Source organism: Leptospira harrisiae (genome assembly GCF_002811945.1).
Classification (GTDB): domain Bacteria; phylum Spirochaetota; class Leptospiria; order Leptospirales; family Leptospiraceae; genus Leptospira_A; species Leptospira_A harrisiae.
The window spans coordinates 1-57,671 of record NZ_NPDX01000001.1 but is presented as its reverse complement, the minus strand read 5'-3'; the positions used below and the strand labels follow the sequence as shown (position 1 = coordinate 57,671).

53 protein-coding genes, 1 tRNA gene and 1 pseudogene (1 of these 55 running past the window's edge) are annotated in these 57,671 nt (G+C 38.1%); 29 read left to right on the top strand and 26 right to left on the bottom strand.

Annotation, left to right across the window (positions count from 1 at the left end; all coding sequences use genetic code 11):
• Nucleotides 1-1,772 carry the 3' portion of a leucine--tRNA ligase gene (gene leuS, locus CH364_RS00265; protein ID WP_100741647.1) on the top strand. It extends 832 nt beyond the left edge of the window, so 1,772 of the gene's 2,604 nt are visible here — the last part of the coding sequence; the start codon falls outside the window, past its left edge; the stop codon is at nt 1,770-1,772.
• Between the two features lie 6 nt (nt 1,773-1,778).
• On the opposite strand, the gene CH364_RS00260 is transcribed toward leuS, so the two are convergent.
• Genes CH364_RS00260 through thrC form a run of 3 tightly spaced genes read right to left on the bottom strand, consistent with a single transcriptional unit; the run spans nt 1,779 to nt 5,046 of the window.
• A complete protein-coding gene (locus tag CH364_RS00260; RefSeq protein ID WP_100741646.1) occupies nt 1,779-2,936 on the bottom strand; it encodes an LIC10486 family protein in 1,158 nt (385 codons plus the stop codon).
• On the bottom strand, nt 2,936-3,646 hold the full coding sequence (locus CH364_RS00255) for a hypothetical protein (RefSeq protein WP_100741645.1): 711 nt from the start codon (nt 3,644-3,646) through the stop codon (nt 2,936-2,938). Before CH364_RS00255 ends, CH364_RS00260 begins: the two co-directional genes overlap by 1 nt.
• Before the next feature lie 53 nt (nt 3,647-3,699).
• Entirely contained in the window at nt 3,700-5,046 is a 1,347-nt protein-coding gene (thrC, locus tag CH364_RS00250) for a threonine synthase (protein WP_100741644.1), read from the bottom strand.
• An 89-nt stretch (nt 5,047-5,135) separates the two neighbouring features.
• Here thrC and lepB point away from each other — a divergent pair, with 89 nt between their 5' ends.
• From lepB to CH364_RS00235, 3 genes are read left to right on the top strand one after another with little or no spacing between them, the layout of a single operon-like run.
• Entirely contained in the window at nt 5,136-5,741 is a 606-nt protein-coding gene (gene lepB, locus CH364_RS00245) for a signal peptidase I (RefSeq protein ID WP_100741643.1), read from the top strand.
• A 2-nt stretch (nt 5,742-5,743) separates the two neighbouring features.
• Nucleotides 5,744-7,555, top strand: a complete 1,812-nt coding sequence (locus CH364_RS00240) for a penicillin-binding protein (RefSeq protein ID WP_100741642.1) — start codon at nt 5,744-5,746, stop codon at nt 7,553-7,555.
• Nucleotides 7,556-9,463, top strand: a complete 1,908-nt coding sequence (locus CH364_RS00235; RefSeq protein WP_100741641.1) for a motility associated factor glycosyltransferase family protein — start codon at nt 7,556-7,558, stop codon at nt 9,461-9,463.
• 6 nt (nt 9,464-9,469) lie between these two features.
• Here CH364_RS00235 and CH364_RS00230 read toward each other — a convergent pair whose 3' ends face one another.
• From CH364_RS00230 to CH364_RS00205, 6 genes are all read right to left on the bottom strand, one after another.
• On the bottom strand, nt 9,470-10,522 hold the full coding sequence (locus CH364_RS00230; RefSeq protein ID WP_100741640.1) for an OmpA family protein: 1,053 nt from the start codon (nt 10,520-10,522) through the stop codon (nt 9,470-9,472).
• Nucleotides 10,523-10,584: 62 nt separating this feature from the next.
• Nucleotides 10,585-12,081 (bottom strand): sigma 54-interacting transcriptional regulator, encoded by a 1,497-nt coding sequence (locus CH364_RS00225; RefSeq protein WP_100741639.1) that lies wholly within the window; start codon nt 12,079-12,081, stop codon nt 10,585-10,587.
• A 4-nt stretch (nt 12,082-12,085) separates the two neighbouring features.
• Nucleotides 12,086-13,213 (bottom strand): peptide chain release factor 2, encoded by a 1,128-nt coding sequence (gene prfB, locus CH364_RS00220; protein ID WP_100741638.1) that lies wholly within the window; start codon nt 13,211-13,213, stop codon nt 12,086-12,088.
• 25 nt (nt 13,214-13,238) lie between these two features.
• Complete coding sequence (locus CH364_RS00215; protein ID WP_100741637.1) at nt 13,239-14,078, bottom strand: hypothetical protein; 840 nt, start codon at nt 14,076-14,078, stop codon at nt 13,239-13,241.
• The gene (gene purD, locus CH364_RS00210) at nt 14,078-15,355 is read right to left on the bottom strand and encodes a phosphoribosylamine--glycine ligase (protein WP_100741636.1); all 1,278 of its coding nucleotides are present in this window, start codon (nt 15,353-15,355) and stop codon (nt 14,078-14,080) included. The genes CH364_RS00215 and purD overlap by 1 nt, the downstream gene beginning before the upstream one ends.
• On the bottom strand, nt 15,345-18,029 hold the full coding sequence (locus CH364_RS00205; protein WP_100741635.1) for a valine--tRNA ligase: 2,685 nt from the start codon (nt 18,027-18,029) through the stop codon (nt 15,345-15,347). The genes purD and CH364_RS00205 overlap by 11 nt, the downstream gene beginning before the upstream one ends.
• 116 nt (nt 18,030-18,145) lie before the next feature.
• Here CH364_RS00205 and CH364_RS18650 point away from each other — a divergent pair, with 116 nt between their 5' ends.
• From CH364_RS18650 to CH364_RS00175, 7 genes are all read left to right on the top strand, one after another.
• A complete protein-coding gene (locus CH364_RS18650) occupies nt 18,146-18,295 on the top strand; it encodes a hypothetical protein (protein WP_002972862.1) in 150 nt (49 codons plus the stop codon).
• A 31-nt stretch (nt 18,296-18,326) separates the two neighbouring features.
• Nucleotides 18,327-18,773 (top strand): thioredoxin family protein, encoded by a 447-nt coding sequence (locus tag CH364_RS00200; RefSeq protein ID WP_100741634.1) that lies wholly within the window; start codon nt 18,327-18,329, stop codon nt 18,771-18,773.
• A gap of 30 nt (nt 18,774-18,803) precedes the next feature.
• Entirely contained in the window at nt 18,804-19,367 is a 564-nt protein-coding gene (locus tag CH364_RS00195) for a hypothetical protein (protein ID WP_100741633.1), read from the top strand.
• Nucleotides 19,368-19,376: 9 nt separating this feature from the next.
• A complete protein-coding gene (locus CH364_RS00190; RefSeq protein ID WP_100741632.1) occupies nt 19,377-19,847 on the top strand; it encodes a GNAT family N-acetyltransferase in 471 nt (156 codons plus the stop codon).
• A complete protein-coding gene (locus tag CH364_RS00185) occupies nt 19,831-20,667 on the top strand; it encodes a metallophosphoesterase (protein WP_165779463.1) in 837 nt (278 codons plus the stop codon). Before CH364_RS00190 ends, CH364_RS00185 begins: the two co-directional genes overlap by 17 nt.
• Before the next feature lie 248 nt (nt 20,668-20,915).
• On the top strand, nt 20,916-22,346 hold the full coding sequence (locus CH364_RS00180) for a flavin-containing monooxygenase (RefSeq protein WP_100741631.1): 1,431 nt from the start codon (nt 20,916-20,918) through the stop codon (nt 22,344-22,346).
• On the top strand, nt 22,291-23,070 hold the full coding sequence (locus tag CH364_RS00175) for a M23 family metallopeptidase (protein WP_100787833.1): 780 nt from the start codon (nt 22,291-22,293) through the stop codon (nt 23,068-23,070). Before CH364_RS00180 ends, CH364_RS00175 begins: the two co-directional genes overlap by 56 nt.
• A 22-nt stretch (nt 23,071-23,092) precedes the next feature.
• Here the strand turns inward: CH364_RS00175 and CH364_RS00170 are convergent, their stop codons facing one another.
• Nucleotides 23,093-23,404, bottom strand: coding sequence for a hypothetical protein (locus tag CH364_RS00170; RefSeq protein ID WP_100741630.1), 312 nt, complete (start codon nt 23,402-23,404; stop codon nt 23,093-23,095).
• A 79-nt stretch (nt 23,405-23,483) separates the two neighbouring features.
• Nucleotides 23,484-25,076, bottom strand: coding sequence for a sodium:solute symporter family protein (locus CH364_RS00165; RefSeq protein ID WP_100741629.1), 1,593 nt, complete (start codon nt 25,074-25,076; stop codon nt 23,484-23,486).
• Nucleotides 25,077-25,191: 115 nt separating this feature from the next.
• On the opposite strand from CH364_RS00165, the gene CH364_RS00160 reads away from it, so the two are divergent.
• The 11 genes from CH364_RS00160 to CH364_RS00110 all read left to right on the top strand — a co-directional run bounded on the left by CH364_RS00160 (nt 25,192) and on the right by CH364_RS00110 (nt 34,261).
• Nucleotides 25,192-25,398 carry a hypothetical protein gene (locus tag CH364_RS00160; RefSeq protein WP_125178631.1) on the top strand — a complete coding sequence of 69 codons (207 nt, stop codon included), beginning with the start codon at nt 25,192-25,194 and terminating at the stop codon, nt 25,396-25,398.
• Between the two features lie 322 nt (nt 25,399-25,720).
• Nucleotides 25,721-26,893 (top strand): ACP S-malonyltransferase, encoded by a 1,173-nt coding sequence (locus tag CH364_RS00155; protein WP_100741627.1) that lies wholly within the window; start codon nt 25,721-25,723, stop codon nt 26,891-26,893.
• Nucleotides 26,893-27,849 carry a WYL domain-containing protein gene (locus CH364_RS00150; protein ID WP_100741626.1) on the top strand — a complete coding sequence of 319 codons (957 nt, stop codon included), beginning with the start codon at nt 26,893-26,895 and terminating at the stop codon, nt 27,847-27,849. The genes CH364_RS00155 and CH364_RS00150 overlap by 1 nt, the downstream gene beginning before the upstream one ends.
• Before the next feature lie 10 nt (nt 27,850-27,859).
• Entirely contained in the window at nt 27,860-28,771 is a 912-nt protein-coding gene (locus tag CH364_RS00145) for a 4-(cytidine 5'-diphospho)-2-C-methyl-D-erythritol kinase (protein WP_100741625.1), read from the top strand.
• 4 nt (nt 28,772-28,775) lie between these two features.
• Nucleotides 28,776-28,851, top strand: a tRNA-Gln gene (locus CH364_RS00140).
• Between the two features lie 27 nt (nt 28,852-28,878).
• Complete coding sequence (locus CH364_RS00135; protein ID WP_100787832.1) at nt 28,879-29,640, top strand: sugar phosphate nucleotidyltransferase; 762 nt, start codon at nt 28,879-28,881, stop codon at nt 29,638-29,640.
• Nucleotides 29,637-30,578 carry a ribose-phosphate pyrophosphokinase gene (locus tag CH364_RS00130; protein WP_100741623.1) on the top strand — a complete coding sequence of 314 codons (942 nt, stop codon included), beginning with the start codon at nt 29,637-29,639 and terminating at the stop codon, nt 30,576-30,578. The genes CH364_RS00135 and CH364_RS00130 overlap by 4 nt, the downstream gene beginning before the upstream one ends.
• Nucleotides 30,579-30,595: 17 nt before the next feature.
• Nucleotides 30,596-31,228 (top strand): 50S ribosomal protein L25/general stress protein Ctc, encoded by a 633-nt coding sequence (locus CH364_RS00125; RefSeq protein ID WP_100741622.1) that lies wholly within the window; start codon nt 30,596-30,598, stop codon nt 31,226-31,228.
• Nucleotides 31,229-31,247: 19 nt separating this feature from the next.
• Nucleotides 31,248-31,811: an aminoacyl-tRNA hydrolase gene (gene pth / locus CH364_RS00120; protein WP_004786830.1), complete on the top strand. Its 564-nt coding sequence runs from the start codon at nt 31,248-31,250 to the stop codon at nt 31,809-31,811.
• A 29-nt stretch (nt 31,812-31,840) separates the two neighbouring features.
• Entirely contained in the window at nt 31,841-33,793 is a 1,953-nt protein-coding gene (ftsH, locus tag CH364_RS00115; RefSeq protein WP_100741621.1) for an ATP-dependent zinc metalloprotease FtsH, read from the top strand.
• A gap of 9 nt (nt 33,794-33,802) precedes the next feature.
• The gene (locus CH364_RS00110) at nt 33,803-34,261 is read left to right on the top strand and encodes an EVE domain-containing protein (RefSeq protein WP_100741620.1); all 459 of its coding nucleotides are present in this window, start codon (nt 33,803-33,805) and stop codon (nt 34,259-34,261) included.
• A 12-nt stretch (nt 34,262-34,273) separates the two neighbouring features.
• Here the strand turns inward: CH364_RS00110 and CH364_RS00105 are convergent, their stop codons facing one another.
• From CH364_RS00105 to CH364_RS00085, 5 genes are all read right to left on the bottom strand, one after another.
• Nucleotides 34,274-34,669: a response regulator gene (locus CH364_RS00105; RefSeq protein WP_100741619.1), complete on the bottom strand. Its 396-nt coding sequence runs from the start codon at nt 34,667-34,669 to the stop codon at nt 34,274-34,276.
• Nucleotides 34,656-36,698, bottom strand: coding sequence for a PAS domain S-box protein (locus CH364_RS00100; protein WP_100741618.1), 2,043 nt, complete (start codon nt 36,696-36,698; stop codon nt 34,656-34,658). The genes CH364_RS00105 and CH364_RS00100 overlap by 14 nt, the downstream gene beginning before the upstream one ends.
• A 113-nt stretch (nt 36,699-36,811) precedes the next feature.
• The gene (locus CH364_RS00095; RefSeq protein ID WP_100741617.1) at nt 36,812-37,654 is read right to left on the bottom strand and encodes a CAP domain-containing protein; all 843 of its coding nucleotides are present in this window, start codon (nt 37,652-37,654) and stop codon (nt 36,812-36,814) included.
• 8 nt (nt 37,655-37,662) lie between these two features.
• The gene (locus tag CH364_RS00090) at nt 37,663-38,235 is read right to left on the bottom strand and encodes a hypothetical protein (protein WP_207762193.1); all 573 of its coding nucleotides are present in this window, start codon (nt 38,233-38,235) and stop codon (nt 37,663-37,665) included.
• Between the two features lie 48 nt (nt 38,236-38,283).
• The gene (locus CH364_RS00085) at nt 38,284-39,669 is read right to left on the bottom strand and encodes an SLC13 family permease (RefSeq protein WP_100741616.1); all 1,386 of its coding nucleotides are present in this window, start codon (nt 39,667-39,669) and stop codon (nt 38,284-38,286) included.
• A 106-nt stretch (nt 39,670-39,775) separates the two neighbouring features.
• On the opposite strand from CH364_RS00085, the gene CH364_RS00080 reads away from it, so the two are divergent.
• On the top strand, nt 39,776-42,196 hold the full coding sequence (locus tag CH364_RS00080; RefSeq protein WP_100741615.1) for a 1-acyl-sn-glycerol-3-phosphate acyltransferase: 2,421 nt from the start codon (nt 39,776-39,778) through the stop codon (nt 42,194-42,196).
• A 38-nt stretch (nt 42,197-42,234) separates the two neighbouring features.
• On the opposite strand, the gene CH364_RS00075 is transcribed toward CH364_RS00080, so the two are convergent.
• The 4 genes and pseudogenes from CH364_RS00075 to CH364_RS00060 form a co-directional block, all read right to left on the bottom strand.
• Entirely contained in the window at nt 42,235-42,717 is a 483-nt protein-coding gene (locus CH364_RS00075) for a DUF4442 domain-containing protein (protein WP_100741614.1), read from the bottom strand.
• Nucleotides 42,714-43,607 carry a DMT family transporter gene (locus tag CH364_RS00070; RefSeq protein ID WP_100741613.1) on the bottom strand — a complete coding sequence of 298 codons (894 nt, stop codon included), beginning with the start codon at nt 43,605-43,607 and terminating at the stop codon, nt 42,714-42,716. The genes CH364_RS00075 and CH364_RS00070 overlap by 4 nt, the downstream gene beginning before the upstream one ends.
• Nucleotides 43,604-44,470, bottom strand: a complete 867-nt coding sequence (locus tag CH364_RS00065) for an AEC family transporter (RefSeq protein WP_244280374.1) — start codon at nt 44,468-44,470, stop codon at nt 43,604-43,606. Before CH364_RS00065 ends, CH364_RS00070 begins: the two co-directional genes overlap by 4 nt.
• A 128-nt stretch (nt 44,471-44,598) precedes the next feature.
• A pseudogene (locus CH364_RS00060) lies at nt 44,599-46,233 on the bottom strand (acyl-CoA dehydrogenase family protein); the annotation flags it as partial.
• Between the two features lie 81 nt (nt 46,234-46,314).
• Here CH364_RS00060 and CH364_RS00055 point away from each other — a divergent pair.
• A complete protein-coding gene (locus CH364_RS00055; RefSeq protein WP_100741610.1) occupies nt 46,315-47,187 on the top strand; it encodes a molecular chaperone DnaJ in 873 nt (290 codons plus the stop codon).
• A 24-nt stretch (nt 47,188-47,211) separates the two neighbouring features.
• Here CH364_RS00055 and CH364_RS00050 read toward each other — a convergent pair whose 3' ends face one another.
• Genes CH364_RS00050 through CH364_RS00035 form a run of 4 tightly spaced genes read right to left on the bottom strand, consistent with a single transcriptional unit; the run spans nt 47,212 to nt 50,236 of the window.
• The gene (locus CH364_RS00050; protein WP_100741609.1) at nt 47,212-47,757 is read right to left on the bottom strand and encodes a YceI family protein; all 546 of its coding nucleotides are present in this window, start codon (nt 47,755-47,757) and stop codon (nt 47,212-47,214) included.
• A 22-nt stretch (nt 47,758-47,779) separates the two neighbouring features.
• Complete coding sequence (locus tag CH364_RS00045; RefSeq protein WP_423790142.1) at nt 47,780-48,508, bottom strand: hypothetical protein; 729 nt, start codon at nt 48,506-48,508, stop codon at nt 47,780-47,782.
• A gap of 25 nt (nt 48,509-48,533) precedes the next feature.
• The gene (locus CH364_RS00040) at nt 48,534-49,580 is read right to left on the bottom strand and encodes a hypothetical protein (RefSeq protein ID WP_100741608.1); all 1,047 of its coding nucleotides are present in this window, start codon (nt 49,578-49,580) and stop codon (nt 48,534-48,536) included.
• Nucleotides 49,577-50,236, bottom strand: a complete 660-nt coding sequence (locus tag CH364_RS00035; protein ID WP_243401169.1) for a SanA/YdcF family protein — start codon at nt 50,234-50,236, stop codon at nt 49,577-49,579. Before CH364_RS00035 ends, CH364_RS00040 begins: the two co-directional genes overlap by 4 nt.
• A gap of 76 nt (nt 50,237-50,312) precedes the next feature.
• On the opposite strand from CH364_RS00035, the gene CH364_RS00030 reads away from it, so the two are divergent.
• The 5 genes from CH364_RS00030 (at nt 50,313) to CH364_RS18630 (ending at nt 54,825) form a co-directional block, all read left to right on the top strand.
• Nucleotides 50,313-51,326: a M23 family metallopeptidase gene (locus CH364_RS00030; protein WP_100741606.1), complete on the top strand. Its 1,014-nt coding sequence runs from the start codon at nt 50,313-50,315 to the stop codon at nt 51,324-51,326.
• The gene (gene ligA / locus CH364_RS00025) at nt 51,327-53,333 is read left to right on the top strand and encodes an NAD-dependent DNA ligase LigA (protein WP_100741605.1); all 2,007 of its coding nucleotides are present in this window, start codon (nt 51,327-51,329) and stop codon (nt 53,331-53,333) included. It abuts the gene before it with no gap.
• A gap of 299 nt (nt 53,334-53,632) precedes the next feature.
• Complete coding sequence (locus CH364_RS00020; RefSeq protein ID WP_100728990.1) at nt 53,633-53,854, top strand: DUF433 domain-containing protein; 222 nt, start codon at nt 53,633-53,635, stop codon at nt 53,852-53,854.
• The gene (locus CH364_RS00015; RefSeq protein ID WP_100741604.1) at nt 53,855-54,181 is read left to right on the top strand and encodes a DUF5615 family PIN-like protein; all 327 of its coding nucleotides are present in this window, start codon (nt 53,855-53,857) and stop codon (nt 54,179-54,181) included.
• 407 nt (nt 54,182-54,588) lie between these two features.
• A complete protein-coding gene (locus CH364_RS18630; protein ID WP_125178629.1) occupies nt 54,589-54,825 on the top strand; it encodes a hypothetical protein in 237 nt (78 codons plus the stop codon).
• A 188-nt stretch (nt 54,826-55,013) separates the two neighbouring features.
• Here the strand turns inward: CH364_RS18630 and CH364_RS00010 are convergent, their stop codons facing one another.
• On the bottom strand, nt 55,014-55,592 hold the full coding sequence (locus CH364_RS00010; RefSeq protein WP_100741603.1) for a hypothetical protein: 579 nt from the start codon (nt 55,590-55,592) through the stop codon (nt 55,014-55,016).
• Nucleotides 55,593-55,604: 12 nt separating this feature from the next.
• On the bottom strand, nt 55,605-57,671 hold a 2,067-nt coding region (locus CH364_RS00005), incomplete at its 5' end, for a polymorphic toxin-type HINT domain-containing protein (protein WP_208859275.1).

The window sequence follows — 57,671 nt, the reverse complement described above, 5'->3', positions numbered from 1 at the left end:
TTGGTAAATCCGAAGGATTGGAACTTAGTTTCCCTGTTCCTTCTCTATCCAAAGACATCAATGTTTATACAACAAGACCTGATACGATTTTTGGTGCCACTTACCTTGTCCTTGCTCCAGAACATCCACTTGTGGCAGACCTTACCACGGCAGAACAAAAATCTGCGGTTGAAAAATACCAAAAAGATTGTTCTTTAAAAAGTGATTTAGAAAGAACCGAACTGAATAAAGATAAAACCGGTGTTTTTACAGGATCTTATGCGAGTTTGCCTACGGATCCATCTGTAAAAGTTCCAATTTATATTTCCGATTATGTTTTAATCTCTTATGGAACTGGTGCCATTATGGCCGTTCCTGCCCATGACCAAAGAGACTATGATTTTGCTGTGAAGTTCCAACTTCCTATCAAACAAGTCATCGACGGAAAAATGGAACCAAACCTGGCTTTTGATTCAAAAGATTCTGTTTGTATTAACTCTTCTTCCGCAGAAGTTAAGTTAGATGGTAAATCTTACAAAGATGCCTTCCAAACCATGTCCACTTGGGCCGAAGGAAAGGGAATTGGTCGTAAAAAAATCCAATTCAAACTCAGAGATTGGCTTTTTGCAAGACAAAGGTATTGGGGAGAACCCATTCCCCTTGTTCACTTTGCTGATGGAACTCCGAAAGCCCTTTCTGATTCAGAACTTCCTTTAGTACTACCTGACTTAGAAGAATTCAAACCTTCGGGAACTGGTGAATCTCCTCTTGCCTTAGCAAAGGATTGGCTTGTTTATACGGATCCAGTAACAGGCGAAGTTGGAAAAAGAGAAACCAATACCATGCCGCAGTGGGCTGGGTCTTGTTATTATTATCTCCGTTATATCGATCCAAGAAACAACGACAAACTCATTGATCCAGAACTCGAAAAAGCTTGGATGCCAGTGGAAGTATATGTTGGTGGGGCAGAACATGCCGTATTACACTTGTTATACTCCAGATTCTGGCATAAAATTCTTTTTGATTTGGGACATGTTTCTTCTCCAGAACCTTTCCAAAAATTGGTCCACCAAGGACTCATTCTTGGTGAAGACAAAGGAAAAATGTCCAAGTCTCGTGGAAACGTCGTTAATCCTGATGATGTGGTTTTAGAATTTGGTGCCGACACACTTCGTCTTTTTGAAATGTTTATGGGTCCGTTTGAGATGTCCAAACCTTGGAGTAAAAACGGTGTGGATGGAGTCTTTCGATTTTTAAATCGAGTTTGGAGGCTGTTTCATTCCGGTGAAAATGAATCCTTCTTTGTCGAAGATATCGAACCAAATGAAGCAGAGCTCAAAACCCTTCATCGTACGATTAAAAAAGTAAAAGACGATATCGATAGTTTTTCATTCAACACAGCTGTCTCTCAAATGATGATCTTTGTAAATGAATTCACAAGTAATCCTAGAAAACCAAAAAAAGTTTTTGAACCTTTTGTTCTCGCACTTTCTCCTTTTGCACCACATTTAGCAGAAGAACTTTGGGCCAAACTTGGTCATAAAGAATCACTTGCTTACCATCCTTATCCGAAATGGGAAGAGAAGTATTTGGTAGATGCCAATATTACCATTGTGGTGCAAGTGAATGGGAAGATGCGAGGAGAGTTCCTTGCTCCTCGCGACATAGAAGAAAAAGAAGTATTGAATCTCGCCAAAGCCGTGGAAAAAGCAAAACCATTCTGGGAAGGCAAAGAAATCAAAAAAGAAATTTATGTGAAAGGCAAACTTGTCAATATCGTAGTGGCTGGGTGATCTTTTTTATAAGATCACCATCACAAATATCAACACTCCAATCAGAACAATCGTCACAAAGGCACCCATTAACATAAACAAGTTGGCACCAGAAGATTTTGATTCTTGTGCCTGTGTATTTCCAACTTTTTTCTTAGCATTTTGACCCGCACCTTTGTTTGACCCATTGGTCATACCTGCTGGTTTTGGAATGGCAACTTTTACAGGATGTTCTTCTATGGAGTGTAGTAAATACTGATTTGGGCCTTCGGCAAAAATATGATATTCTGATTTATTACCGGCGATCCCAAGAAATTTTCCAACCACAGGTTCTTTAGAAATTTTTCCTTCTTCATCTATTAACCCGAGGATCTGTGCGTTAGTTAGTCCTTCCGGAGTTTCTGTGGGAACTCGAAAAAGAATTTCCATTCCTTCGACTAAATTATCAAACTCCACACCATTGATGGGGGAAATGACTGTTTTCATATTTAATTCTTTAGGAAAGGATGATCTGTATTGTGCGATTTGTCGTTCTAAAGAAGAAAGCTCACCTTTTACTGGTTCGGTGGAGATTCCAGGAACAGAAACTTCTTGCGCAGAGGCAGCTTCATCTTCTGGTTTCGGAATGGGCAAAATGACACCTTTCATTGGGTTTTCATATCGAAACTTTGCAGTTGAAAGTTTGTCTACTTCTGCTTGGAGTTTAATATTCCTTCCCTTGGTAGCCATAATGATTGGGTTTTCCAAAAGCTCAGAGATATGAGATGGATCTTTTTTTTGCCAAAGAGGAAGGAGGTCTTCTAACTTCTCTTTGGTGAACGCTCTATGAACTGCACGTCCTATGTTTTCGGAAATAGCAGGATCGTAACCTCCCGTTTTTCCAATATCTCCCAAGTCAGTACAGATTTGTACATGGTCCGCAAAAGTTCGAATCCTACGAAAAGTTGGTGAAGTTCCAACCACAGCATACAGTTCCATGATATGTTTTCGAATGGAGGAAACAAGAATGAGAACCATTCCGTTCAAACTGTCCAAATCGATTTTCACTTTTACAAGATAACCATCAGTAATTTTGCCTTGAAGAACTTCCTTGGCTTGTTCATCCGTAAACACGGCTTCTTTTGTCAGACCCATAAGGTCTGCTTGTCGTTTGAGTTGGTCTGCTTTTGAATTTAATTCGGACATTATTCTACAAACAATTGTTCGTGTGTCTCAGCTGATTTAGGTAATCCACTTAAATGTACTTCCACACGCGCAACAGTTTCCTTTTTCCTTTCAGATGAATATATAGAGAGCAATCGACGATCAAAACCAGACTGAGACAACAATATTTCTACCATTGTGATTCCCATTCCCGCTCCTTCCGTACTATCACCATGTTCCATAAAGAACTCGAATAGATTATCATATTTTTTAGCATTAATAAACTTTTCTTTTACTCGTTCTGCCTCAACTGGCAATAAAGGGAAATTATTTCTAATTTCTAGGTCGATTTTATCTTTTTTGTAAATACAAGTGATCTTTACAAAAAGCCCTGATTCCCTCATTTTCTTTTTATAAGAAGGGAACTTTCTTTCATTGAGACTAGATTTAAAGAGTTTCATTCCCTCTTCATAATCTAACAAATTTTGAATGTTGAGCTTGAGTTCTTCAAAAATGATTCGTTTGATTGCCGCTTTGGTTGAATTGACAATGAGTTCCTTAGCAGCAGTATAAAAGAGTTCCATCAAATCTTCACGACCAAGAGAACCCAAAATACGAAACAAAATGTACTTTAGTTTGGCTTCACCAATATCCCCCATCACATAAGTGATCATGGATACCTTTTTACCAAGCTCCACTGCACGATCCACGGAAGTGCAAAACTGAGAAGTTAGTTGGATCTCTTGGGACATACTGGTAAACTGAAAAAATTTGCCACCATGTAGGGGATTTGTCTAGCGAATTATCATTTCTTCAGTTGTTTACCTAGGATTTCCATCACTCCACTTAAGTTTGGTTTGCAAGGTTGGATGCGGTTCTTCAATTTCTCATCAATGTTAGGGATTTTCCCTTCATGAAAGGCAAGTTTGAATTCAGTGAACTTGAGTCCATTCGCAGTGGAGATCACAACCACGGACTCACCTTTCCCAACCACACCTGATTCTACAGATTTCAAAAGTGCCGCAAGAGCCACACCAGTATGCGGATCATTGTAAAGTCCATACAAATCACCACGAGCCGCAGCATTGGCCAACTCTTCTTCTGTGGCAACTTCCACAATTCCATTGAATTTCTTTAAAACACGAATTGCCTTTTTAACAGAAACAGGATCACCAATTTGGATCGCTGATGCTAAAGTTTTTTCTGCAGTCACAGGAGAAAAGTCCGCAAAACCTTTCTTAAACGATTGATAGAGAGGACTTGCATTTTTTGCCTGTGCCAAAATGATCCTTGGAAGTTTGTTAATGAGTCCAAGTTCCAACATCAGTTCAAATCCCATTCCAAGGGCTGAAACATTCCCTAAATTTCCCCCAGGGATCACAATCCAATCGGGAACTTTCCAACCTAACTGTTGTGTGATTTCAATGGAAATGGTTTTTTGCCCTTCAATACGAAGGGAATTCATTGAGTTTGCAAGATATATGGATTTTTCTTTGGTGAGCTCTTTCACCACAGCCATACAACCATCAAAATCTGTTTCCAGAGCCAAAACAAGAGCTCCATTGGACACTGGTTGTATGAGTTGAGCCGTCGATACTTTGTTAGCTGGTAATAAAATAATAGAAGGAATTCCTGCTTTGGCAGCATAAGATGCAAGAGCCGCAGAGGTATCCCCAGTGGATGCACAAGCAACCGCTTGGATGGGAACTCCATCGGCAATCATCTGTTTGACCTGGCTCACTAATACCGTCATTCCTAAATCTTTAAAAGAGCCGGTATGCGATACCCCACATTGTTTAACATGAAGGCTCGCCAGTCCCAAATCTTTAGCAAAACGAGAAGCGTCATACAAATGGGTGGTTCCTTCCCCTGAGGTAACAATATTTTCATCCTGAATTCCTGGAAGGACCCATTCCTTTTTCCCCCAAACCCCAGAAGCATTTGGAAATTGGCTAGAACGGAACCGAGATTCAAATTCTGATTTCCAATCGGATGCCGAAACTTGTTTGAGACTGTCTACATCATGTTCGACATTCAAAAGTTCCCCGCAAGCTTCGCAGGAATAAATCACTTGGTGGAGGGGATAGGTTTTGCCACAAGATTCATTGGTACAACGAAACTGTGCTCGGAATTGATATTTTGTAAGTGACATAGACTTCTCTAGGCTTCAGATTTACGGAAAGTTCCTTTTCCATTCTGGAGAAAGGGGAAAAATGCACGAATGATTTTTATCGTTTTTTGATGGATATGGAAACAGAAACTAAAGTCTCCCGGTGGTGGTTCAAATTCAAACGTTACACTCGACGTAGCCTTTTGCTGTTTTTATTTCTCTGTTTCCTCCTATTTGTCCGCATTTTTTTATTCCAAATTTATTCCATCCAAGGGAATTCCATGTATCCAACCCTAGAACATGGGTCGGTGGTTTTTGTTTGGAAAGGTGGATTTGCCATTTCCGCAAAATTCTTTGGAACTCCCCTACTTTATACAGATCCAAAAATTGAAAAACTAGATTTGGTTTTATTTGTAAGCCAAGAAGATGAATTAGTCGTCAAACGAGTGATAGGTTTACCAGGGGAATTTTATTCCATCGAATCTGGACGGGTATTGATCGATTCCACGGAGTTATTGGAAAATTATCTTCCCCAAGGAACCTACACAAGCGAACCAAGTACTTCCATATTTCTGAATCGTCACAACTCTCCTTTTCTTGCAATGGACAAACAAGGAAGGATCCCTCCAGGTTATTATCTTCTCCTAGGTGACAACAGACAATATTCAACGGACTCACGTTCGTTTGGACTTGTACCTGTTGAAAAAATCAAAGGCAAAGTTATCTTTTATTTCTAACAATGACTGAATACAAACAACGTTTTAAGTATATTATTCTTTTTATACTCTTCCTTTTTGGAATATTACTTTTTAGAGTAATTTATCTCACCTATTTTAATGATAATATTATCAATCTAAAGTCGAGTAAGTATGTACAACGAGGAACTATCTATGATAGACGTGGGATTGAACTTGCGATTTCTCGTGAATCGGCAACGGTAGGAATTGATCCCACAAATATTTATGATCCAGAACTCACTGCACAAGAGTTAGGTCCTATTCTTGGAATTCCTCCAAATAAACTCATCGAAACCATACGAGAAAAACAAAATTACTTTTTATTAAAAAGGGAAATTGAACTTTCTAAAGCAGAAAAAATTAAAGCTTTGTCACTTCCTGGTGTTCGTGTGGAAAAAGAATACAAACGAATTTATCCACAAGGAAGTTTGGCTGCAAGTTTACTTGGATTTACTGGTTACGATGACGACAAAGCACTCTCAGGCCTTGAGATGTTATTCAATTTAGAATTATTATCGACTCCCGATGCAGAGTCCAGCAAAGGAAACAATATCCACCTAACAATAGATAGCATCATTCAATACAGACTAGAAAAATCGTTACAAAAAGCTTTCCTACAAACTGCTTCCAAACGTGGGATTGGTATGATTATGGATACGGAAACAGGAAAAATTTTGGCAATGGCTTCCTATCCTAATTTTGATCCCAATCATTTCCAGGATTTTCCTTTGGAATCCCATTCAAATTGGTCCATTCGTCATGTGTATGAACCGGGATCTACAATGAAAATTTTCATTGCCCTTATGTTACTGAATGAAGGAAAAATCCTCACCAATGAAAGGTTCCATTGTCCTGGATATATTGAAATTGGAAAAACCACCATTCGTTGTACAGACAATCATGGTTATGTGAATTTGGATGAAATTTTACAATACTCTTGTAACGTAGGTATCATCAAAGCAGCACAAAAAATTGATGAAGCAACTTACTATAGTTATATGGAAAAATTTAAGTTTGGAAAACGAACCAATTTTTCAATTCATGAAGCCAAAGGATATTTACCTCCTTTAAACAAATGGAACAAAAGTACACCTTACTTTTTATCCATTGGACAAGGACTTTCTGTCACACCAATCCAACTCATCACTGCCGCTGCAGCAGTTGTGAATGGCGGAATATTATTTGAACCATCAGTTGTCTCACAAATTACCAATTCTTATGGGGAACTAGTGCATGAGTTTTCGATTAAAAATGAACTTCTCGGAATCAAAGAGGGAGCTGCTAAAAAAACTCTAAACGCAATGGGCAAAGCTGTCTCCCAAGGAACAGGGAAAAAAGCCTATTTAGAAAACTACTTTATTGCGGGAAAAACGGGAACTTCACAAAAAGCAAAAGCAGGAGCGGGATACCAAGCCGGTCTTTTTACCGCGAGTTTTCTTGGATTTTTTCCCGCAGAAAAACCCAAGTATGTGGGTCTCATTGTTTTTGATGAACCAGGGGGAGAGGCCCATACAGGTGGTGGGATTGCAGCACCTGTCTTTCGTGAGGTGGTGGAAAGTATTATTCCGATTGTGGAAAAAAGTGAGAAGGCCCTGGTTTACCGCTTAAAAGGCGAAAGAAATAAAATCTATAAACTGAATACCAATGTGATGCCTGATCTAACTGGATTTACAGCATCAGAAACCATTCAAATTGTAAAACAACTACAACAAGAATTTAAAATCGAAGGATCAGGCTTTGTCAAATCACAAGAACCAAAAGCAGGATCTCCACTTTCACCCAATACTACGATCAAAATTATTTTGGAACCATAAGTGAACCATTCGAATTTGGAAAAAAATCTAGCGGCTATACCATCTCCATTAGCAGAAGTAATTCTAAATTTAGGAAATCCATCCGAGACTACGAATTCATTAGATTCCGAATCAAATTATACTTACCAACTAACAAAATCTAAAACAGGAGATCCTACATTAGAATTAGATGGAGTTTGGATTCATAGTCGGTTTGATCCCAAAAAAGAAGCAGAACGATTTGCCACCGAACTTCCCCATGACGGCAGCGAACGCATTTATCTATTGTTTGGTGCTGGTCTTGGATATATCATTCCTTACCTGATAGAAAGAGAAAAAGTAACCATCATTTGGATGGAACCTCATGCGTTTTTCATTAAGGAAGCATTCCAAATTTTTGATTTTTCCAAAGCACTGTTAGAGGGAAAACTAATCCTCATCACAGGTCAAGGAATGGAAGACCAACTCTCTGAAGCTGTCAAAGGAAAGGGCACTCATCCTATTAGTTTTGTTCCTCACCGCGGCTCTTGGCAATGGAGAGAATCCGATTATTTAAAACTTCGCCATACCGCCGAACAGATGTTTCACAAAAAAGATGTGAACCTTGCCACACTCACTCGGTTTGAAAAAATCTGGGCCAAAAATATTTGTTACAACCTTCCTGAATTATCTAAGTATCGTCCTGTTTCCGATCTATTTGGAATTGCAGAAGGGATCTCTATTGTGGTTTGCGGGGCAGGTCCAAGCCTATCCGAATCCATACCTGATTTAAAAAAATACAGAAACCAATTTCTGCTTCTAGCAGTGGACACAGCCCTTCCCATCCTCACCTCTTTTGGTGTTGATCCTGATTTGATTTTTTCTGTAGACCCGCAAGCCTTAAACAGCCAATACCTCGAAGATTATGTTGGAGATGGGATTCTTATTTTTGACCCCACATCCACTTATTTAAGTTTGCGATTAGACAAAGGACCAAACAAGGGTTTTGTGACTTCTTCTCCTTTTCCTTTGATTGGACTACTGGAAAGAACTGGCCCCAGTGAAATTGGATCTGTTCCTTTTGGAGGTTCCGTTTCCACCAATACCGCAAGTCTTGCCACTCTTATGGGTGCCCAGTCTGTTTTTTTAGTGGGTCAGGACTTGAGTTTTACGAAAGGTCTTGCACATTCCAAGGGGGCCGTACTCGAAGAACGATTGAACTATTTAGAATCTAGAAAGTTTCGCCGAGAAAAACATAACTACAAACAGCTGTTTGCTTTACCCCAAAAAAAAGTAACAGGAAACTTAGGGGAAACATATATCACCAATGAGAAGATGTTAATCTTTAAAAAATGGTTTGAAGACCATGCCAAAGAAAATCCTTGGACCAACCTCACCAAGTTTGGTACCAAATTAGAAGGAATTCCTCATTCCCATTTTGAAAAGGAGTTTGCGAGTGATGAAAACGAAATAAAAATCCAAACTAATTTAGTACAATCCGTTCGCAGTCAAATCCAATCTCAGCTGAAAAAAGAAGATCCCTTTTTCGATCAAAAACAATTGGTTTCAGAAATTAAATCCACAACAGAAAGTTTATTAGATTTTGTATCCACTGTCAAACGAGGACTCACAGTTTCAGAGAGGATTTACAACCAAATCAAACGAAACCAAATCAATCCCAAAACTTTTTCCGAAGATATCAAACAAATGGATGCAATTGATGAACAAGTGTCTAACAAAAAGGGTTTGAACGAAATATTAAGTTTAGGAATCCAAAGGGTGATTTTAACCATCACGGAAGGTTATGATGACAACCTAACTTTGGAAGAAAAAGAAGATCCGAGGCTAGCTGTGGCAAAAAAATCTTTGTTGTTGTATGAAGGTTTGTATACATCCGTTCAGTCCACCAAACGGATGCTCACCAAATCACTCTATCGTCTGTTGCAATGAATGTAACTATTCGTTAACAGATAAAACAGTAAAATCTACCCGTCTATTTTTGATTCGACCAGCTTCCGTAGAATTAGATTCAATTTCTGCTGTTTCACCAAATCCGCGATAGTCGAGCTGTGTCACACTGACACCATTTTTTACTAATTCATCAAAGATAAATTTTGCACGTTCATCGGATAAAATTTTGTTTTCATCCATTTCACCAATAAAACATGTATGTCCTTTGATTCGAATGCGAACTCCAGGATAAGCCTTTAGTGCTTCTGCCAGAGTGGCAATTTTATCACTCGCACTATCTTCTGTTTGCATACTTTGTTTGATAAAACGAATTTGTAAATCATTGATATAACGAATGGCCGAAGCTCTGGATTCAAATCGGTTAGATATCTTACCTTGGGATAATTCCACTCGTTCCAAAGATCGTGTTCCTGTTGATTCCGAAGAAACATTTGATTCTTGGTTTATGTTATCTGAGGATTTTGAACTACGATTGCAACTTCGGATTCCAAAAATGATGAGAACTATAAAAAATACAAATATCAAACTGAGTAAAATAATTCTTCCAATTCGATTTTGTTTTGGTGTGATTTGAAATTTATTCAAAGCAACGAGTTCATTGTATTCAGGAGTAGGAGCCACCTCATCATGCGATGTCTCCCCAAATTCATAACTTTCAGTATAAGGAGTGAATCCTTCATCGGAAGCTTTAACAGCACGAGCGGAACTTCGTCTTGTAGTAGTTTCTTTTTTTGCGGATGATTTAGCCGAAGATTTTTTCTTTGCAGCTGGAACGGAGATTTTTGCTGCCCACTTACGAATTTCAGAACGAAGGTATTCGTCAGCTTCAGGAGAAAATTTAAACTGGTCGCGAATGTACTTTACAGTGCGTTTTTCCACATCTGTGTAATCACCGCCATCTTTTATGGCATCAAATAATGTTTTAGCAACGTTTTTGCCAATAGGAGCTTTGCTACGTTTGGTGGCTTTTTCTGCAATTTCTAACAATTCATTATCATATTGTTTACCACTGATGGTACGGTAATAACTATCTGCCACGTGAAAGCTCCTTAGTAATCATATCGACAGGTAAGGTCAATCTATCCATTCTTTTCTGGAGTTTAAGTGTTGAATCCGTCCAGAAATTGGTTATTTTTGATCTTATATTGCAAGGAACCACGACTAATTCCTAGAAGTTTAGCAGCCTCTTCCTGCGTGGAGACTCGTTGGAATGCCTCTTTAATCCAAATTGCCTCCAATCTTTCGATGGCAATATTAAGAGATAAATTTTCAGAGGGAGAAAGGATTTCTGTACCCACACCAAAACTCTGAACCTTCGTAGGAACCTCAGATTCACGTTTGCCATCTTGTAGAAATGAATGTGGTTCCAAAACTGTTTCCGGTGGTACAAGGACTGCATATTGAATGACACTTTGTAATTGCCTTACATTCCCACTCCAAGGCATTCCTGTAAGTGCCTTTAACGCATCTGTTGAGAACGTTTTGTTCCTTCCATACTGTTTATTGTATTGGTATAAAAAATGATGTGCAAGAAGAGGAACATCTCCTCTTCTTTCTCTTAGTGGAGGCACCCTTAAAGGAACTTCTGCTAGGCGGTAATACAAGTCCATAGAAAAAGTTTCTTTTTGGATATCTTCTAATAAATCTCTTTTGCTACCTGTAAAGATCCGAATGTTTAAAACTTCGTCCTTCTTTTTGGCAGAAGGACTTGGCATCGTTTTATCTCTTAAAGTTTGAAAGAGCCTAGTTTGTAAATTGGTAGGTAAATCTCCAATGGACTCAATGTATAAAGATCCGCCGTTGGCTTGTTCCAATTTTCCTGGATTGAATATTTTTCCGCTTTGGCCACCAAAGAGTTCTGCTTCTAATAATTCATAACTAAGTCCCGAACAATCTACTGAAAGAAATGGGCCATTCTTTCTTTGGGAAATATAATGTAATGCTTTAGCAATGAGTTTTTTACCAGCTCCCTCTTCTCCAATGATCATCACTGAGGTATCAGAAGGGCCTACTTGACGAATTCTATGTTTTAGGAATAATATACTCGGATCATATCCAAGAATTTCTTCAACAGGATCTTCTTCTCGTTTGGATTTTTCAAATGCTTCTTTGGCAATACGCTCTTCAAGGATAACAATCGTTAATTGAGAAGCAAATAAAGTTGCTTGGTTAATGATATCGGATGAGAAAAAATTTACCTTATCCGATTCTAAGTTTAAAACTCCAACAGTAGAATCTCTCGTTAACAGAGGAATGGCAAGTTCGGAACGAACCGTTTCGATGAGTTTTACATAGTCTTTATCTAAAGTTACATCGGGAACATAAATGATTTCTCTGGTGGAGGCAGCACGCCCAGTCACACCTAAGTTAAATGGAAGTTTGGCGGCGATTTTTTTCTCCCAATCCATCCCTTTTGCCGCAACAATCGTAAGGACTTTTTCTTCCTGGTCCATAATGGATATACTACCGGTGGAGGCTCCAAACAAAGTCAGAGTCATATCCAAAATGAAATTCAATCGATCCGTAATATTCGGAAGTTGTTGAATTTCTTTTTGGATTTTCCTTAAAGTACCGGAAATATCCTGTTTTACAGACATTTGATTATACTTTCGCGTTTGCCTTTTGGTTTGTCAGGTATTTTAAGTAAGCAATAATAAAATCTTCCAAGTCTCCATCCATCACAGCATGAACGTTTCCTGTTTCAAAATCCGTCCTGTGGTCTTTTACCAAATTGTAAGGGTGAAACACATAACTTCGAATTTGTGATCCCCAAGAAATATCACGTTTTTCACCCGCTTTTTTTGCGTTTTCTTCTTCCGCTTTTTGTTTTTCCATTTCATACAAACGAGCACGGAGCATTTTCATTGCCGTGTCACGATTTTTGATTTGGGATCTTTCCATCTGGCATGAGACCACGACACCTGTAGGAATGTGTGTGATTCGGACAGCAGAGTCGGTAGTGTTTACGTGCTGTCCCCCAGCACCCGAGGAACGATAGACATCCACACGAAGGTCTTTTTCTTCGATGTTCACTTGGATGTCATCATCAACTTCCGGTGTTACATAGACGGAGGCAAAGGAAGTATGTCTTCTTTTGTTAGAATCAAAAGGGGAAATACGAACCAAACGATGTACACCCGATTCACATTTTAAATAACCAAAAGGATGATCCCCTTGGATGTAAAGCGTGGCATTTTTGATTCCTGCCGTTTCCCCCGGTTGGTAATCCACAAGTTCCGCACGATATCCTTTTTGTTCACAAAATCTTGTGTACATTCGCAGTAACATATCGGCCCAGTCTTGGGATTCCGTTCCACCAGCCCCTGGATGGATATTGATAAAAGCTGCCTTGCCATCATCTTTACCAGCAAGAGCATCTAACATTTGTAAGTTTTCAAAAGCTTCAAACATACGATCAAAATCATCGTTTAAAGATTTTAAGCCAGTCTCCCCCATTTCTTCCGAAGTGAGTTCTATCAAATCAGGAAAATCGAGAAGTTCCTTTTTTAAATCCAACCAAGGATCTAATTTTAATTGTAACTCGTTTCGTTTTTGCGTGACTGTTTTTGCTTGGTCAGGAGAATCCCATATTTTTGGATCGTTTGCTTTTTCAATGAGTGAGGATAAACGGTCGTAGTCTTCTTGGAAATTTTGTGCCGTCCAATACGTTTGGAAAGTCTCAATCATTTCTGATGTTTGTTTTTTTAATTCTTTTAGTGATCTATCCATAATGCGTAAATCCGAAGTGGAAGTTTTAAAATAAAGAATCTTTACGAAGTCGTTCCACTTCCCATTGGAATATGGTTTCTCTCAGTTGTGGAGTGTTTCCTTCCACAGTTCCTACAAGAGAATAACTTGATTCTTTTCCGTATGTATCGGGTAAACGTTTGAGAATGAATTTACCTGATTTAATGAGTTCAATAACATGAAGTAAAAATGGATCTTTTTCTTTTCTGCTCATCTCTTCCATTGAATAATAAAAAGTAGAAAGTCCCTTATAAAACCAATCGATGTATTCGTTTTTGCCTCTTGGCCAAATTTGTTCCAAACGAATCTCAGATTCTTGAACAAGCGATTTACCAAGAAAGGGTTTTTGTAAAACACGACACTGCGAATAAATTTCAAAGTTTAAATCCCGGTCGCCACCCTTTTCAAAATCCACACCGATCCAACGAATCCAAGATTTTTTTTCTTTGATGGATAAAGCAGGAATCAGTGCAAACAAATACCCTTGGTCTTTGAATATCCTTTCATGAGCCAGATGTTCTAAAATTTCCATCGGTATCATATAATGGCCTTTTGACCATTCAATCACATAAGGAATCGATTCTAATTGTAGGTATTCCGGTGGCGTTTCCGAACGAATGATATCACCAAATTGAGTGAGGATAAAAATAAAAGATAACAACTCTTGACGGCTGAGTCCCGAAAGAACACTTACAGATCCACTCAAGTTTTGCAATGCACGGCGAATCATCAAATGTTGTTGGAGTTGGGTTTGGTTTTCGGACAAAATGATCCCTAGATGTTTTTCAAAATTGCGAAGGTTGGCACGTTCACAAATTTTAAAATTCCCAGAGATACTAAATGGCATTAGAGCGCGCGCCGTCCTATATCTTTTCTATAAAACGTATCCGGTGCTTTGATTTTTGTTAAAAACGCATAACAATCATTAATTGCATCTTTTAAGGAACTTCCAAAGGAAGTGATTCCTAAAATCCGCCCACCGTTTGCCAAAATTTGGTTTTCTTGGCGTTTGGTTCCCGCATGGTAAACTACCACATTACCTTCGTTTGGTGGAATTTCCAAAGACATTCCTTTCTGTGGAGAATCCGGATACCCTTTGGCAGCAAGTACGACAACTGCCGATGATCCCTCTTTTAATTTTAGATTTCTCTCAGGAAGGTTTCCTACTGCCGAGGCATAAAAAATCGGTAAAATATCCTCATCTAACAAACGTAATACACACTGCGTTTCTGGATCTCCAAACCGACAGTTAAATTCCACTACATTTGGATTTCCTTCTTTGGTAATCATAAGACCAACATAAAGAAGTCCTTTGTAAGGATGGCCTGCCGACTTAAATTCAGCTAACATTGGCTCAATGACAAGTTCCTTTACCTTAGAAAGTACGACATCCGTAACAATCGGTGCTGGTGCATACGCACCCATCCCGCCTGTGTTTGGTCCGATGTCTCCATCATAAGCACGTTTGTGGTCTTGGGCTGCAGGAAGGCACATATACCTTTCCCCGTCTGTGATGACAAAAAGTGAGGCTTCTTCCCCTTCCAAAAAGGATTCCAAAACTACTTTGTTCCCACTTTCTCCAAACTTTGATTCTAAAAATATTTCATCTAACGCTTGTTTCACTTCCTTCATTTCGAAAGCAACAGTGACACCCTTTCCAGCAGCAAGTCCATCGGCTTTGACAACCAAGGGTAACATTTCTTTTTGGGCATAACTCCAAGCCGATTCATGATCTGTAAATACAGCAAAAGATGCTGTTGGAACTTTGGCCCGTTTCATCATTTCTTTGGCAAAATGTTTACTTCCTTCCACTTGCGCACAATAAGCCGAAGGTCCAAAACAAGGGATTCCTATCTCGGTACACCAATCAGAAAGTCCGTTTACAAGCGGATCTTCTGGCCCAACCACAACTAGGTTTGTTCCAGAAGATTTTATATAATCAAAAAATTTGGATTTATCGGTGATGGATATATCCTTTACATCCAATAATAAATCTTTCGAAAAACCACCGTTCCCAGGAAATACCTTCAGAGATTCCAAAGATTTTGATTTAGAGATAGCGTCCGCTAACGCATGTTCTCTTCCACCACTTCCAATGAGTAAAACTTTAAATTTATGATCCAATTTTTTCTAAAGCCCTTACCGTACTATCTAGTTTCTCTTTCCAAGTATTATACTTTTCTCTTTCTTTTTCTACAACGTCAGGTTTTGCTTTTTCTAAGAACGATGGATTGTTGATTTTGTTTTCCAACTTTTCCATTTCCAATTGGATTTGTTTTTTCTCTTTTTCCAATCTTTGTTTTTCTTTTTCAAAATCAAAAATACCTTCCAATGGAAGAAAAATTTCTCCGATAGAAAAAGCACCTACGGAATCCGTGTTTTTGGCTTCATAAGAATCTAAAAATTCCAAACTTTCTGCTTTCGAAAGTTGTAAGATGGATTTGATTTCTCTTTCCATCATTTCTTTTAATTCTTTATGACCACACTTGATGATGACCTTACATTTTTTCTCAGGTTTGACTCCGAGTTCTGCTCGCATGTTTCGGATCTTTGTGATGATCTCACGCACGAGTTCCATTCGAACCACAGCCGGCGCGGAATCAGAAACTCCATACGGTTTTGGAAATTCTGTTTTTGCAAGTTCTGTCGGCTCCAGTAAAGAATGAATTTCTTCTGTAATGAAAGGCATAAACGGATGGAGAAGTCCGAGTGATTTTTTTAATACACTCACAAGCACAAAGCGAGCTTTTTCTTGTGATTCGGGAGTTACATTTCCATACACACGAGCTTTGGTTAATTCCAAATACCAATCACAAAACGATCCCCAAACAAAATCATAAACAGCATTTGCCATTTCGAAAAAAAGATAACCGGAATAAGCTTTTTCATACTTACTAAGCATCCGATCAAATTCGTTCAAAATCCAAAGGTCAGTATCTTCTAAAGAATTAATATCTGGTTCTTTGGTTGTGAACTCTTCCGGTAAGTTCATAAAAATAAACCGACTTGAGTTCCAAATTTTATTACAGAAAGACCTATACCCGTCTAACCGTGATTCGTCGAATAGAATGTCCTTTCCTTCGGGTAAAACCGCTGCGAGAAAAAACCGAAAGGAATCAGTTCCGTACTTACTCATCATATCCAAAGGATCGACTACGTTACCTAATGACTTACTGAACTTCTTACCATCTTTATCACGAACGAGGCCGTGAATGAGAACTTTATGGAAAGGAACATCCCCCATAAATTTGAGACCGTTCATAATCATCCTAGCCACCCAGAAGAAGATGATATCGAATCCAGTTACGAGTATGGAGGTAGGATAGTATTGTTTCAGCTCCGATGAATTTTCAGGCCAGCCAAAAACCGTAAATGGCCAAAGCCCAGATGAGAACCATGTATCCAAAACGTCTTCATCTTGTTTGATGGTCTCTTTAGTGACACTCACTCCTTTTTTAGAAAATAGAGATACCGCTTCTTCAACGGATTCAGCGACCACCATCTCACCGTTTGGTGCATAATAAGCTGGGATTCTATGACCCCACCAAAGTTGGCGAGAAATACACCAATCACGGATATTTTCCATCCATTCAAAGTATGTTTTTTCCCACATCTTGGGCTGGAATTGAACCTTACCTGATTTCACAACTTCTATGGCAGGTTTTGCAAGAGATTCAATTTTTACAAACCACTGAGTCGATAACAACGGTTCGATGACCGCTCCCCCTCTTTGGTTGTGACCTACACTATGGATATGAGTTTCTATTTTTTCAATATAACCATTGGATTCGAGTTCTTCCACAACACGTTTGCGTGCTTCAAACCGGTCGAGTCCGTTGTATTTACCTGTTTGTTCGTTTAGTGTTCCATCCAAGTTCATGATGTTGATTGGAGTGAGTTTCAAACGAAGTCCTGCTTCATAGTCATTAATGTCATGGGCCGGAGTGATTTTCACAAGCCCCGATCCAAATTCTTTGTCTACAAAGGAATCGAATAATACAGGGATTTCTTTTCCTGCAATTGGCAAAAATACAAATTTATCTTTTAAGTCCGTATAACGAACGTCATCCGGGTGAGCGCAAACCGCCACATCACCAAACATCGTTTCGGGTCTTGTGGTTGCTACAACGATGTATTCCCCTTTGTTCAGCGTTTTCGGATCTTTTGTTTTAAATTCGGCTTTCGGATATTTGATATGATAAAGTTTGCCTTGTTTTTCTTTATACTCGACTTCAATGTCAGAGATGGCGGTTTTCGTAACGGGACACCAGTTGATGATTCGTTCACCACGGTAAATCAATCCCTCATCATACAAACTGCGAAATACTTTGATGACAGCTTTGGAAAGACCTTCATCAAACGTAAATCGTTCGCGCGACCAATCAACTGATTCACCGAGTAACCGTTGTTGTTTGGCGATCATTCCACCGGAGTGTGCTTTCCATTCCCAAACCTTTTCGATAAATCCTTCACGAGTAAAATCGGTTCGAGACTTTCCTTCTTTTCCTAACTCACGTTCTACAACCACTTGTGTGGCGATACCTGCGTGATCCATTCCAGGAACCCAAACTACATTTTTACCTTTTTTACGTTCGATACGAATGATGATGTCTTGGATGGTATGATTGAGTGCATGTCCAATGTGTAAATTCCCTGTTACGTTTGGCGGAGGGATGACGATCGAAAATGTTTCTTTGCGAGATGAGTCAGGGGCAAAGGTTTGTTTCTCTTCCCAAGTTTTTATCCATTTGGGCTCTACAGATTCGGGATCGTAACGGTCAGGTAGCTGTGATTTCATAGGGTCTTTGGATTTCTTGCACTTTACTATGTTTCGTAAAGAGTTTAGGGGTCAAGGATGAAACAGCAACCAAGGTTCGCATTGACAGAAAGGGGAGGCAAAAGAATCTGGTTGGCATGAACGCAAAAACAGCAAAAATTCTCGGCAAATATGCAACCTTCAAAGGTGTTTCAGAAAAACAATTGAAACGCGATTGGTTGTCTCTTTCCCATATCGATAAAGATAAAAAAAGACAAGAAATCCTAAAAGAAATCGCTAAGAAATAAGATATGCGGAAGAATCCTTCCGCTTTTTTATATGGAACACCGATTCCGAATTTTATTCTCTCTCTTGATTTTTGTATCTTCTCTCTCCTCACTTTTCTACTGCTCCAAACAAAGTGACATAATACTTTCCAATTACGAAGAAAGTTTGGTTTTGGCAAAAAACTCGAACCGGAAACTCATCGTGGTTTTTGGCGCTGATTGGTGTCCCGACTGTAGAGCATTAGATGGGATCTTTAAAGAACCAGAACCCAAGACTCTCCTTGATGAAAATTTTATCCTATTCAAAGTCGATGTGGGCCGCTTTGACAAAAATTTAAGTCTAAATGAAAAGTTAGGAAATCCCATTCAAAATGGAATCCCGGCTCTTGTCATCCTAAGTCCCGAAGGAAACATTCTCACCTCCACAAAAGGCGGAGAGTTCTCTAATGCTAGTAAGATGACAAAAGAACAAGTTTTAGAATATTTATATCGTCTGTAGGAGAAGGTTGCCTAGACAACCTGTATGTTTATGAACCAATTCCAAATCTTCAAAAACAACTTTGTTTCGAACTTTAAATCTCACTCCGTTTTCAAAAATTTCATTCAAGTTCTAATCCTTCTTCCCATCCTCATTTTAAACGTATCTCTTTTTGCGGAAGAACCAACCACTCCTACCCTAGTGGTTGGTAATACCCTTCCAGAAATCAATTATACCAACCAATGGGAAGAACCAAGTCCCATTCCGATGGAAACGACAAAGGTAATTTTTATTTCTGACATGGATGCAAGTAAAATAATACATCCTATTTTAGAAAAAGAAGGAAAGGGATATTTGGAAGGAAAACAAGCTGTGCTTATTTCGGATATCCACAGAATGCCAAGCCTTATCACAAAGTTTGTGGCTTTACCAAAAATGAAATCCTATCCGTATACTCTTCGTTTGGTGAGAGAAGAAAAATTGGCAGATCCGTATCCAAGAACAAAAGGTTCTCTGACTCTCATCCAACTAAAAGCGGGAAAGATTACCAAAATTCAAATATCAAATGTGGAAAAAGAAGTGAAGGAATTTTTGGAAGGAAATCAAATAAAATAATAAATTTGAATGGAAAAAGTTCAGTGTCGTAACGGAAACAAACATGATCTTTTCCAATTACAAGATCTATTTGCAGAATCCATCCTCAATGTTTGTAACAAAGATTATACGGAAGCACAAATTAATAAATGGACTTCTGGATCGAAGGATGGAAAACGATGGGAAGAAATTATAAACCAACAATTGGTTATTGTAGCAGAGCTTAACCAATCCATCATTGGTTTTGGTACATTGGATCGTCAAAACTGTATTGATTTACTTTATGTAAGTTCTACATACTTACGATTAGGGATCGCAAAACAAATCTATCTCCGATTGGAGAAAGATGCCATTGAAAGAGATGTAAAGAAACTCGTTTCCCATGTGAGCATAACGGCAAGGCCTTTTTTTGAATCTCTTGGTTTTGAACTAGTGAGGGAAAATTTAATCAAACGAGATGATGTTGAATTAAAGAATTATACCTTTGAAAAAAATATTTAAATTTTTACTCTACTTACTACTCATCCTCTTTCTAAATTCATTCATTTGGGAACGATATTACGTTCGTTTTCCAGTCTACGAAATTGAATCCACAAAAATACCCAAGAGTTTCGATGGGTATAAAATTGCTGTCGTATCAGACTTACATTATGGATTTCTGAACCCAGAATTTTGGATTCGGTATGTCATAGAGTCTACGAATCACCAAAATCCTGATCTAATTGTTGCGTTAGGTGATTATGTAAAAAAAAGAAATTTTGACGAAGAGCTTTTATCTGTTTGGAAATTACTCCCACTTCTAAAAGGAAAAGATAGGGAAGTTTTTGTAAATGGAAATCATGACCACTGGGCGAACCATTTGCTCTCTCTTCGTTTATTAGAAGAAAGTCAAAAATCCATACGGAACCAAACCTTAGAGATCAAACGCGGGGATGAGAAAATCATTTTAGGGGGACTTGGTGATTTTTGGGAAGACCATATTCCGATTGATCAAATCTTCCAACACACTGATCCAAAACGATTTAGAATTGCGATTGCGCACAATCCTGAATCAGCAGATACAACACATGCAGAATCCATAGACCTTTTCATCACTGGCCATACCCATGGTGGGCAAGTTCGGATTCCTTTCCTTCAACTTTCACCAATCCTTCCTGTTCAAAACAAAAACTATGATCTAGGGATTCAACATTCCATTTTTAATGAAATGGTTTTTATTTCTGCTGGGATTGGATGGTCGATCTTACCGATTCGATTCAATTGTCCTTCCGAAGTGCCCATCCTAATTTTACGACACAAAGAGAATGAACCCAGGAATTGATCCCTTCGTTCGCATAATCATATGTAAGCGATCATACCTAGGATGATGGAAAACCCCATTTCACTGGATGAGTTCCAGCCCACCAAAATTGTTTTCCATCCAAACAAACAATTCTTCCTCATTCCTAATAAAAGTTAGATATCATACTTTTTTTTCCAATAGTCCCAAAATCTACTTGATAACGATGTTTTTGATTCTAACCATTTGTCCCTAAAGCAAATCTGTAACAAGAGTAAGAGAGATCCCTTATGGCACTTCCCAAAGTTTGTGTAATTGGCGCCGGTTCTTCCGGTATCACAGTCATTAAATCATTAAAGGAACACGGAATCCCTTTTGATTGTTATGAAAAAGGAAGTGATGTGGGTGGGAACTGGCGTTACAAAAACGACAATGGTCTCAGTAATATTTATAAATCACTGCATATCAATACCCATCGAGACCGAATGGAATATCGTGATTATCCGATGCCAACCAATTATGCGGATTATCCAAACCATGAACCCATTCAAAATTATTTTTTATCCTATGTAGATCATTTCGGACTACGTAAACACATCCAATTTAAAAATGGAGTGAAAAAAGCAGAACGCACCGAAGATGGAATCTGGAAAATCACTCCTGAAAAAGGACCAATCAAATACTATGATGCGTTAGTTGTTGCAAATGGTCACCACTGGAGCGAACGTTGGCCCGATCCTGCCTTCCCAGGAAAATTTTCAGGCCAAACCATTCACTCTCATTCGTATGTTGATCCAAAAACGCCTGTTAACTGTGAAGGAAAAAACGTAGTCGTCCTTGGAATGGGAAATAGTGCCATGGACATCTCTGTGGAACTTTCGAGACCCGGCGTTGCTAAAAAAGTTTTTTTATCAGCAAGGCGTGGTGCTTATGTGATTCCTAACTATTTATTTGGAAAACCTTTAGATAAACTAACTGAACACACACCTCATTGGGTTCCCTTTTTTATCCAACAAACACTCGCTCACCTTCTCATTCGTTTTGGTGTCGGAAAGATGGAAGACTTTGGATTGCCAAAACCAGACCATAAATTTGGTTCCGCACATCCTACCATCTCACAAGATTTGCTTGTTCGGCTAGGACGCGGCGATATCAAACCAAAACCAGTGATCACAGAACTCAAAGGTAAAAAAATTGTTTTTGCTGATGGAACAGAAGAAGAAGCAGATGTTCTTATTTATTGTACTGGATATAATATCAAGTTTCCATTCTTTGATGAGGATTTTTTAGCAGCCCCAAACAATTACATTCCACTTTATTACAAAATGATCAAACCAGGAATCAATAATCTATTTTTTGTTGGTCTTATGCAACCGTTAGGTGCTATCATGCCACTTGCGGAATGCCAAGGAAAATGGATCTCTCAATATCTCACTGGAAATTATGTAATTCCTTCAAAAGAAGATATGGAAAAATACATAATACAAGACCAAGAAAAAATGAAAAAAAGGTATGTGAGTAGCACACGACACACCATCCAAGTAGATTACGATTCTTTCCTTTATGAGATGAAAGAAGAAATGGCTGCTGGTAAAAAAAGATCGGTAAAACTCGGAAACCATTTGCCAATCGAGGCACGAGCAGAATTACTTTCGGAAAGGCGTCATGATTCTTCTAAATCTTCGAGATCTTCCAATAAAAAAATGGTTCATAGCAAATAACCAATTTTTTCCTTTTCTCATCGCAGCCTGTATATCGTTATTCGGGATAGGCTGTGTTTCCAAAGGTTATTCTTACCAAGGAAACCCTCTTTTTGGTTGGATGGAATCTTCTGGCGAAGTTCGCACCACTGACCCTTATCCCATTTTAAAACGTTATCCTTCTTTCCAAGCCACCGATTTTGAATTTCCAGTGGGCGGAAAGTATGCTGAAGGTTATTACTTAGCACAAAAATTTGGAGCAGAAAATGGAAAGTTTGGAGGAAGAAAACATTTAGGAGAAGATTGGAATGCAATGACTGGTGGTGATAGCGATTATGCGGCACCTGTGTATTCATTTGGAAACGGAGTGGTTTCTGAAATTGCTGATTACGGTGGTGGTTGGGGAAAGGTTGTTAGGATTGTTCACTATCATAATGTAGGAAATGGTGATTTTTGGTTTTTAGAAACAGTTTATGCACACCTACATACTATTGATGTAGAACCTGGACAATTGGTGAAAAAAACTGAATGGATTGGAACTATCGGTGATGCGGGTGGAAATTATCCGGCACATTTACATTTCGAACTTCGTTCGATCATTGGAGGACCGTTAGGTGGGGGATATGCTTTAAAAACAGATGGTTTTTTGCCACCAACAAGGTGGCTTATGCAGTATGGTCCAAAGGAAAAATCTTTCTCAGAAGAAAGTTTTCAATTTTTGATGGAAAAGGGAGGCACCCTCTAACCCAATTTTTTAATATACGAAATCAGTAACTACTGATAAAACTCAAGACTTCGTCCTCTTTTTCCGCATTTGTGTCATAAAAGTTACAATGAATTTCATACAAAGGTTCATTTCCGAGTCTTTCGCATTTCAAAGTTTTCACAAGAAAGTCGACAGAACCTGTCATTGAAATCATTTTTAAAGACACTTTCAATATAGATGGGACTTCTATGTCATAAGGATGGAGAAACATGATTCCCCTAGCACTAATGTGTTTTTTAGAATCGTAGTCCTTAAGTTGTTCCAATTGAACTTCGAATGTGGCTGGAATTTCTGTATAATGATTTGGTTTCATGGTCTTCGTGTATATTGCAACAAACATAAGATAATTAAACTCTCATTCAATTACTATTTTATTACGTACGTATAAATCTTTATGCAAAAACGATATTAAATCCAGCAAGAAGGACAATCAGTCCAACTCCCCAAGCTAAAATTCTTGGGTCCCAAAATGGATTTGTTTTGTCTCGGTCCGAATAAATTAATCCGTGAAGATCCTTTGCCGGATCTTCTGTTTCAATAAAACTAACAATGACCATTGTTAAAAAACAAACCAATCCTGAATAAATTGCTCCATAAAAATTTGAAACCATATCGGATTTGTAATATATAATGTCTAACGAATATAATAAAAAATGAACCAAGCCACTGGTTGTTCCAAATAACATTCCGAAAAAAGCACTCCATCCGGATGCACGTTTCCAAAACATTCCAAGTAAAAATATAGAAATCAATGGTGCATTAAAAAACGAGAATAACAACTGTATGTAGTTCATTATATTTTCAAATTGCATTGCGATATAAGATGCAAAAATTGCAAACACCACTGCAACCATCGTACTATGTTTTCCAATTTTTAAATAATACTGATCTTCCTCGTTTTTATTAATATATGTTTGGTATATATCATAAGTAAAAATAGTATTCATTGCTGTAATAGAACTTGACATACCAGCCATAAAGGCAGCAAGCAAAGCAGTGGTTCCCAGACCTAACATTCCCGAAGGATAAAAATTCTTTAATAATATTAAAAAACTTTTATTATACTCTCCATTCATCTCTTTTGAAAATTCTGTTAAAGCTATTAACCCAGGAATTACGGTCAAAAACGGTAAAAACAATTTGAACATAGCTCCAATGAGGGGAGTCCTTCTTGCGGCTCTATAATCTTTAGCAGCCATTGCCCTTTGCACTTCTGTAAACCCACAAGTCCAATAGGAAAAAGATAAAACAAAACCTAAACCTACGGTCACACTTAACAAATCCCATCCGAGTTCATTCTGTCCATTGGCGAGTCCTGCCCACATATGTTTGTGTGAATTGGGAATTTTTTGCATTAGCCCATCCCAACCACCTAACTTAACTAATCCGATAATCACGAGCGGAAACAAACCGAGAACTGTTAAAAAAAATTGCATCACCTCTGTATAAATTGAGGAACTAAGTCCACCAAAGTATGTATAAACCAAAACAATAAAAGCGCTAAATAAAATTGATATATGAGGATTCCAACCGAACATAGTTTCAAACACTAAAGACAAAGAATAAAGATAAATCCCTGAACCAAGTGCTAACGACAATAATGTGATGGATGCGTTCAATAGGTGGGCAGGCCGATTGAACCTGTATCGTAAGTATTCTGGTACACTTCGTATTTTTGTAGAGTAGTAAAATGGCATCATAAAAATCCCAAGAAAAATCATCCCTGGAATCGCACCTAAATAGTAAAAATGAAAGGTCAAAAATCCATATTCAGCTCCACTTGCACTCATCCCTAGGAGTTCAAGTGCGGATATATTCGCCGATATAAACGCAATTCCTGTGATCCAACTTGGTATCTTCCGACCCGCCAAGAGGAAATCGCTCGATTGATTCATAGATTTTTTAAGAAGTACCCCTATCACGACCATAAATCCAACAAATACCAAAAGGATTAAATAGTCGATGGGACCAAGAGAAACTAACATACGCTCGTAAGTGATGTGAAATTCAAAGTTTGTAAAGAGGAAATCCCGAATCCCACCTCAAAGCGATTATTTTCCTTCAATATTTTCCAGATTGGCCGACATTCAGGGTAAGTCTTTGGCTGAAAAAGACTTTTCGAATTATGTCACATTGTTAGATTCGGAACCACCGGGAGGATCTATGTTCTATCTTCTTTTAGCCCTTCTCCACGAAGACTATTCGTCTGGAAGAATCGACTTTTCTACCTACTTTGAAAATATCGTTCTTCTTGCCTTGGACCACGAGCGCATTAAATCCAATCTAGAACAAAGCAAAGCCGCTTAATTAGATGACTTGCGCAATCTGGAAAGTCTCTCACTTTGTTGAGAGGCTAGATTTTTGCACATACGATCCTTTGAAACAGATTCGATTTTGTCAGTGGCTTTCCTTAGAAAGTCACTAGAAAAGGTACCTGACTTACCTTTTTCACCCACTTCCCTTCGAAACTAACTTCCCAAGTCCACCGACTTTCCCACGAAATCCACTCACCAAAGCCAGTGAGTGCAAATTCTCAGGCAATTTCGTAGGTTCCTCCCTTGAATTTTCTCCTTGTTCTGGGAAGTCCGATCTGTACGGTAACAGAAAAATCATATCTCAGGAAGATAAAATGACATCGGCCAAACTCCTTACTGGTACCCTCCAAAATTCACAAAAATTTTTCCTTCAATTTGGAGGACAGGGTTCACCTTATCTAAAAGAACTCGTAAAATTATACGCAGAACCAGAACTCAAAGAATTTTTCGAAACTAGTTTCAAAACCATTGCTGAAATTGCCGCTCGTGATGGCAAAAGTCCACTCCTTAATGAAGGATTTGATTTCAAATCTTGGATTGAAAATCCAGATGGCGCTCCTTCCGAAGATTATTTGGCTCGCGCACCTATTTCTGTACCGGGAATCTTTATGACCCAAATTGCAAATTATGTTTTGGTTTCAAAACGTGGTTACCCAACGGCGGAACTCATCAAAGCAACAGGCGCTCTCAGTGGTCATAGCCAAGGGGTGATTGCCTCTGCACTCGTGGGACTCGGAAAAGACGGAGCAGATTTCCTAACTGCTTATTCTGATTTTTTAAGATTTGTTTTTTATCTAGGATTTAACGGTCAAAAAGTTTATCCTAACTTTGTAGTTTCCGAAGAAGTTGTGAAAGAAAACGAAGCCAATGGAGACAAAAATCCAGCACCAATGGTTGCCGTAATTGGTTATACAAAAGATGAATTAGAAGACAGAGTGAAAAAAACAAATGACTCTCTTGGACTCAAAGGCCAAGACACAGTTTTTATTTCTCTTTACAACACTCCAGATTCTATGATTCTTTCTGCACTTCCATCTTCCCTTCTTGCATTCCGTAAACAATGGAAAGCAGAAATGGACGAAAAGAAATTTAAGTTTGTATATTTGAAAACAACTGCACCTTTCCATTGCCCATTTATGGAAACATCACTTGATAAATTCAATGCAGACGATGCATCCGTAGTTCCATTCCCATATACTGGTGCTGATTTAAAAGTTCCTGTGTATAGTATCTTTGATGGTCACAACTTACAAAAAGATGGGAACCTTCGTGACATTCTTTTTAAGATGGTTTTAATTGAGCCACTTTACTGGGATTTGGCGATTGCTCCTATTTTTAATGACAGTGCGATAAACACAATCATTGACTTTGGACCAAGTGTTGTGAGCCAAAGATTAACTGGTGGACACCTAAAAGCCAAAAACATCGAAAAACAATCATTATGTGCATCTAACGCAAAGGAATTAAAAGTAATTCTAGAAGCATAATGAATCCATCCACTGCTCGGGCCGCTTCCAAGTTAAATTTAATCCGCCTTCTGGCTTCCCATCCAGAAGGACTTGGATTAGAGGAAATTCAAAGTGTGACGGGTCACAAATCAATCGCAGCTCTCAAAAAAGATTTGGGTGAGTTGTATATGATTGAGATGTATCCTTATTCTCCAACCGATGCTGTGGATTTAGATTTTGATGGGGAGAAAGTAAAAATCCGACTCCCCATTGCCGTCGATTCTGCACTCCCACTTTCTCCAAAAGAATGGTCCCTCCTTCGTTCTTTGTTAGTCACAGATACAAAAAAAGAAGATTCAAATGTTAAAAAATCTATTTTAAACAAAATTGATTCTGTCATACCTTCCGGTGATTGGTCTCCCTACCAAAAAACAAAAGAAACCATCATAGAAGCCATTAATACTAAGAAAACACTAACAATTGTTTATTGGAAAAGAGACACAAAGGAAAAAGAAACAAGAACCTTGGCTCCTTGGTTGTTATGGGAAGAAAATGATTCCTATTTATTGGCTTATGATTTAAAAAAAGAAGGATTCAGATCCTTTCGATTGGATTATATTTTAGACCTAAATATTTCTGAGACAAATTATCCAACCTTACCTGAGACTGCAGGTGAATTTCTCGAAGGATTCAAACAATTATTTGGTGCCGATTCCGAAAACAAAGAGAAAGCAAAACTTTGGATTACTGATGGAGCTTCCTATCATTTGGGAATGAAACTCAACCTTTCTCCGACTGGAAACCAAAAACAAATCGGCGACACCATGTATCGTGAATTCGAAACACTAGTTCGAGATCAAAACTGGTTCATCCAAACGATTTTAGGTTACGGAACATCAGTTTTCGTTTCAGAACCAAATGAAATCAAAACATCTATTTTGTTGCACTTACAATCATTAGCTCCCTCCAAACAAAATTTAAACTCTTTACCTTAGGAAATTTTCCTTGAAATCAATTTCTTTCGGAAAAATTAACATTGGTTTGTTTGTGCCATTCAAACGTGAAGATGGACTTCATGAAATTCGAAGTGTTTTTGTTCCTATTAGTTTGGGAGATCCGATGGATGTGGAAATCATTTCCCTTCCTAGCGGGTCAAACCCAGAGATCCACCTATCTTCCGAAAACCACCTCCAAGGATACCGCCACGCGAAGTTCGAAGAAGTTTCAGAAAGGGGAGATTTTTCGAGAAACATTCTCTACAAGGCCTTTCAAAAGTTAGTCACTTACCTTTCGCAACCAGTTTCCGTCTCCATCCACTTACAAAAGTATCTACCTCCAGAAGGGGGAATTGGTGGAGGGAGTAGCAATGCCGGATTTTTATTAAAAGAACTCTTCCCTTTGACAAAACTTTCCAAAGATGAGCAGATTTCCCTGGCAAAGTCCATCGGAGCCGACGTCCCTTTTTTCCTACAATCCTCTGCATGTTTTGTGAGTGGGATCGGAGAGGTGTTAGAACCTATATCAGTAGCCAAAGGGACCGGGATTTTGGCCATCCCTCCCTTCGGACTTTCTACTGCATCTATGTACGCAGGCCTTCAAAAAAGTTTACAAAAACCCTATGGTTCCCAAGTATGGAAATCTCTGGCAGAGGATTTAATTCGAAGTCTTCAAGTCGGGGATTGGGCATACCTGCAAAACAGGCTTGAGAACGAGTTTGAAAAAATCGCTTTTCAGACCCAACCCTTACTAAAGGAATTGAGATTAGGGTTTTTTGAGTCGGGAGCAGTCTATGCTTCTTTATCGGGTTCGGGTTCTTGCTATTATGGCATTTATCCTTCAGGTAGGGAAAGAGACGAAGCCCTTCGCAATGTCTCCAATCGATTTCCCGATATGGAATTTCGAACGTTCTCTTTTTAGAAACTGGCCTGTAGCCAAGCGGTAAGGCAGCGGTTTTTGGTATCGCCATTCCCTAGGTTCGAATCCTAGCAGGCCAGCCAGTTTTAAAAGATCCGATAGAACGAACGATGAACCTACATAATACTGTAACTGCTGTTATTTTGGCGGCGGGGAAAGGAACTCGAATGAAGAGTGAACTTCCCAAGGTTGCGGTTGTACTGAACGAATCTCCACTTTTACTCCACGTTCTTCGTAATATCGAATCCGCCGGCATCGAGCGAAAAGTCGTCGTTGTTGGTTACCGCAAAGATATCGTTACCGATATCGCAAAATCATTTTCCGGTGTGGAATTTGCAGGACAAACGGAACAATTGGGAACAGGGCACGCTGTCCTTTCTGCTGAGTCACATCTTGTTCCTTATTCTGGTTATACGATCGTTGCTTGCGGAGATGCACCATTAATTTCTGCAAAATCATTTTCTGAACTCATTGAACTTCATAAATCGAATGGTTATTCTGCGACAGTTCTATCTGCAAAGATGGAAAACCCAACAGGTTACGGTCGAATCATTCGTTCTGCTGATGACGGAAGTCTTTTGCGGATTGTAGAAGAAAAAGACGCAAGTCCCGAAGAGAAAGTTGTAAGCGAAGTGAACACGGGGACGTATTGTTTCAACACTGATGATTTGTTTACTGCATTGAAACAAATCGGTAATGACAATGCTCAAAAAGAATATTATCTCACAGACGTGATTAAAATTTTTAGATCGTTGGGAAAAAAAGTCGGAGCAAAAACTTTGGCAAATGCTTTAGAAAGCCATGGAATTAATTCTCCTGATGATTTGGCTCTCGCAAAACAATATATAGATAAAGGGTTGGTTGGAGTATGAATCCCAGTGAAGTAGTTGTATTTTCTGGAAATGCAAATAGGCCTCTTGCCGAAGAAATTTGTAAACACCTGGGCATTCCAAATGGCCAAATCTCCGTAAAGAGATTTTCCGATGGAGAAAGTTCTGTAAAAATCGAAGAAAACGTTCGTGGCCGTGATGTGTTTGTGGTTCAGTCCATAAGCTATCCTGCTAACGACAGTTTGATGGAACTTTTACTCATAATTGATGCTGCAAGAAGAGCGTCTGCTCGCCGTATCACTGCAGTCATTCCTTATTATGGATATGGCCGCCAAGACAGAAAAGTAGAACCACGGGTTCCTATCTCTGCTCGTATGGTAGCCGATTTGATTGAAACTGTTGGTCCAGATCGTGTTCTCACTATGGACTTACACGCTGACCAAATCCAAGGATTCTTTCGCATTCCTGTGGATCATTTGTATTTTTCACCAGTCCTTGCTGAGTACATCAACTCACTTAACATGGAAGATCTCGTGATTGTTTCCCCAGATTCTGGTGGAGCAGAAAGAGCTCGTAATTTTGGTAAAAAAGTAAACGGATCACTTGCCATCATTGACAAACGTAGACCAAAAGCTAACGAGTCTGTGGTGATGCATGTGATTGGTGAAATCAAAGATAAAAACTGTTTATTACTCGATGATATGATTGATACTGGTGGAACCATTGCTAAAGCAGCAATGGCATTGTATCAAAATGGAGCAAAATCGGTATTATGTTGTGCATCTCATGGAGTTCTCTCTGGAGAAGCACCTGCCAAATTGAATGAAGGAAACTTCAAACAAATTGTGCTCTCAAATTCTATCAGCATTCCGGAGACCAAAAAAATAAATCACTTGAAAACGCTCTCCATCGCCCCACTCTTTGCTAAAGCCATCGAGCGGATTCATAACGAAGAATCAATCTCTAGTCTGTTTTCATAACTTTAAGGAACATAATCATGGAAAAAATCAGTATCAAAGCACAAACAAGAACTTCTAAAGGAAAAGGTCCTGCAAGAAGAATGCGTGTGGAAGGTTTAGTACCGGCGAACATCATCGGAAACGGTGAAGCAAGATCGGCAAGTGTTGTCGAAAAAGAAATCCAAAGACTCATCGACTCCGGAATCCGTAAGGCAACTCTCATCGACCTCGAACTCGATGGTAAAACAGAAAGAGTTTTCGTAAAAGAAATCCAAAGATTTCCACACACAGGTCAAATCCGTCATATCGACTTCTTTAAAGTAACTCCAGGTAAAAAGATTCTTACAACAGTAGCTATTAAAACTTCGGGTGTTGCCAAAGGTTCTAAAGCTGGTGGACAGTTCGAACATTTAGTTCACGAAATTAAAGTAAAATCAACTCCTGAAGATTTAACTGATGTGATCACGATTGATGTAAGTGGTTTGGATGTTGGAATGATGATTAAAGTTTCCGAACTTCCTCACCCAGCTTCTTGGGAAATTCTTGTGAATGGTGACCCGATTGTTGCTTCTTGTAACAAAACAAAAGCAATCTTAGCTGCAGAACGCGCTGAAAAAGCAGAAGCAGATAACAAAGGCAAACCAGCAGCGAAAAAAGCTGGAAAAAAATAAGATCTACTTTTAGGAACCAATGAAGTTAATTGTAGGGCTGGGAAATCCCGGCGATAAATATAACAACAATCGATCTAACATTGGTTTCAAGATTCTCGATGTCATTGCCAATAACATTGGCATCGAAATCAAAACAAAGAAAAAGAAATCTCTCATCGGTCGTGGCGACTTTGAAGGGGATGAAGTGGTTTTACTCAAACCACAAACCTTTAGCGATCTCTCCGGTGAGTCTGTTCTCTACATAGCCTCCTTTTTAAAAATCCAGGTAAAAGATATCGTTGTCATCCATGAGGACGTCGGGTTAGAACTCGGCCAAATTGTGGTCACCAAAGGTGGAGAAAATGACGTCAACCCTGGGGTCAACTCGGTTTCTGTCTCATTACGATCCCCTAATTTTATCCGAATTCGGATCGGCGTTCTTAATTCGAGCTTCAATCCTAAAAAAAGAGAAGAATTTTTACGTGAAGATTTTGAGCCATTAGAGAACTTGAGTTTGATACAGATCATCAATGACGCCGAAGCAGCGATTCGTTCCATATCCATGGGGGATATTGACGAAGTGATTCAGAAATATCACCTTTGATTTCAGTCTAATCATCGAGAAGTCTTTACATGAATAAAAACATCAAAACCGTATTTCTATTTCTACTCGTATTCCTTGTCATTTTGGCAACGGTTTATAAAGGTCAGGACTTCGCCGGTAAACCCGACGAAATCAGCTACTCCGATTTTTTAAATATGGTGGAACCCATCGAAGGGAAAAAGCCGATTGGGAAAATTACCTCCAAAGATGGAAAGGAATCTTCCGCAAAACAACAAATCATTATTGATCGCGAACTCATTGAAGGTTGGTACATCCCTGAAAATAGTAAGGATAACAAACCAAAACTTTTCAAAACCAATGTAGCGCAAGTGAACGATGATTTGGTGACAAAACTTCGTAAATCACGCCTTAGTTTTACCGCGAAATCCACAGAAGAAAATAAATTTTGGAGTGTTGTTTCTGGCATCATTCCTTGGTTATTTGCTCTTGGAATCATTTGGTTCATCATGATGCGCCAACTCCAAGCATCGGGTAACAAAGCATTTACCTTTGGTAAATCTCGTGCCAAGATGAATGTGGATCCAAAAGTCAAAGTAACATTTAACGATGTTGCTGGATGTGAAGAAGCAAAAGTTGAGTTACTCGAAATCATTGAATTTTTAAAAGATCCAAAAAAATTCCAAGCCATTGGTGCAAGGATTCCTAAAGGAGTTCTTCTTGTCGGTCCTCCAGGAACAGGTAAAACCTTACTTGCGAAAGCTGTTGCTGGTGAGGCCGGTGTTCCCTTCTTCTCTATTTCAGGATCAGACTTTGTCGAAATGTTTGTGGGTGTAGGGGCTTCTCGAGTTCGTGATCTATTTGACCAAGGAAAAAAGAATGCCCCTTGTATCATCTTCATTGATGAGATTGATGCTGTGGGTCGCCTTCGTGGGGCAGGTCTCGGTGGTGGTCATGATGAAAGAGAACAAACCCTCAATCAGATGTTAGTCGAGATGGACGGATTTGAAATGAACGAAGGTGTGATTGTCATGGCGGCCACAAACCGTGCCGATGTCCTTGATCCAGCCCTCCTTCGTCCAGGTCGTTTTGACAGACAAGTGATTGTAGACCTTCCTGACCTAAAAGGTCGTGAAGAGATTTTGGCTGTTCACGCAAAAAAAGTACCTTTAGTTTCTGATATTTCCCTGAACTCCATTGCTCGTGGAACGCCTGGATTTACAGGAGCGGATCTTGCTAACCTCATCAACGAAGCAGCTCTCCTTGCCGCACGTCGTAACAAAAAACGTGTGACTCAAGAAGAATTGGAAGAAGCTCGTGATAAGGTGATGATGGGACCAGAACGTAAGTCTATGTTTATCTCTGACAAAGAGAAAGAAATGACAGCTTACCATGAAGCAGGACATGCACTCCTTGGCACCTTACTGCCGTATACTGAACCAGTTCATAAAGTAACCATCATCCCACGTGGACGTGCCCTTGGCCTTACCCAATCTCTTCCTGTGGAAGACAGACATTCCTATCGTAAAAACTATTGTTTGGATCGAATTGTGATGTCTATGGGTGGATACATTGCCGAAGAACTGATCTTTGGTGATCCTTCTAATGGATCTTCTAACGACATCCAACAAGCAACAAACATTGCTCGTCGTATGGTTTGTGAATGGGGTATGTCTGAAAAACTCGGAACCATCCATTACGGTTCTGGAGAAACTTCTCCATTTATGGGAAGGGACTACGGACATACAAGCAAACCTTACTCTGAAGAATTTGCAGCAATGATTGACCAAGAAGTCAAACGCATCATCCAAACTTGTCTCGACAAAGGTCGTGATTTGGTGAAAAAGAACCAAAAGAAATTGGATGCGATTGCCAAAGCTCTTCTTGCTAAAGAAACCATTGATGCACAGGAACTAACTGACATTGTCCAACCTTCTTTTGATAAATTCTCTGATTCCAAATCAGGAATAGGATCTAAAAAAGGAAAAGGCGCTTCGGCAACAAAACCTGCCTACTCTGCATAAGAATTTTCAATGAAGTATTGGCTCTTTAAAACAGAACCAGATGTATTTTCCATCGACAACCTAATAAGAGAAAAACTCTCTTATTGGGAAGGTGTTAGAAATTACCAAGCACGTAATTATCTTCGCGACGAAGTGAAGTTAGGTGACTTGGTTTTATTTTACCATAGTAGGCTCGATCCACCGGGGATTGTAGGGATTGCAGAAGTGGCAAAGGAAGCAACCCCCGACCCTTACCAATTTGATCCAAACCATAAATACTTTGATCCGAAATTAAAAGGAACTGAGCCCAGATGGTATGGAGTCCACTTAAAACCTCATACAAAATTTAATGAATTAATTCCTTTGGATACACTTCGTAACACGAAGGGACTCGAAAAAATGGTGGTGACTCAAAAAGGATCACGACTATCGATCCAACCTGTGACAAAGAAAGAATTTGATATCGTTGTCAAAATGGCATCGAAGTAAAAACAAACAGGTTCAATTTATTTCATAAATTATTTCACGCAATTTTTCTATGGTAATGGGTTTGATGATGTAATTACCTCTTAAATTATATTTTTCTGCTCTTTTAAAATCATCTTCGCTCGAAGAACTAGTAACAATATAAATGGTAATCTTTTGAATTAATGGGATAGAGGTAAATTCATCCAAAAATTGCCAACCATCCCAAACTGGCATATTCAAATCTAATAATATAAGTTCCGGTAAACTTTCTTTTAAAGATATACGAGAAGAAAGCATTTCGTAGGCTTCTTTTCCGTTTTTACAAACCAAGGTATGATTGACGAGTCCAGAAAGTGAAATGACTTGTTTTGTCAAAAATAAATGGATTGGATCGTCTTCCACAACGCAGGCTAAATTAATTTTGTTCATATGGCAAAAATACAGTGAATTTTGTACCAATTCCTACTGTACTTTCAACCTCTATTTTTCCTCCCATCGTTTCTATTTGATTTTTTGAAATAAATAATCCAACACCTCGGGCTTCTTTATTTTCATGAAATGTTTTGTACATTCCAAATAATTTATCACCGTGTTTCTTTAGATCAATTCCCTGCCCATTGTCCTCAAATTGTAATGCTAAATATTTTTCGATGAATACACCGGAAATGATTAAAAAACTAATTCGATCGTTCGATTTGTACTTTATGGCATTGGTTATCAAATTTAGCACAATGCTATCTAAATAAGCAGGAATTCCACGGACTAGTAATTGATCGGGTAAATTGACTTCAATGATTAACTTCGAATCTAAAATTTGTAAGGCCAAACTTTCAATATTCTTTTGAACCATCTTTCCAATATCAACGAATTCATAATTTTCTTGGGCTAAATTTACCTTTATCACTGCGGTAAGATCTTCGATGGTACGTTTTAAGTTTTCAGTAGCTCCAAACAACAACTGCATCATTTCGTTTTGAAAATAATCTGGATAAGAATTTTGTAATATCTCCATCATCCCACTAATTCCAAAACTATGAGAGCGTAAGTTATGTGAGACAATATTTGTAAAATTTTTCAATCGATGGTTTTGTTCATTAGTGATGTCTAATAATGATTGAATTTCGGCTTCGGCTTTTTTTAGTTCGGAAATATCAACAGCAACACCCAAGTAACCAGATATTTTATCTTTCTGTTTTACAGCAGTCACTGAGAGAAGGACCGCGAATGTGGATTCATCTTTTCTTTTGTATGTCCACTCTAAGGTATTTGGTTTTTCTATTTTTGCATTATAAGTAAGTATTTCAAATCCTTTAAAACTTTGATTGTGTTCTTGTGAAAGTAATTTGGCCCGTTCTTCCATTTCATTCTCAATATGAAAAATCTCTGGAGTAAACTTTCCAATCAATTCTTCAGAAGTGTAACACAACATCTTCTCTGCACCATGATTGAATTCGGTAATTATTCCTTCAGTATCAGTACTGATGATAGATACCAATGTACTTGAATCCAAAATCGCTTGGTTTTTTGCTAATGCTAATTTTAACTCTTTTTCAATTAACTTTTGTTCTGTGATATCAATAATTTGAGAAATAAAATAAAGAACTTTTCCCTCTTCATTTTTTACCATAGAAACAGCTAAGATTGCATATACGATATCACCATTTTTTCTAAAATAACGTTTCTCCATTTGGTAAAACTTTCTTTTTTCTGCGACAAGTTCTTCCAAATAGGTTAAATCTGCATTTAAATCTTCGGGATGTGTAATATCTTGAAACGTTAGGTTAATAAATTCTAACTCAGAATAACCTAAAATATCACAAACCCTTTTATTGACCTTTAGCCATTTGCCCTGTTCGTCCAACAATGCCATACCAATGGCTGCATTGTCAAAATTTTCCCGAAACGCATCTTCGCTAACACGAAGTGCCTTTTCCATCTTTTTCATTTCATTGATAGAATGTTCCGTACCAAATACAGATATAGGATTTCCATCACCTGAATGTCCAAATAAAATTAATTCATTTGATTGTAATAAATTAGTTTCATTTTTATTTTTTAGTAATATTGAAGTTCTATTTGTTAACTCTCGGAGAAGTTCTATTTGTTTTGTGTCGATTTGTTTTGGCCTATCGTCAATGGCAGAAATAAAACCAAACAATGATCCATCCTCATGAAAGAATGGGATTCCGATAAAAAACGCTAAGGCAAATTCAGATTTGAATGAGGGGAATTTTTTTATATTTGGTATTTGAGAGTTATCATCTAAAACAACAATGTCTTTTGCAGATTCAATTACTCGTGAAGCTAAAGTAACCAAATCCAAAGTTTGGTCTTCTGGGATTCCGTAACCCACATAGAAATTGATCTCTTTTTTCTCAAATGAAGCAATCAGCGAATATTTAGATTCGAATACTTGAGCAACAAGTTTGGTCAAAAAATCAAATTCACTTAAATCCAAAAAGAAATCTTCCTTATTGTGAACCCACAGGATTGTAGGTTCATTTTCTTTATTCTACCGGATGTCTTTTTTTTGTAAGTTAAGTTTTTTCGTTCGATTGAGGAAAGTGTATCCTAAGGTTTTGCTGTAAATACTTGAACTGCCTTTACTTTATCGATATCAAAAAACTTTTTGTCTTTGTAAAAGGAAGTCCCAGCACCCATATAAGTAAATTCTGGATTAAGGATATTTTTCCTATGGCCAGGTGAATTAAACCAAATTTCTACAACAGCTTTTGCTAAACTCAAATAGGTATGATTCGGAATTGGTGTTCCCGCTTTTGTATAACTAAAAAAAGGTCCACCATTTTGTGCAGGCGTAAATACAGCTCGCCCACCTTGGTATTGGATGCCAAATGCATTGATGATATTTTCGGCGGAATAAGTATCCACAATTCCTACCAAGTCTAAACGATCACGAAGAGTTTCCTTTCCGTTTACAGTACTTGTATGAGAATAAAAATCATAAGTGACCATATCCTGTGCATGTCCAAAGGCAGCTTGTTCACACCTTTCTGAATATTTAAATGGGCGAAGGCCAAGGGATTTTCTTTCTTTGGAAGTAACATAAAAAATTGCAGCATTTAACAATGGATAATCGACTTTTGCAAAGTCGATACTTGCGTTTGCAGGAGCATAAGATGGAAAAGTGTCTTCTGTGAAAACATCATATTGTTCCACTTTCCACTTATCAGATTCTGGCAATTCTCTACCATCTTCAATACTTTCCAAAAGTGCTAAATTGGGATCTTGTGTTTCGACTACTTTTTCCACTGGTTCAGGCTTTTTCACTTCAACAACTGGTGCTTTTTTAACTTCTGGAGTTTTACATTCGAAAACAAAATTACTCAATATAAATAGACAAACAAGGATTGAAATTTGTCTTGTAGAAAGGTTTGGTTTTGGCTGAAAGTTCATATGTTCTCCTATAAGTAACGATTGTAATCTTGAACCACGTTGTGAATGAGATTCTTTTCTTTATTAAAGTAAATGGTTTTCGCTTCTTTGATTCCAGTTTCCCAAATAAACATAAAAGGAATTCCAAACAAAGTGGAATGTTTTTGACGATATTTTTCGCGACCGATCAGTTTATCATTTAAATAAAAATCGGCATGAAGGACCCTTTCTTTGGAATATATCGAAGGTAAGAGTCCGACAGTACCTAACATAAACAAGGTGGAAATTGATGAAACCCAAAAATGTTCATACTCATTTACTTCGCTTGTATACAAATCAATATGATGGTTTGCCCTGCCCCCGTCCGATAAAACTCGACCAAAGTAACCTGTTTCCATTAGGTATTTTGTGTAAATTGCTGTAATTTCTCGTTTGGTTTTATCGTTTTCAGGAGTGGAAACTTTGATGGTTAAAATTGCTATTTGTTGTTTGAAGTCCGGCCTAACGATGATAGGAACATCTTCACTCATGTAATTGTAACAGGAGGAAAGAAATAATGGGACAAAAAATGTGAATAAAATCAGAGATCGAAACTTTCGCATAATTCGAAAGTAGAGTAATGGAAGTTGAGGAGAGGAAAAGTCTTTTTTTTAAAACTTAGAAAAATCGACAATCCCCAATATATGCAAAATGAACCCACCAATCGTCACAAATAAGGTCCAAGCAATGATGGAAATGATCCCTCCCACCTTTAACATCTCCAAACTTCTGATTCCACCATAACTAAAGGCCAAAGCATTTGGTGGAGTGGATACTGGAAGTGGCATAGCAAGTGAGGCACCTATGGTAGCCCCAATGGCTGCAGGTAAAATAAGATGAGTGGGAAGTCCCATTGTGATAGGTAAAATCAGATTGGCTACACTTGTGTTACTTAAAAAACAGGAAAGCCCAAGGGAAAGGAAGGAAAAAAATAAAAACAAACCAAATTGACCTGAATCACCTAACATAAACAATTCGACAAAATGTTTTGCAAGCCCAGTTTCTTCAAAAGCCTTTCCAAGGGCAATTCCACCACCCATCAAAATTAAAACATCCCAAGATAGGTTACGAAATTCTTTTAAGTCCAATAGTCGAAATCCAAAAAAGACAATCACAGGAAATAAAGCCACCGTCCCGTTTGAAATTCCGTGCCAATCGGAAGTGATCCAACCCAAAATCGTAATTGAAATAATCCCCAAAGCAATCGAACGATCACGTTTAGAAAGTGAATGGTCCACCTCCGAAACTTGAATCGAACCAACAGAATTTCCTGATTTATCTTTTTTTAAGTACACAATGTACAAAAGAAGAGCAAGTGCCAAAACGGAAAGAATGAAAACGGGAAAGGCAAAACCCATCCAATTCAAAAATCCGATTTCCAATCCTCTTTCCTGTAGATAACCAATTCCTATTACATTGGGAAGTGTTCCTACCGGCGTTCCGATTCCACCCAAATTGGCAGAAAATGGTACCATAAAAAGAAGTGATTTTCGTAGAGGATTGTTCTCTTCTAATGATTTCATCATAGAAGAAACGAGCCCAAGCATCATTGCTGCTGTAGCTGTATTGTTCATAAAACAAGATAAAAAAGCAGTGGCAAAACCTAAGGAGAGAACCAGTAAAAAAGCTGAACCTTTGGTTTTTTGGATCACAAACCGAGCAATAGTTGAATCTAAACCATAAGATGTGATTGCCGAAGAAATCACAAATCCGCCTAAGAAGAGTAAAATGGTCTCAGAAAAATAACAAGACAGAAAAGTAATCGTTTTTGGAGCACCAGGTCCCCATGTTGGAAGTAACCAAACCAATTCTAAAAATAAAACTAAAAAACCCGTGACATAGAGTGGAAAAAGTTCTGTCACCCAAAGAAAAGAAACTAGGAGAGCGATGGCCAAGTTGACCTCTTGCGGTTTTGTGAGACCGAGCCAATTCTGGTACCAGCCAAATAAGGCAGGAATCATGGATAGACTTGAAAATACAATACCAGCTCGAATCATTGTGACTTGACGATTTACACTCTCCTGATACTTTTTCGATAGACTCGAATCGTTTCAAGCAAACAAATAAAGTGAGATTTCCACCGATTCGTATTGTTAATTTTTTATGCAAATAGCTTATTACGACTTAAAACAAGCAGTTCTGGGAAGTGGCCCAATGGGTATCATCATCGCTTCCGTACTGGCTCAAAAATTTGATCCCATCACTCTCTGGATTCCCGACAAAGAATTAGTAGAGGTTCTGAAAAAACGCCGCCAAACAGAGATTATGGGAAAAACAATTGATCTCCCTGATCATATCGATATCGTTTCCAGTTTGGATTCTTTTGGACGAGATGATTGGGTTTTTCATGTGGCAGTACCTTCTCGATCTTTTTTGGACAGTGTCCATGCACTTTTGGAAGTTTTAGAACCAACCAATAGTTATGTTTTTTCTTTTTTAACCAAAGGAATTTTGGATTCTAAAAACAGAAAAAAAACAGGATTCATTACCTATTCGCAATACTTACAAAATTATTTAAAAGAAAGAAATTTTTCAAATTCATCTGTTGCTGTAGTCAATGGCCCGTCCCTACTTGGGGAAATTTTAGATGAAAAATTTAGTTTTTTTAATATTGGATCTTATGAAAAAGAAACTTCTGAGTTTCTTTCCGAAGTTCTTACATCTAATTTTATCAATACTTCTGTTACCGATGATGTTGTGGGAATGGAAATTGTTGGTGTAGCAAAAAATCCAATGGCCATTGCTAGTGGGATTGTATCATTACTTCCTCGGTATGGTGCAAACTTACTTGGAGAAATTTTATCTGTAGGATTTCAAGAAGTAAGAGATCTTGCGATGCGTTATGGTGCAAGACCCGATACAGTCATGGGAAGATCTGGCCTTGCTGATTTTATCACAACTGCAACTAGTAATAAAAGTAGAAATCGTGGTTTTGGACAAAAAATTGTCGGCGAACTTTTGTCAGGTGGAGAGAAACTTAGTATCAAAGATCGAATTGAGATTTTTTTTGCACCAAGGTCTTTTATTGAAAGAGAATCTACAAAGTGGCATGATAACGTAGAGGGAACATATGCTCTCAGTATTCTTATTGAACTAGCCAATGAAATTCGTTTACCTTTTACGTTACACAGAACTTTATTTGACGTCCTCACAAGAAAACAACCACCAGATGCGTTAATTGATTTGATATGTGGTAAAAAAACAGAATCAAAAAATATTCCGCTCGTTGTTCAAAAGAAAGTGGGACTCAACTTAACATCGGGAATCGATTTTCAGAATTTACTAGTGGATCGGATACTTAAACACATTAGCAATGTACCCGGAACAGTAACTCGTGTAAAAAAACAATCATCTGCCGTCATTGAATCCACCCAAAAAAGACTTACCAAAGCCACGCGTAAAAAACAAAAGTTGGATGAAGTTAAGTTTGAATCAGAACTTGAAATTTGGCAAAGATTCCAAAACTGCCAAAAAGACGAAGAGAACACACTTGTTAAAGAACTGGTTCGATTTTATGTAACAGAAATTGCGGACAACTATAGTCCCACCGTAAGGGAGTCTGTCCTTAGGTTTGTGGCTCCCATTCGACTTTTTTCTGGCGGTTTTCTGAAAGGTTCAATGATCCCACATGTTGGTGGGAAAACAGAAGTGGTAAAGGCGCTCTCTTCTAAATACAATTTACTTTATGCTCCGACACATAGATCCCACTTAGATTCAGTAGAAGTTGCTTATTCTTTATTTCATTTAGGTCTACCTGTTCCTCGTTATGCGGCAGGGATTAATTTAATGTCGAATCCTTTTTGGGAATGGATGTTAAAGTCACTTGGTGCTTATGCAGTGGACCGCGAACGAACACGTAACAGTTTGTACTTAGAATGTTTGACTTTGTATTCACAAGTGATGTTAGAACAAGGAATTCCTTCCCTTGTTTATCCAGAAGGTACTCGCTCGAGGACCGGAGGAATTGTTCCAGTCAAAACGGGGCTACTCACAACTGCGGTGAATGCATTCCGAAGTTCAGGAACAGAGATTGTGATTGTTCCGATTTCTGTATCTTACGAAACCGTTCCAGAAGACAACCAGTTCTGCAATATGCCAGAAGAGTTGGGAATGGCAGGGTTTCTTGCAAAACGTTCCAATGTGTATGTAGAGTTTTGTGATCCAATTCCTATCTCTGAATATGCACATACGGAAGATCCAACATTGGAACTTAGTTACCGTATCACCAAAGGTTGGAAACAATACCATAAAATTTTACCAAATCAGATTGTTGCTAAAATATTGGCCGAAAACGATTTCTCTGTCGAAGTATCGCAGAGTACTATGTTAGTGGAAGATTTTATTTCCCGACATGATGGAAACTATTTAATCAAAGATCCGGAAGAAGTATGGGAAAAGGGTAAAAAGATTTTGGAAAAACGGAAGATGATAGAAGAATCCAATCGAGTGGTTCATTCCAAAAATGATGCTTTACTTCTGTATTATGCAACCATGATTCCAGAAGACGAAGATAAAAAGTATTAAAACATTCGCTAGGTTAAAGTATGCGAAAAATAGAATCTTTATCCATTCTGAACGGGGAGTTTTCCCCGTTTGCGAATATAAACTGTCTTTTCTAGTTTTGCTATGACTTCACCTGCTTCGTTTTTCACATCAGTCGTAAAAAGATAATCCCCTTTTTTCTTCACTTCGATTTCGTCTTTGATCCTTCGGATCTCTGAATCCGGAATTCGAAATTCTGCTATTACCTTTCCCATTCCCGGTTTGACAAAAATCATGTTACCTGCTTTGTCCCAAACAATATAATCAGAACCTAATCTTTCCAAAAGAATTAACATAAAAAATGGATCACACATAGAATATAGAGATCCACCAAAATGAACTCCCACATAATTTCTGTTATAAAATCGTAATTTCATTTCGGAACGGAAATACGAAAAGTCTGGTGCAATTTCTTTGATTCGGATCCCAGCACCTACATAAGGTGGATAAAAGTTATATAACCAAATTTTGAATCTTTTTTTCCAAGATGTAAATTTCTTCAAAGGTTTGGTTCCTTTCTTTTTTGTTTAGAATTGATTAGATATACTGCAAGGATTGCTAAGGCTCCCCCAATGATGACTGGAATTTGTATCACTTCATTCAAGATCAAAAAACTGCTCAAATAAGCAGAGAGAGGGACAATAAAAATAAAACTACTGGCGATTTCCGATCCAAGCCTTGTTGCCGCATAAAAATAAACAGTGGTTCCGAAGGTAGTTGAGATTACAGTTAAATAAAAGATGGAAGCCCAGAAGGAAAAACCCATATCCCAAACTTTCCAAAAACTCGGATCATTGAAACAAAATAGAAGTTCAATGACAGAACCCACAGCATATACATAAAAACTATAAGTTACTGGTGACATTGACTTTCCAGTGGATTGGCTATTGAGGGAAAGGATGGCCCAAACAAAAGAACATAACAAAAAGAATAGATTCCCAGATAACAATAAATAATCGACACTAATCTTCCATACTTGCAGAATCACAAGCCCACCAATAAAACCGAAAAACAATCCAATCACTTGGCGTTTGGAAATTCGTTTTTTTTGTACAAGCACTACAATAAAAAAAGTAACAATGGGATTGAGTGTGGTGACAAGAACTCCGCCAGCTCCCGGAAGGCCATTTTTTAAACCCATAAAAAAGAACTGGTTGTAAAAAGTATAAATGATTCCTCCTACAAGAACGTTCCAATAGTCTTTTCCTGTTTTGAGTAAAAAGGGAATCCGCATCACAATGAGTAAAGGAATCACAGAAAGAAAGGTTGCTAAAAATCTCCAAAACACCAATACGGAAATAGGAACTGTTCCTGCGATCATTTTACCGATGGGCCAAGAGATTCCCCATGAGACCATTGCCAATACAAGTAAGAGTAAAAATTTTAGGTTCAAATATAGTTTCCTTTCAACAAAAAGTTGAGAACGTATGTGGTGCCAAAGGAAATAGGAATTCCAATTCCCAACATAAGGCTTGCTAAATGGGGAGAAATGTTTTTTTCAATTGTGATGACTGTGGAAGTGACCATAGGTGCCATTGCCGATTCCAAAACAATGGTTTGGAAAAGTAATGTATCTTCTTTTAACGGAGAATACATCCAATATACTAAGATTGGTGCTAGGATCAGTTTAAACCCAAGTCCTAAAACCAACACCTTTCCATGCCCTGCAATGGTTCGCATATCCAACATATATCCTACTGATACTAAGGCAAGAGGGGTAAGAGTATCTCCTAAACGAATTAAAACGATCTTAAGTGCTTCAGGATAAGAAAATTGTCTCGTGAGAATAGCAACAAACAAAGCGTAGATGGGAGCAAATCCCATTACTCGCTTCACAAGTGTGGAAATATCCCATTTTCCATCCATAGCAATTGATGCCAAAATGATACCTGGAAAACTAAGAACCATAAAGGTTCCGAGTTGGTCTGCCAAAATTCCATACCCCAAAGACTCTTTGCCTAAATAAGTTTCTAGTAATGGAAAACCCACAAAGGAGGTATTTCCAAGTCCGGCAGTTAATACCAGACAGACAGCAGTGTGAAATTTCAAAAATTTTAGTTTGTACAAACCAAGAAAAAATACAGTTGCGATCCCAAAGACCACCCAAGGCATAGAAGAAGGTAAAAGTGAGGTTGCATCCACTTTTAATTCATGGACATGATACAAAACAAGAGAAGGCAAAGAAATAAAAAGGATAAATCCATTCAACACTTTAGGAGTGGTTTCTGGAAACTGAGGAAGTCTCCGAAAAAACAACCCCAGTCCAAAACAAATTCCTAGTAGTAAAAAATTTTCCATACTGATTAGAAAGAAAGGAAAGTTTCTATTGCTTTGGGATCAAAGAAAACACCATCTTTTTGTCTTGGAGCTTCGAGTCCGTCTCTTACCATTTCCGCATATCCATTGGCAAAATAAAGATACTTTGTCGGTAACTTGTTTGTGATGTCGTAAACCGCCTGTTCTAAAAACTCAGCCAGTAAGAAGACTTGATATGTTACATCGGCAATATAAACCCGATTCATATCTTTCCACTCCTTGGACTCGTTTTTAATGCAATGTTCTAATTCTTTTTGTTTGGTTTGGAAAACTTCAAAAGCGTTTTTAAGTTCTGGGTGGTTGCCTACAGATTTAGTTAACTCACCTAACAAGGATTGAAATGCAGTATAAACCTTTGGTTTTTGTAAAGCATGCAAACAATGATCAGTGATGATAAGGTGTGTTCCTTCCCAAGTTTCATTGATGATAGAATCGTTATGAAGACGAGGCAGAGGAGAAAAATCACCAATGATTCCGTTACCACCTAAAGTTAAAATTGCTTTTTGAGTGATATAACTTGCCTGAGAAGAGGATTTATATTTCATCAGTGGAACGGTAATCTCTGCCGCATCGTCACCTTTCTCGGAAAGATTTGCAGAGCGAAAGTTTACAAAACAATTTCCTGTTTGCAAAATTTGCATTTCCGCTAAGGTCTTGGTAAAAGAAGGAAATTCTAAAATCTTTTTCCCATAAGCAGTTCTAAACTTTGCATACTCAGATGCTTCCATCACCGATCTTCTTGCATTTCCACTGGAACCAAGTCCCACATGCAAACGAGATGTTTTGATGATGTAACGGATAAGATTCACAAGTCCATGACCAGGACGACCAAATTCTTCTGCTTCTACTTTATCATAAATAATTTCAACAGTGAGTTTCCCGCGAGATCCGATGATATCTTTTTTTCGTAAGATATGATGTCCATTGAGTTCTCCATTTTCTTTGATTCTCGGAACAAGAAACATACCAACGGTATTGGTTCCTTCCATCTTTGCCGTTGTGACCCAAAGATCACCTGGGTTGGAACAAAACCATTTTTCACCAGTTAACTCCCATTTGCCGTTCGGAAGTTTTTTAGCAATGGTTCGATTGGCAGAAACATTACTCCCGCCAACTCTTTCTGTAACATATTGCCCAGCCATAAAATGAGAAGAACTTCCTTTTCCTGCAACAAGTGGGAGATATTTTTTCTTTTGTTCTTCTGTTCCAATTTTTTTGAGTGCGAGGATGATTCCATCGGTCATGGCCAATGGACAGGCAACACCACCTTCCCCATTCATATTCATTAAATAGGTGAGCGCATAACGATGAATATGTGTAAAATCATATTTCCATTCAGGATGGAAATCTAAATTGACAACTCCGTGGTCATAAGAGATTTTGCGTGCTAATTTTTGTTCTTCCGAGTATTTTATAAAATCGATTCGTTTTCCAGTTCTATCAAACTTAACAACCTCACCATACTTACCTTCCTTATGGCACTCTTCTGTGAGCTCATCCAAAATTCCACCTACAAGTTCCCCATACTTTCGGATATGTTCTTCCATCGCTTTTTTATGATCTGGGGTAAAGGATTCAGAATAACGGTGAACCACTCGTTGTAAGGCGGGGTCTATTTCGTAAAAATTCTTACCTCGGACTCCTTTGTATTCGGATATATCGAACGGTTGTAAGGATGGATGTTCTGAAATATGGTGGCTCATTCTTCCAGTTCAAAAAAAGGAATAGGATTCACTAGCAAAAAAGTCGCCCCGGTCTGAAATTGGTTCTAGAGTCGATTCTGTATGGTCCAAAGAGTAGAAACGAGAAAGTCCAAACAAATTCTGCATGATGTGATCTTCGAACTCCAGAACGTTTCTGAGTCTATGTTGTGGTTTTTGTCGTACGACCGACTTTCTGAACTTTTAGAAATCAGAAAGGAAGAATGCCTTCGCAAAGTTTATCAGTTCAAAGCCGCAAAACCACAAATGACACTTTCCGGTGGATTTCATGAAGTGGATGGGGATCTCCTCATTGATTTTCTTGCCTGGAGTTTGGAATTAGATGAAGTCGCAGAAGAGTTCCTAAAAGGTGGGATTTTTTTTAGTGAACGTCCGTTATATGAACTTCGCGAATCTTATAAATCACTCATTCAAAAAACAATCGCCAATCATAAATTAGACCGAGAACTTTTATTACTTCTGACTGCTGCCACTGTGGATTACGATGATGCTGTTGATTCTTATCTGATGGACAAATTCGAAATTGATTTTTTTGTCAGACGTTCCATCCATCAATTTTTAGAAAAATTCGAAATCCATCCAGAGTACGGAGCCGAAGAGTTTTTATATGAATATTTAAAAAGTCTAATCCCCACTAAAATTCTCAACTTCAGAGATATCACTCGTGAATTTAGAGATAGAACCTATTACGAGTTATACGGTAAATTTCGAGAGACAAAAAAGAAAAAAAAGAAAATCGTCAAAACAGTTTCAACCGAACTCAAAGATTTATTAGCTTTTTTTGATTTAGAACCAGGCGCAAGTATCACCGACGTAAAAAAGAAATTTAAAGAACTCTTAAAAAAATACCATCCGGATATCAATAAAAAAGGGGAAGAGATGACCAAACGAATTATTTTAAAATACAATCGCCTGGTCGAATTATTAGGAACCTAATTTTTTAAACTATCTTCCCTTACATCATTTCAACTGAATCTGAAAAAGATACTTCACCCGAATTTCATCTTTTGCTTTCATAAAAAGGAGTGAAGGATTTTCTAATTCAAATTCTGAAAACTTAACCACAACGGATCCATCCACCTGAAGAGAATTAGAACCTTCAGGTTTCACTATAGCTTCAGTCACAAAATCTTTTGTATTTCCATGAATGGTTAATTTGCCTTTTACTAAATAAGTTTGGTCTTTACCTAGTTGTACCGATTCAATTTTTACAAGTATGTTTGGGGTATCTGGATATCCTAAAATTTCCTGAATATGTGAGTCTCGATTTGTATCTCCAGATGAAATCTTCAAAAGTGGAATTTTGATTTCAAAGGGAGACTTTAAAGCATATCCATTTCCAGAAACCTGAATATTCGGTTGTCCCATTTGAATTTCATTACAAATGCCCGTTACATTCTTTGTAGTATGTTCAACATAAAACTCTATATTCTTTTTTGTCACTTCTGCTGCAAAAACACTGACTCCAAAAAACAAAAACACAAAACAAACGATTGTTTTTTTCATAACTCCAAACCTTTCCTTAATTTCAAAATGTAATGACAAGTAATGCAATGGACATTGCACCAAATCCGGTCCAACCCACTTGCTCCATTTGGTGGGCTGCCCTTGGGCCCTCTTTTTCAATACGAGCACCTAACCCTGGCAATAATAACATAGAAGCCAAATGAATAGGTATCATTGCTTTGTGAGCAAAAATAGGACTGTAAATTCTTGGACCGTCATCGACATTTTCTGTTTCTGATTCAATTTTAGACGGTGAAAAAAAAGCAAGGCTCGCCGTAATGGCATACATACCAAACGTTGCCATTGCTAAATTTTTATGCATTGCCGCTGAGTGTTTGGTTTCCCATTCTTCATTTGCTTTTAATGCCAAATACAAACCTGCGTTGTTTGTTGGATCTTTTAATAAAAAATAATCAGCGGCTATACTGTGTCGAGTTAAAGGACTCATTGCAACTAAATACATTGGGTCGTTTGTTGCATATTGTGGATTAGCAAGTAAAAGAGTTTGCGCATACTGGTCAGATTTTCTGTATAAAGTTTCAGAAGCCTTATCCCCTTCTAAGTTAGTTGCAAGCCAGAGCGCTAAAGTGGTTAACCCTGCAATTTGATGCCATTCCAAAAGACTCCTTCTTTTTTTCAGTGATTCTTTGGAAACTTGCGGTTTGTCATTTTGTTGGAGAAAGGGAATCGATTGTGCAAATGTTGCCGAAAAGGAAAAAAGACTTACAAACAAAACAACTTGTATTCTCATGAACCGAAGGATAACACAAGAAATCCTAGTGTAAATAAATAATCCTGCCGTCCCATTTATAAAAAAGTGGATATAATGTCGCGATCAAAGGAGAAAGGAAACCCAAACCAATCCAAATAGAACGTTCCCCAAACTTAGAAATTTTCCAAAATTCTATAGAATACAAAATTAAAACAGGAGTCGAAAGAATCGCAAACACACGATTTGTATCATATGTTAACATAGAAATGATATAACAGAAGATAAAAACAAAACAAGAAAATGGTCTTTTAAACATTATGTACAAAACAAATGGCCACAATCCGTGAAATAATCCAAGAGTACCTAAAATGGGATGTGAAACATTCATACGAATGAATTCGGTTCCTATCATATTGGAAAAAACAGACACACGAGTGTGGTTCCAAGTGATGTCTGTATTTGAAAAAAGATAAATGAGTAAAAGACTATATACAATTCCAGATAATAGGAATGAAACTGCAAAAACTTTCCACCTAGACAAATCTTCTAAAAATAAAACTGAACTAACAAAAAAAGACAATACTATAAATTGAAATAAGTGATTTGAAAATCCTAACAACAAAATAAAAGTCAATAGAATTGGTTTCCAAAAAGAAGAAATATTGCTAAAGACAATAATGATATAAATACAAATGAGTAAAAAAGTGATGGGATCTGAGAATCCAATCCATGTTTTGAAAATTAAATACAAAGGACTCGAAGCAATGACAAAGGCAAATCCAAATCCAAACAACCAATGAAATCGAAATGATAAAAAACTGACGATTATGACTCCTGAAACAAGATTCAAAAAATCTAAAATGGTTACGATATCTTCAGGTTTTAAGACAAGTCCAGTGGCCCAAAGAAACCAAGGAGTAAAAAACTGGTCCCAGGGAGTATCGATACTCATTGGGTTGAGACTCAATGGAAAAAATCCTGAATTAAATACTTTAGCTTCAAAAGAAGAAAAAAACAATTTTCCCGGTAACCATTTAAAAACAAAAAATGAAATCAATACAACAATGGAAGCTAAAAGTTTTGATTTGTAATCTTTTTCAATTAACTTCATTTAGGTGAAGAAATAGGAATCGAACCTTTCCAAGTAGAAACACCACTTCCATCAATAGGATACGGTTTCCCTAAATATTTAGGTGGAGTGTCCCACTGGATATCCCACCAAGCAAGAACCCTAGCAGAAAACTCTCGAAAAGAATAATAGGTTTCTTTTTTATATGTTCTTAAATTACATTCATAACCGTATAACTCTAGTTCTAACTCGCTTCCTAAATAAATCGCTCTTGGTAAAAAGAAAGATTGGCTCACAAAAATTGCTTTTTTTACCAGAAAAACTTCCTTCGCACGGATGAGAGTGTCGAGGGTTCGAAACCCAGCATGATCCACAAAAATATCTTCTGGTTTTACTTTGTGGTTCAACATAAATTCTAACATAGGCCTGAGTTCGTTATAATCCGACTTACCATTATCCCCAGAGAGTAATATTTTTTTCACGCGTCCTTTGTTGTACAAATCCAATCCACAAGCCAAACGATCCATAAGAATGGGAGAAGGAGTTTTTCCGTAGACTGCCGCACCAGGAACGATAGCCACTTCTGCTTCAGGGATTTCCGTCGGTTGGTCGGAATGAATGGAAGTTTGGTATACATACCAAAATCGTAAATTCATTGCCAATGCGACAAAACTCAAGAATCCCAAAACAAGAATCATTCCAAGAAATAGGGATTTCCACTTGACCCTTGAGAGGAATCGGAGCGTCATATTTATGTAGGTCAAACGGTTCGTCATGAAGAAAAAAATAAAAGAGATTACGTCTGTTTTTTCACAGGACAATCCGAAAATCAAGAAACAGATTGATAAGGTGAAAGAAAAAGGTCACCAACGGATGACCATTCTTGTCATTCCTCACGGATACGATAGTTCTTTCCACTTCCAAATTTCTCATTTTACCATTCTATTTTTTTTAGGCCTAACGGTAGGACTACTCAGTCTTGCGATCTTTGGGATTGTTGGCTCTAGTTCTACCCAAACACAAATCAATCAACTCTCAAAAATTTACGGAACATACTTTGATACGTACATCACTCATGCCAATCAATTGGAAGAGATGAAAGAAGAGTATTCCAAACTAAACGAAAGTATGTTGGAACTCTTTACTCTGATCGATGGACAAGATGATGAACTGCTAAAAATTCCTGCTGAAGATTTAATTGAAACGGCAGCCATCGAATCTCTGCAAAAAGAAGAAAAAGAAGACAAACAACTGGATGTAGGACGTAAGTATTTAAGCGAAATCTATGACCTCCGTCAATTGAAACATAGAATGGACAATTACCAACGATTGGTGGAAGCTAATTATCAATTTTTATACCAACGTTCCGATATTTTATCTAGATCTCCTCTATTTAATCCCATGTATTCTTACAATTTAACCTCTCCATTTGGAATGAGAAAATCACCTACCACTGGTTATTGGGAATACCATGATGGTTTGGATATGGCAAATGCCACAGGAACACCCATTTATGCTTCCGCACCGGGACGTGTGGTCCGTGTGACTTACTCCAATGTGGGATATGGACATCACGTCATCATCCAACATGACTTCGGCTTTAGTACGTTATACGGACATTGTTCGAGAATTTACGTAAGGAATGGACAGGAAGTCAAAGCCGGAGAACAAATTGCCGAAGTGGGTGCCACAGGTAACGTCACTGGCCCTCACTTACATTACGAAATTTTTATCTCTGAAGAAGGAAAAACAGATCCAGAACAATACATGCAAGCAGGAGTTTACTGATTGCCTAAGAAAGAGAATCCTACCAAACGAATCGCAGAACTTCGAAAAGAGATTCAAAAACATAACGATCTCTATTATAAAAAAAATACTCCTAAAATTTCAGACAAAGAGTTTGATCTTTTAGTTAAAGAGTTACAATCTCTCGAAAAAGCTAACCCAGACTTAGTGGTTGCCTCTTCTCCTACATTACAAGTAGGATCTGACCTCTCACCTCAATTTAGTAAATTCAAACACAAAGTTCCTGTTTTATCCTTAGAGAACACTTATAATGAAACTGAACTCTCGGAATGGTTGGAAAAAACCGGTATCGATGAACTTTATTCCTTAGAATGGAAAATTGATGGCGCCTCCATCTTGTTATACTATGAAAATGGAAAACTCACAAACTGCGTTACTAGAGGTTCAGGTGGAATCGGTGACATTGTTACCGAAAATGTCAAAACCATTGAATCCATTCCTCATACACTTTCCACACCACTAACCATTTCCGTCCGAGGGGAAATTTTTATGACCTTCGCCGATTTTGAAGAATTTAATGAAGAATATGGGGGAAAATTTGCAAACCCAAGGAATTTAGCGGCAGGTTCTATCAAACAAAAAGATCCGCAAGACGTCGCCAAACGACCGTTACGAATTTATGTATATGATGTATATTTTTCTTCTTCGAGAAAAGGAATTAACAAACACAAAGACATCATCACTTTATTAAAAAAAGAAAAGTTTCCTCTGGCTCCTGATTCCAAAATCATCACCGGAAAAACTCTCCTCAAAGAAATTGAATCCTTCAAAAAGAAAAAAGATAAAATGCCATTCCCTGTGGATGGACTTGTCATCAAATTAGATGACCTCAACCTTCGTGAAAATTTAGGGGAAACAAGCCAGTCCCCTCGTTGGGCTCGCGCCTTCAAGTTTGATGCCTTACTCAAAGAAACCACCATCGAAGAAATTGATTTTGCCATTGGCCGAACAGGAAAAATCACACCTCGAGCGAAGGTCACACCAATTTCCCTGGCAGGAACTACTGTCACATACGCCACCTTACACAACCAAGACTATATTGATCAATTGGGCGCAGGAATCGGAGCAAAAGTTCTTATCTCCAAACGAGGGGAAATCATTCCTGCCGTTGAAAAAGTAACCGTCCCTCCAAAATTAGTTTTTGTATTACCTAAAGAATGTCCTGCATGTAAAACTAAACTAACAAAAGTAGACGATTCCGTTGATTTTTTTTGCACCAATCGCAATTGCCCAGAACGCAAACTAAACCAACTCATATTCTTTTGTTCCAAAAAACAAATGAACATCGAAGGGCTCGGAGAAAAACAAATCCAAATTTTCTTTGAAAAAGGTTGGGTCAAAGACATTCCAGATTTATATACATTAAACAAATATAAAGACACCATACTCGAGTTAGATGGCTTCGGTGATAAGTCTGTAAAAATCATTTTTGATGCAATCGAAAAATCGAAAGAAAAAGATTTTCGTTTCACCTTACCTTCCATCGGACTAAACGAAGTTGGTCCCAAAGTCACAGAAATTCTAATCGAACATGGATTTGATTCTTGGGAAAAACTAGTTATCCTAGCCAAATCTAAAAACGCAGAAGAGGAACTAACTTCCATTCACGGTATTGGCCCAAGAACCATTGATGCCTTACTCACTCACCTAAAAGACAAAGAAACTCTTAAGCTCGTCAACACTCTGATCAAACTTGGACTCAAATTCCAAGCCGACGAAACCGAAAAAAGCAACATACAACCGTTTGTTGGGCAAAGTTGGTGTGTGACCGGAAGTTTCGAAAACTTCCAACCTCGTGATGTCGCAATGGATCTCATCACAAAACACGGTGGTAAAAAAGTTTCTGGTGTCTCTTCCAAAACTACTCACCTTCTCTATGGCCCTGGTGCCGGCTCCAAACTAGAAAAAGCAACAGAACTCGGAGTGACTCTGGTATCGGAAACAGAGTTTTTAAATCTTTTGAAAAAAGAAGGAATACCGTTACCCTAAAACAAATTATACGCCACCATAACTTCCTTAATTTTTTTAATGATTGAATGATTGCCTGGGCGCCTCGAGTCCGTTAGTCGATTGGCATTTGATTCTAGAACGACCGCGCTATTCGCTCCAATCTTTCCGATCTGTTAGTTGACTAAAATAATTCAGTTTACGGAAAGGATTTCCGCTGCTATCGCTGGCGCAGGGGGTTGGGGGAAATCTTCTTCGATGGCTATCTAGTTTTTAATTTTAAAGTTTTCCCAAAGATTGAAATGACTTGACGAATTCAGAATTTATATAAGAATTTAGGAGTGCTCGATTATAGAAAATATATTTCATTTGATAAGGACGTTCGAGGTGGTAAGCCTTGTATTCGTGGAATGAGAATTACCGTCTATGACATTCTTGACTATCTAGCTTCGGGTATGGAATATGATGAAATTTTACGAGAGTTTCCTTATCTCACTAAAGAAGATATTTTGGCGAGTTTAGCTTTTGCTGCTGATCAAAATAAATCAATTCTTGTAGCCTAAATGCTATTGTATGACGCAAATCTATCTCCAAATCTAGTCGAACATTTATCTGACATTTTTCCAAATTCAAAACATGTTTTTTCACTCGGTATCCAGTCATCAGATGAACTCATCTGGGAGAAAGCGTATGAAAAAAAACTAATTATCGTTACTAAAGATAATGATTTTAATAAGATTTTGGAAAAGAAAGGTTTTCCACCCAAAATAATTCAAATCAAACGTGGGAATTGCAGCACATCTTCAGTTGTTACTTTGCTGAAAGAAAATTGCGAGACGATCATCGCTTTTACAAAAAATCCAGAAGCTGGGATTCTATTTTTAGTTTAACAAAATCGAATCTAACAAATCAATTCCATCTCAGACAAAGAAATAAACGATATACTTAAAGGAAATTCTTAACATTCCCTTCCCACCCATCCGATTCCCAAAAGGATGGTTTCTCTTCTCCTCTGTATTTCCCTCCTTCTTAACGAGTTCACTATCCCCCACTCCTGCCAGCGGAACTTCCTGTTCCGACTGGCGAGCTTAGGCCATCCCTGGCCACGCTTCCGTGGGGGACACTTCACTTTGAGAAACTTATCGAAAGGATATAACTTAAATTTAAGAGAAGTGCTGGAAAAAATTTATGATGAAAATTGATATTTAATAAATGGTTTGCTTGTTATACGCCTGACCATAGATAAATGAAATTTATGCGAACTACAAATAAAAACGGAAAATAGGGACTATACGATATGCGTTTAACGCACGCAGACGAGTGGTTATCTGTATTGCAATTAACCGCCGCCCAACCCCTCACCAATCCTCCACAAACCGAGAGATGGAAACTGCCACTTGGAATCCAATCCGGTGTTAGGTGGTCTCTACCACACCTACTCTTGGAAGAAAAGCGCTTAAGAGAAGTATCTCTCTCTTACGCTTTGGTTTGCAATCATTGTTTGCGAGTTTTGATTCTGTTATCTCTTCCCTAGAAGAGAAGGATTCCTTATGTCCTAGCGATCAATGGAACACTCATTTCTGGAACAAAGTCTTTGTGAATCACTAGAAATCGATGACTTCCGTTTGTTTTTTGTCTTCAAAATCGTTCCTGATTGCATCCAGCGTCTAACTTAACGAACATCTTGTTCGCTATTATAGTTTTGGCGAGGCTCAGGCATATTTAGTTAACTTCAATCTCTCTGACGAGGTCTCCCCTACCAATTTTATTGAAATATCTGATAAAAATGCTATCCGGGACTGGGATAAAACCACTCCCATCTAAGTAAATTTTCCATTTATCGTTCTCTTGAATAACTCCGTATTTATAACGAATACGGGTCGGCTTGTAAAAAGTGACTGTATTTGTTGTAAGATTTACTTCTCCCTTAACATCAAAGTCTACATAAAATTCATAGAAGTATTCTATATCTAAATAATTCCCGATTGTGTAAGAATCTGATATTTCATACCTAGTTAATATATAGACTATCGCACCCTTATCTGGGTAAACTCTTACGAGTGAATCTTCGGAAGAATAATTATCCATATTCCCAGTTTCCTCAGGTTTAAGGTAATTATATGATGTAAGATGATTTTTAAGTAATTCTTTTACGGTAATAATATCACTCTTTGAAAGTTGATTAAGCTTAGGATCATGTTGTCCTGAATCAAGTTCAAGTTTTCCTTTTTCTTTGCAGTAAACATTTGCTACAATCAAAATGAAGATACTAACTGTTAAGAATTTTATTTTACTGACCATGATATTTCCTTACTATTTTTTTGCCTTGTATCGATATACCCAAGTATCTACTCCGTCACTATCTTTGTAAGCGGAAAATGAGCCATCGACTCCAGCTGGTCTCACCCCACCACCAGTAGATTGTGTAACAATTGGCTTACCCTTCTTATTAAACCCTAAAAATGTAACATCATGACCAGATGGATTTCCACCAGTATTTTTTCCATATGTAATAATTCTATCTCCAGGCTTCAAAAGTGTTTTATTTTTGCTATCATAAACCTCTTTAAATGTTCCTTTTGTAACCAAAGAAAAATTTTCCTTAATCTCAGTTGACGACTCAAAATCTTTTGTTTGAACAAACTTGTGCGGTTTCCCTGTATTATTAGAAAGTAACTGCCCATAGTGGGTGCAGTCAATTCCTTCCTTGTATCCTGTCCCACCTAGTTTGTAAGATAGACTATCGTATACAACGCCTTGATAAATTAATTGTCGTATTTGCAATTTTTCAGATTCCGAATATAAATCTAGATCAATTAAATTTTGGAATTTGTCTACTGTATCACTGGTAATTTCCTTAATTTTTTTATCAATTTCCAAAAGTTTCTCTGTATCGCCGTCAGCGGATGCCTGAACTGTCTCCAGATTTAGGATTGCCAATTTCTTCTGTTGTTCAGTAATTTCTCCATTTTTTTGCATAGTTTCAAGCTTGAGTTTCGAATCTTTGAGTTGTTTTGCTAAATCATTCTCTTCTTGTGATTTGCCATAAAAAGCATCCACTGAATCTTCCGTATATGTGTTATCATTGTTATGCACCCAAACCCCAACTTCTCCTACGAAGTAGGTATGATACTCATCCACCTCAAAGTTATAAACCGTCTCTACCCGCTCATCAATGGTGATATCAGTTACAACCAGTTCTCTTCCATCCGCTCCAAGAGCCACATCCCCAGGATGTAAATCTTTTGCCTGCACCCAATCAGTAGTTTCTATAGAGAACTTCTCTAAAGCATGACCTTGTTTTTTCACACGGAACGGGTGGTTCCAGGTGGTTTCGAGTATAGTTCCGTCAGCAAAGGACACAGAATAGATAGCATCCGTTTGGCGGATAAAAGTGTTCACTACTTTGCGGTAAGAGACTTCGCCTGTTTCGTCCGATTTAGAAAGAACCACATCCCCAACTTGAATGTCTTCGATGTTCTTCAGTCCATCTTTAGTATGAACTTTGGTTCCTGCAACAAAACAAGTCCTAACTCTAAATTTGCCATCAACTTGTTCTACTAAGTCACTGGAAACATAACCCAGTGATGTTTTCACATCATCTACAATATCACCAATTACGTTCTCCAAAATGCCATGTCGTGAACCACCCTTCTCGGCATTTGGGTCATCTAGGATTTTCTTTTTCTGTCTCTTTGCGATTTCTTCTGGAGGTAAACCTTCCCATCCATTTTCTTTAGCGATTGCCGCTAAATACTCAGCTTCTTTTTCTGCAGCGACTTTTTTGTTCTCTTTTACTTCATCATCAATCTCATCTTGGATGTATTTCTTACGAAGATCCACACCAAAGTTGGTGTTTCCAGAAAGCCCAGTGTTTTGGTTGTAGCTCAGTGCGTTGACTCCGTCAAAGCCAACACTAGCAGAGAATCCTTCCTTCTGGTTAAAAGAAAGTCCCATATCCATTTGGGAGAAGGATTGGAATTGTGGTTTAGGAGGTGGTGTTTGTCCTGGAGGAGTCTTTTCAGCTACCTTCTCTATGGAAGCATCCAAACTCGCACCAAACCCTTGTTTCTGACTAAAGGATACTCCTCCGGTCACAGTAGCGGTATAAGCATCCGATGCGTCCATTTTTTTCTGTGCGTTGAGACTTGCTCCTACACCAGCATCCTTACTATAGTTGAGTCCACCGGTTACCGTCGTGCCTCCTTCTGTCTTCTTGCTATAACTAATACCACCGCCAAAACCTCCACTTTGGCTATAATTTAGGTTCAAACCAAGACCGCTTAGAACATTATTTCCACCAAACTCATACCCTACGTTAGCACCAAAGCCACCGTTTTGGGTATAACTCACTCCAGCAGAAAATCCGGCTAACTTCAC

Excerpts from the sequence above, each read along its gene's own strand:
- CH364_RS00260 (WP_100741646.1), bottom strand. The coding sequence starts at position 2,936 with ATGTCCGAATTAAATTCAAAAGCAGACCAACTCAAACGACAAGCAGAC.
- CH364_RS00255 (WP_100741645.1), bottom strand. The coding sequence starts at position 3,646 with ATGTCCCAAGAGATCCAACTAACTTCTCAGTTTTGCACTTCCGTGGAT.
- thrC (WP_100741644.1), bottom strand. The coding sequence starts at position 5,046 with ATGTCACTTACAAAATATCAATTCCGAGCACAGTTTCGTTGTACCAAT.
- lepB (WP_100741643.1), top strand. The coding sequence starts at position 5,136 with ATGGATATGGAAACAGAAACTAAAGTCTCCCGGTGGTGGTTCAAATTC.
- CH364_RS00240 (WP_100741642.1), top strand. The coding sequence starts at position 5,744 with ATGACTGAATACAAACAACGTTTTAAGTATATTATTCTTTTTATACTC.
- CH364_RS00225 (WP_100741639.1), bottom strand. The coding sequence starts at position 12,081 with ATGTCTGTAAAACAGGATATTTCCGGTACTTTAAGGAAAATCCAAAAA.
- prfB (WP_100741638.1), bottom strand. The coding sequence starts at position 13,213 with ATGGATAGATCACTAAAAGAATTAAAAAAACAAACATCAGAAATGATT.
- CH364_RS00215 (WP_100741637.1), bottom strand. The coding sequence starts at position 14,078 with ATGCCATTTAGTATCTCTGGGAATTTTAAAATTTGTGAACGTGCCAAC.
- CH364_RS00205 (WP_100741635.1), bottom strand. The coding sequence starts at position 18,029 with ATGAAATCACAGCTACCTGACCGTTACGATCCCGAATCTGTAGAGCCC.
- CH364_RS18650 (WP_002972862.1), top strand. The coding sequence starts at position 18,146 with ATGAACGCAAAAACAGCAAAAATTCTCGGCAAATATGCAACCTTCAAA.
- CH364_RS00200 (WP_100741634.1), top strand. The coding sequence starts at position 18,327 with ATGGAACACCGATTCCGAATTTTATTCTCTCTCTTGATTTTTGTATCT.
- CH364_RS00195 (WP_100741633.1), top strand. The coding sequence starts at position 18,804 with ATGAACCAATTCCAAATCTTCAAAAACAACTTTGTTTCGAACTTTAAA.
- CH364_RS00190 (WP_100741632.1), top strand. The coding sequence starts at position 19,377 with ATGGAAAAAGTTCAGTGTCGTAACGGAAACAAACATGATCTTTTCCAA.
- CH364_RS00180 (WP_100741631.1), top strand. The coding sequence starts at position 20,916 with ATGGCACTTCCCAAAGTTTGTGTAATTGGCGCCGGTTCTTCCGGTATC.
- CH364_RS00175 (WP_100787833.1), top strand. The coding sequence starts at position 22,291 with ATGATTCTTCTAAATCTTCGAGATCTTCCAATAAAAAAATGGTTCATA.
- CH364_RS00170 (WP_100741630.1), bottom strand. The coding sequence starts at position 23,404 with ATGAAACCAAATCATTATACAGAAATTCCAGCCACATTCGAAGTTCAA.
- CH364_RS00165 (WP_100741629.1), bottom strand. The coding sequence starts at position 25,076 with ATGTTAGTTTCTCTTGGTCCCATCGACTATTTAATCCTTTTGGTATTT.
- CH364_RS00155 (WP_100741627.1), top strand. The coding sequence starts at position 25,721 with ATGACATCGGCCAAACTCCTTACTGGTACCCTCCAAAATTCACAAAAA.
- CH364_RS00150 (WP_100741626.1), top strand. The coding sequence starts at position 26,893 with ATGAATCCATCCACTGCTCGGGCCGCTTCCAAGTTAAATTTAATCCGC.
- CH364_RS00135 (WP_100787832.1), top strand. The coding sequence starts at position 28,879 with ATGAACCTACATAATACTGTAACTGCTGTTATTTTGGCGGCGGGGAAA.
- CH364_RS00130 (WP_100741623.1), top strand. The coding sequence starts at position 29,637 with ATGAATCCCAGTGAAGTAGTTGTATTTTCTGGAAATGCAAATAGGCCT.
- CH364_RS00125 (WP_100741622.1), top strand. The coding sequence starts at position 30,596 with ATGGAAAAAATCAGTATCAAAGCACAAACAAGAACTTCTAAAGGAAAA.
- pth (WP_004786830.1), top strand. The coding sequence starts at position 31,248 with ATGAAGTTAATTGTAGGGCTGGGAAATCCCGGCGATAAATATAACAAC.
- ftsH (WP_100741621.1), top strand. The coding sequence starts at position 31,841 with ATGAATAAAAACATCAAAACCGTATTTCTATTTCTACTCGTATTCCTT.
- CH364_RS00110 (WP_100741620.1), top strand. The coding sequence starts at position 33,803 with ATGAAGTATTGGCTCTTTAAAACAGAACCAGATGTATTTTCCATCGAC.
- CH364_RS00105 (WP_100741619.1), bottom strand. The coding sequence starts at position 34,669 with ATGAACAAAATTAATTTAGCCTGCGTTGTGGAAGACGATCCAATCCAT.
- CH364_RS00095 (WP_100741617.1), bottom strand. The coding sequence starts at position 37,654 with ATGAACTTTCAGCCAAAACCAAACCTTTCTACAAGACAAATTTCAATC.
- CH364_RS00090 (WP_207762193.1), bottom strand. The coding sequence starts at position 38,235 with ATGCGAAAGTTTCGATCTCTGATTTTATTCACATTTTTTGTCCCATTA.
- CH364_RS00085 (WP_100741616.1), bottom strand. The coding sequence starts at position 39,669 with ATGATTCGAGCTGGTATTGTATTTTCAAGTCTATCCATGATTCCTGCC.
- CH364_RS00080 (WP_100741615.1), top strand. The coding sequence starts at position 39,776 with ATGCAAATAGCTTATTACGACTTAAAACAAGCAGTTCTGGGAAGTGGC.
- CH364_RS00055 (WP_100741610.1), top strand. The coding sequence starts at position 46,315 with ATGGTCCAAAGAGTAGAAACGAGAAAGTCCAAACAAATTCTGCATGAT.
- CH364_RS00050 (WP_100741609.1), bottom strand. The coding sequence starts at position 47,757 with ATGAAAAAAACAATCGTTTGTTTTGTGTTTTTGTTTTTTGGAGTCAGT.
- CH364_RS00045 (WP_423790142.1), bottom strand. The coding sequence starts at position 48,508 with ATGAGAATACAAGTTGTTTTGTTTGTAAGTCTTTTTTCCTTTTCGGCA.
- CH364_RS00040 (WP_100741608.1), bottom strand. The coding sequence starts at position 49,580 with ATGAAGTTAATTGAAAAAGATTACAAATCAAAACTTTTAGCTTCCATT.
- CH364_RS00035 (WP_243401169.1), bottom strand. The coding sequence starts at position 50,236 with ATGATTCTTGTTTTGGGATTCTTGAGTTTTGTCGCATTGGCAATGAAT.
- CH364_RS00030 (WP_100741606.1), top strand. The coding sequence starts at position 50,313 with ATGAAGAAAAAAATAAAAGAGATTACGTCTGTTTTTTCACAGGACAAT.
- CH364_RS00015 (WP_100741604.1), top strand. The coding sequence starts at position 53,855 with ATGCTATTGTATGACGCAAATCTATCTCCAAATCTAGTCGAACATTTA.
- CH364_RS18630 (WP_125178629.1), top strand. The coding sequence starts at position 54,589 with ATGCGTTTAACGCACGCAGACGAGTGGTTATCTGTATTGCAATTAACC.
- CH364_RS00010 (WP_100741603.1), bottom strand. The coding sequence starts at position 55,592 with ATGGTCAGTAAAATAAAATTCTTAACAGTTAGTATCTTCATTTTGATT.